Source organism: Cecembia sp. (genome assembly GCF_007126775.1).
Lineage (GTDB): Bacteria > Bacteroidota > Bacteroidia > Cytophagales > Cyclobacteriaceae > Cecembia.
This window is the reverse complement of record NZ_SLAP01000052.1, coordinates 1-57,671: the sequence shown is the minus strand read 5'-3', so window position 1 is coordinate 57,671 and position 57,671 is coordinate 1. Positions and strand designations below refer to the sequence as shown.

At 39.6% G+C, this 57,671-nt stretch carries 47 protein-coding genes (1 of these 47 running past the window's edge); 14 read left to right on the top strand and 33 right to left on the bottom strand.

What is annotated here, in order from left to right:
• From typA to QZT73_RS03730, 5 genes are all read left to right on the top strand, one after another.
• A protein-coding gene (gene typA, locus QZT73_RS03750) for a translational GTPase TypA (protein WP_291786677.1) crosses the window boundary here: on the top strand, positions 1-1,307 show its 3' portion. It extends 499 nt beyond the left edge of the window; 1,307 of the gene's 1,806 nt are visible here — the last part of the coding sequence; its start codon lies beyond the left edge, outside the window; its stop codon occupies positions 1,305-1,307.
• A gap of 365 nt (positions 1,308-1,672) precedes the next feature.
• A complete protein-coding gene (locus tag QZT73_RS03745) occupies positions 1,673-2,746 on the top strand; it encodes a serine hydrolase domain-containing protein (RefSeq protein ID WP_291786675.1) in 1,074 nt (357 codons plus the stop codon).
• Between the two features lie 57 nt (positions 2,747-2,803).
• Complete coding sequence (locus QZT73_RS03740; protein ID WP_291786671.1) at positions 2,804-4,465, top strand: ABC transporter substrate-binding protein; 1,662 nt, start codon at positions 2,804-2,806, stop codon at positions 4,463-4,465.
• A 10-nt stretch (positions 4,466-4,475) separates the two neighbouring features.
• Entirely contained in the window at positions 4,476-5,768 is a 1,293-nt protein-coding gene (gene hemL, locus QZT73_RS03735; RefSeq protein ID WP_291781385.1) for a glutamate-1-semialdehyde 2,1-aminomutase, read from the top strand.
• 11 nt (positions 5,769-5,779) lie between these two features.
• Positions 5,780-6,133, top strand: coding sequence for a Spx/MgsR family RNA polymerase-binding regulatory protein (locus QZT73_RS03730; RefSeq protein ID WP_291781388.1), 354 nt, complete (start codon positions 5,780-5,782; stop codon positions 6,131-6,133).
• Between the two features lie 68 nt (positions 6,134-6,201).
• Here the strand turns inward: QZT73_RS03730 and QZT73_RS03725 are convergent, their stop codons facing one another.
• On the bottom strand, positions 6,202-7,149 hold the full coding sequence (locus tag QZT73_RS03725) for an NAD-dependent epimerase/dehydratase family protein (protein WP_291781415.1): 948 nt from the start codon (positions 7,147-7,149) through the stop codon (positions 6,202-6,204).
• A gap of 145 nt (positions 7,150-7,294) precedes the next feature.
• On the opposite strand from QZT73_RS03725, the gene kbl reads away from it, so the two are divergent.
• Complete coding sequence (gene kbl / locus QZT73_RS03720; RefSeq protein WP_291781390.1) at positions 7,295-8,491, top strand: glycine C-acetyltransferase; 1,197 nt, start codon at positions 7,295-7,297, stop codon at positions 8,489-8,491.
• 231 nt (positions 8,492-8,722) lie between these two features.
• Here the strand turns inward: kbl and QZT73_RS03715 are convergent, their stop codons facing one another.
• From QZT73_RS03715 to QZT73_RS03640, 16 genes are all read right to left on the bottom strand, one after another.
• Positions 8,723-9,397, bottom strand: a complete 675-nt coding sequence (locus QZT73_RS03715; RefSeq protein WP_291781393.1) for an energy transducer TonB — start codon at positions 9,395-9,397, stop codon at positions 8,723-8,725.
• A gap of 70 nt (positions 9,398-9,467) precedes the next feature.
• Positions 9,468-9,866: a VanZ family protein gene (locus QZT73_RS03710; RefSeq protein WP_291781395.1), complete on the bottom strand. Its 399-nt coding sequence runs from the start codon at positions 9,864-9,866 to the stop codon at positions 9,468-9,470.
• The gene (gcvH, locus tag QZT73_RS03705; protein WP_291781398.1) at positions 9,844-10,221 is read right to left on the bottom strand and encodes a glycine cleavage system protein GcvH; all 378 of its coding nucleotides are present in this window, start codon (positions 10,219-10,221) and stop codon (positions 9,844-9,846) included. The genes QZT73_RS03710 and gcvH overlap by 23 nt, the downstream gene beginning before the upstream one ends.
• A 54-nt stretch (positions 10,222-10,275) precedes the next feature.
• Positions 10,276-17,403, bottom strand: coding sequence for a cell surface protein SprA (sprA, locus tag QZT73_RS03700; RefSeq protein ID WP_291781401.1), 7,128 nt, complete (start codon positions 17,401-17,403; stop codon positions 10,276-10,278).
• Between the two features lie 24 nt (positions 17,404-17,427).
• Positions 17,428-18,027, bottom strand: coding sequence for a Holliday junction branch migration protein RuvA (gene ruvA / locus QZT73_RS03695; RefSeq protein WP_291781403.1), 600 nt, complete (start codon positions 18,025-18,027; stop codon positions 17,428-17,430).
• Positions 18,024-20,294, bottom strand: a complete 2,271-nt coding sequence (locus QZT73_RS03690; protein ID WP_291781406.1) for an NADP-dependent malic enzyme — start codon at positions 20,292-20,294, stop codon at positions 18,024-18,026. Before QZT73_RS03690 ends, ruvA begins: the two co-directional genes overlap by 4 nt.
• 22 nt (positions 20,295-20,316) lie before the next feature.
• Positions 20,317-21,420, bottom strand: coding sequence for a DUF4837 family protein (locus tag QZT73_RS03685; RefSeq protein WP_291781409.1), 1,104 nt, complete (start codon positions 21,418-21,420; stop codon positions 20,317-20,319).
• A 76-nt stretch (positions 21,421-21,496) separates the two neighbouring features.
• Positions 21,497-22,912, bottom strand: coding sequence for a lytic transglycosylase domain-containing protein (locus tag QZT73_RS03680; RefSeq protein ID WP_291786668.1), 1,416 nt, complete (start codon positions 22,910-22,912; stop codon positions 21,497-21,499).
• A 22-nt stretch (positions 22,913-22,934) separates the two neighbouring features.
• On the bottom strand, positions 22,935-24,365 hold the full coding sequence (gene gatA, locus QZT73_RS03675; RefSeq protein WP_291786665.1) for an Asp-tRNA(Asn)/Glu-tRNA(Gln) amidotransferase subunit GatA: 1,431 nt from the start codon (positions 24,363-24,365) through the stop codon (positions 22,935-22,937).
• Positions 24,366-24,386: 21 nt separating this feature from the next.
• Complete coding sequence (tatA, locus tag QZT73_RS03670; protein ID WP_291784542.1) at positions 24,387-24,590, bottom strand: twin-arginine translocase TatA/TatE family subunit; 204 nt, start codon at positions 24,588-24,590, stop codon at positions 24,387-24,389.
• 112 nt (positions 24,591-24,702) lie between these two features.
• The gene (locus QZT73_RS03665) at positions 24,703-25,947 is read right to left on the bottom strand and encodes a peptidoglycan DD-metalloendopeptidase family protein (RefSeq protein WP_291784544.1); all 1,245 of its coding nucleotides are present in this window, start codon (positions 25,945-25,947) and stop codon (positions 24,703-24,705) included.
• Between the two features lie 4 nt (positions 25,948-25,951).
• Positions 25,952-26,689, bottom strand: coding sequence for a DUF4292 domain-containing protein (locus QZT73_RS03660; RefSeq protein WP_291784546.1), 738 nt, complete (start codon positions 26,687-26,689; stop codon positions 25,952-25,954).
• A complete protein-coding gene (locus QZT73_RS03655) occupies positions 26,682-28,412 on the bottom strand; it encodes a tetratricopeptide repeat protein (RefSeq protein ID WP_291786662.1) in 1,731 nt (576 codons plus the stop codon). Before QZT73_RS03655 ends, QZT73_RS03660 begins: the two co-directional genes overlap by 8 nt.
• A 180-nt stretch (positions 28,413-28,592) precedes the next feature.
• Positions 28,593-29,027: a dUTP diphosphatase gene (gene dut, locus QZT73_RS03650; protein ID WP_291777125.1), complete on the bottom strand. Its 435-nt coding sequence runs from the start codon at positions 29,025-29,027 to the stop codon at positions 28,593-28,595.
• Complete coding sequence (locus QZT73_RS03645; protein ID WP_291777122.1) at positions 29,017-30,546, bottom strand: lipopolysaccharide biosynthesis protein; 1,530 nt, start codon at positions 30,544-30,546, stop codon at positions 29,017-29,019. Before QZT73_RS03645 ends, dut begins: the two co-directional genes overlap by 11 nt.
• A 21-nt stretch (positions 30,547-30,567) precedes the next feature.
• Entirely contained in the window at positions 30,568-31,353 is a 786-nt protein-coding gene (locus QZT73_RS03640) for an enoyl-CoA hydratase-related protein (protein ID WP_291786656.1), read from the bottom strand.
• A 227-nt stretch (positions 31,354-31,580) separates the two neighbouring features.
• Between QZT73_RS03640 and QZT73_RS03635 the strand changes: the two genes are divergently transcribed.
• Positions 31,581-33,035, top strand: a complete 1,455-nt coding sequence (locus QZT73_RS03635) for an NADP-dependent isocitrate dehydrogenase (RefSeq protein ID WP_291786654.1) — start codon at positions 31,581-31,583, stop codon at positions 33,033-33,035.
• A 105-nt stretch (positions 33,036-33,140) separates the two neighbouring features.
• Here the strand turns inward: QZT73_RS03635 and guaA are convergent, their stop codons facing one another.
• The 9 genes from guaA to QZT73_RS03590 form a co-directional block, all read right to left on the bottom strand.
• Entirely contained in the window at positions 33,141-34,670 is a 1,530-nt protein-coding gene (guaA, locus tag QZT73_RS03630; RefSeq protein WP_291786651.1) for a glutamine-hydrolyzing GMP synthase, read from the bottom strand.
• 92 nt (positions 34,671-34,762) lie between these two features.
• Positions 34,763-35,764 (bottom strand): phosphotriesterase, encoded by a 1,002-nt coding sequence (locus QZT73_RS03625; protein ID WP_291786649.1) that lies wholly within the window; start codon positions 35,762-35,764, stop codon positions 34,763-34,765.
• Positions 35,765-35,788: 24 nt separating this feature from the next.
• Positions 35,789-36,802, bottom strand: coding sequence for a ligase-associated DNA damage response exonuclease (locus tag QZT73_RS03620; protein ID WP_291780658.1), 1,014 nt, complete (start codon positions 36,800-36,802; stop codon positions 35,789-35,791).
• A gap of 12 nt (positions 36,803-36,814) precedes the next feature.
• Positions 36,815-37,444 carry a flavin reductase gene (locus tag QZT73_RS03615; protein ID WP_291780660.1) on the bottom strand — a complete coding sequence of 210 codons (630 nt, stop codon included), beginning with the start codon at positions 37,442-37,444 and terminating at the stop codon, positions 36,815-36,817.
• Positions 37,441-37,884 (bottom strand): hypothetical protein, encoded by a 444-nt coding sequence (locus QZT73_RS03610; RefSeq protein WP_291780663.1) that lies wholly within the window; start codon positions 37,882-37,884, stop codon positions 37,441-37,443. The genes QZT73_RS03615 and QZT73_RS03610 overlap by 4 nt, the downstream gene beginning before the upstream one ends.
• A gap of 16 nt (positions 37,885-37,900) precedes the next feature.
• The gene (locus QZT73_RS03605; protein WP_291780666.1) at positions 37,901-38,164 is read right to left on the bottom strand and encodes a hypothetical protein; all 264 of its coding nucleotides are present in this window, start codon (positions 38,162-38,164) and stop codon (positions 37,901-37,903) included.
• A 76-nt stretch (positions 38,165-38,240) separates the two neighbouring features.
• Positions 38,241-38,927, bottom strand: coding sequence for an SDR family oxidoreductase (locus QZT73_RS03600; RefSeq protein WP_291780669.1), 687 nt, complete (start codon positions 38,925-38,927; stop codon positions 38,241-38,243).
• Between the two features lie 111 nt (positions 38,928-39,038).
• Positions 39,039-39,734 (bottom strand): GTP cyclohydrolase I FolE, encoded by a 696-nt coding sequence (gene folE, locus QZT73_RS03595; protein WP_291780672.1) that lies wholly within the window; start codon positions 39,732-39,734, stop codon positions 39,039-39,041.
• Positions 39,694-40,104: a 6-carboxytetrahydropterin synthase gene (locus QZT73_RS03590; protein WP_291780675.1), complete on the bottom strand. Its 411-nt coding sequence runs from the start codon at positions 40,102-40,104 to the stop codon at positions 39,694-39,696. The genes folE and QZT73_RS03590 overlap by 41 nt, the downstream gene beginning before the upstream one ends.
• A 276-nt stretch (positions 40,105-40,380) precedes the next feature.
• Here QZT73_RS03590 and QZT73_RS03585 point away from each other — a divergent pair, with 276 nt between their 5' ends.
• Positions 40,381-41,091 (top strand): murein L,D-transpeptidase catalytic domain family protein, encoded by a 711-nt coding sequence (locus QZT73_RS03585; protein WP_291786647.1) that lies wholly within the window; start codon positions 40,381-40,383, stop codon positions 41,089-41,091.
• 7 nt (positions 41,092-41,098) lie between these two features.
• Here the strand turns inward: QZT73_RS03585 and QZT73_RS03580 are convergent, their stop codons facing one another.
• On the bottom strand, positions 41,099-42,778 hold the full coding sequence (locus QZT73_RS03580) for a L,D-transpeptidase family protein (RefSeq protein WP_291786645.1): 1,680 nt from the start codon (positions 42,776-42,778) through the stop codon (positions 41,099-41,101).
• Between the two features lie 42 nt (positions 42,779-42,820).
• Positions 42,821-44,362: a bifunctional GNAT family N-acetyltransferase/carbon-nitrogen hydrolase family protein gene (locus QZT73_RS03575; protein ID WP_291784048.1), complete on the bottom strand. Its 1,542-nt coding sequence runs from the start codon at positions 44,360-44,362 to the stop codon at positions 42,821-42,823.
• Between the two features lie 157 nt (positions 44,363-44,519).
• Between QZT73_RS03575 and QZT73_RS03570 the strand changes: the two genes are divergently transcribed.
• The 5 genes from QZT73_RS03570 (at position 44,520) to QZT73_RS03550 (ending at position 50,272) form a co-directional block, all read left to right on the top strand.
• Positions 44,520-45,422: a mechanosensitive ion channel domain-containing protein gene (locus QZT73_RS03570; protein ID WP_291784046.1), complete on the top strand. Its 903-nt coding sequence runs from the start codon at positions 44,520-44,522 to the stop codon at positions 45,420-45,422.
• A gap of 78 nt (positions 45,423-45,500) precedes the next feature.
• Positions 45,501-46,433, top strand: coding sequence for a hypothetical protein (locus QZT73_RS03565; RefSeq protein WP_291786643.1), 933 nt, complete (start codon positions 45,501-45,503; stop codon positions 46,431-46,433).
• Positions 46,434-46,558: 125 nt separating this feature from the next.
• Positions 46,559-49,333 carry a leucine--tRNA ligase gene (leuS, locus tag QZT73_RS03560; RefSeq protein ID WP_291786642.1) on the top strand — a complete coding sequence of 925 codons (2,775 nt, stop codon included), beginning with the start codon at positions 46,559-46,561 and terminating at the stop codon, positions 49,331-49,333.
• An 81-nt stretch (positions 49,334-49,414) separates the two neighbouring features.
• On the top strand, positions 49,415-49,732 hold the full coding sequence (locus tag QZT73_RS03555) for a hypothetical protein (protein ID WP_291784040.1): 318 nt from the start codon (positions 49,415-49,417) through the stop codon (positions 49,730-49,732).
• Between the two features lie 21 nt (positions 49,733-49,753).
• On the top strand, positions 49,754-50,272 hold the full coding sequence (locus QZT73_RS03550) for a peptidylprolyl isomerase (RefSeq protein WP_291786640.1): 519 nt from the start codon (positions 49,754-49,756) through the stop codon (positions 50,270-50,272).
• 36 nt (positions 50,273-50,308) lie between these two features.
• On the opposite strand, the gene QZT73_RS03545 is transcribed toward QZT73_RS03550, so the two are convergent.
• From QZT73_RS03545 to QZT73_RS03525, 5 genes are all read right to left on the bottom strand, one after another.
• Positions 50,309-51,268, bottom strand: a complete 960-nt coding sequence (locus QZT73_RS03545; RefSeq protein WP_291784036.1) for an ABC transporter ATP-binding protein — start codon at positions 51,266-51,268, stop codon at positions 50,309-50,311.
• The gene (locus QZT73_RS03540; protein ID WP_291784034.1) at positions 51,265-51,618 is read right to left on the bottom strand and encodes an MmcQ/YjbR family DNA-binding protein; all 354 of its coding nucleotides are present in this window, start codon (positions 51,616-51,618) and stop codon (positions 51,265-51,267) included. The genes QZT73_RS03545 and QZT73_RS03540 overlap by 4 nt, the downstream gene beginning before the upstream one ends.
• Before the next feature lie 40 nt (positions 51,619-51,658).
• A complete protein-coding gene (locus tag QZT73_RS03535; protein WP_291784032.1) occupies positions 51,659-51,850 on the bottom strand; it encodes a DUF6728 family protein in 192 nt (63 codons plus the stop codon).
• Positions 51,851-51,937: 87 nt separating this feature from the next.
• A complete protein-coding gene (gene ispG / locus QZT73_RS03530) occupies positions 51,938-53,917 on the bottom strand; it encodes a (E)-4-hydroxy-3-methylbut-2-enyl-diphosphate synthase (RefSeq protein ID WP_291784030.1) in 1,980 nt (659 codons plus the stop codon).
• Between the two features lie 4 nt (positions 53,918-53,921).
• Positions 53,922-54,626, bottom strand: coding sequence for an SDR family oxidoreductase (locus tag QZT73_RS03525; RefSeq protein ID WP_291786638.1), 705 nt, complete (start codon positions 54,624-54,626; stop codon positions 53,922-53,924).
• 129 nt (positions 54,627-54,755) lie between these two features.
• Between QZT73_RS03525 and QZT73_RS03520 the strand changes: the two genes are divergently transcribed.
• Positions 54,756-57,020 (top strand): helix-turn-helix domain-containing protein, encoded by a 2,265-nt coding sequence (locus QZT73_RS03520; protein ID WP_291784026.1) that lies wholly within the window; start codon positions 54,756-54,758, stop codon positions 57,018-57,020.
• Positions 57,021-57,671 lie beyond the last annotated feature (651 nt).

Below are 57,671 nucleotides of genomic sequence, written 5' to 3'. Positions count from 1 at the left end.
AGCAAAACTGGATGGGTCCGGATTGGCAGAATCCTACCGATTCGATCCTTCCCCTTTTGGATGCCATTGTAGAGCACATTCCTTCACCAAAAATTGATGAAGGAAGTTTACAAATGCAAATTACTTCGCTGGATTACTCGTCTTTTGTAGGTCGAATTGCCATCGGAAGGGTAAAAAGAGGAGTTATCAAAGAAGGTGCCCAATTGACTTTGTGCAAAGCTGATGGTGTATTCAAAAAAGTAAAAGTAAAAGAATTGCATGTTTTTGAAGGACTGGGAAGAAATAAAGTGAGCGAAGTAACTGCCGGCGATATTTGCGCGGTGACCGGAATTGAAGATTTTGAAATCGGTGATACCATTGCTGCTTTGGAAAATCCAGAACCACTTCCAAGAATTGCCATCGATGAGCCTACGATGAATATGCTTTTCACTATCAACAACTCTCCTTTCTTCGGCAAAGAGGGCAAGTTTGTGACTTCTCGTCACTTAAGAGACCGCTTGATGAAAGAGATGGAGAAAAACCTGGCTTTAAGGGTGGAACCGACGGATTCTGAGGACAAGTTTTTGGTATATGGCCGTGGGATTCTTCACTTGTCTGTTTTAATCGAAACCATGAGAAGAGAAGGCTATGAATTACAGGTGGGTCAGCCACAGGTCATTTTTAAAGAAATAGACGGAGTAAAAAACGAACCAATAGAAACATTGGTCGTGGATGTACCAGAAACAACTGCCGGAAAAGTAATCGAATTGGCTACTCAAAGAAAAGGCGAATTGCTAGTCATGGAGCCAAAGGGTGATTTGCAGCATCTGGAATTCAAGATCCCTTCAAGAGGTTTGATAGGATTAAGAAACAATGTCCTTACAGCTACTCAAGGAGAGGCCATCATGAACCACCGATTCTCTGCATATGAGCCTTTCAAAGGCAATATCCCAGAAAGAAACAATGGTTCTTTGATCTCCATGGAAGGCGGACCTTGTACTGCATATGCCATTGACAAATTGCAGGATCGAGGAACATTCTTTATCGAGCCGGGTGATGAATTGTACACTGGTCAGGTTATTGGTGAAAATTCCCGTGAAAACGATATCGTAGTAAACGTGCAGAAGGGAAAGAAATTGACCAACATGCGTGCTTCCGGTTCTGATGACAACACGAGAATTGCCCCTCCAAAAAGATTCTCTTTGGAAGAGGCCATGGAATATATACAGAAAGACGAATACTTGGAAATCACGCCAAAATCCATCCGAATGAGGAAAATCTATTTGGATGAGAATGAGAGAGCAAGAATGGCGAAGAAAGATTCTTGATAGAGCCGAGAGATTAGATGCGAGAGTTTAGACTAATTAGTCGATAGATTATTATCGTATAGCGATTGAAATATGCTTCGCGAAATAATTGAAATAAGCCTTCGGCGAAATAGTTAGATACAGGTAAAACTTTAGATTTCTCTTAAAATAAATTTCACGTAAATATCAGGTAGACCCCAGAAGTGGAAAGACTTTTGGGGTCTTTTTTTTTCAGCAGTTAACAACCTGCTTGGTTTCAAAAATCTGCCATGCCTTTTTGCTTTAATTCGATACATATTTATTGTTTGCTAAACAATATTATTGAAATCAAATAACCTGAACACAATTTGGGCTGAATTTTATGAAATTCAGTTTAAATTACATGGATGAAAAATCTCATTTTACTTTTGATAATTCTATTTGTGATGGGCAACTGCTCTGAAAAATCCGATCCTATTGCAGACATCTTCAGAAATTACCATGGCGAAAACCCAGGTGTGGCAGTTGCCATTATCGAAAATGGGAAAGTTATATATCATCAATCCTTTGGAATGGCCGAATTGGAGACCAAAAGACAAGTCCAAACCAATACCAATTTCCGGTTAGCTTCCGTTACAAAGCAGTTTACTGCAACTGCAATTCTGGTTTTAGAGAAGGAAGGTCTAATTGACTTGGATTGGACTTTGGATCAGATATTTGAGGATTTTCCGGAATATGGGAAAGGCATCCAAATCCACCATTTGCTCAACCATACTTCGGGTATTTGGGATTATGAGGATTTTATACCTGACTCCGCTTTGATCACTCCCGTCAGGGACCAAGGCGTATTGGAAATCATCCAAAAGATTGATCAGACTTATTTCCCTGCCGGGGAACAATTTCGATACAGTAATACCGCCTATGCCTTATTGGCATTGATGGTTGAAAAATATTCTGGGCACGAATTCCCAGAATTCTTGGAAGAAAATATTTTCAAACCTTTGGGGATGAACCATACCCTTGCCCATATCAAAAACATCAACACCGTATCTGATAGAGCTTTTGGGTACAGCTGGGAAAATGACCATTGGGTACTTAAAGACCAAAGCAGTACCTCTGCTGTTTTAGGAGATGGTGGCATTTATTCCAATGTACCTGACCTTTTTCTATGGGACCAAGCTTTGTATCAAGGGAATATCCTTCCTTTGGAAACAATTGAAAGGACATTCCTGAGGGCAAAACTGAATGATGGAAGTGATATTGATTATGGCATAGCTTGGCACATCAAGGAATTCAAAGGAGAAAAAGTAGTCTACCATACCGGCAGCAGTACTTCCTTCAGAAATATTTTTTATCGAATACCCACTCAAAATCTCAGTATCATCATCCTCAGTAATCGAAATGAGCCAGAGGAGGAAGAGATGGTAACACTGGCAGAGGATATCCTTTTCAAGTTTTTGATTGAGTCAAAAATGGATTAAATTCGGGGCCTGATAAAATACGGGAACGGAATTTGTCAGTAAATTTAAAAACAAGCTATGAGAACCTTTCTGCTCCTTTGTTTAATATTTGTTAGTCTTTTAAGCCCAAGCATCGCTCAAAATCCGGCAGATTATAATCGGGCAAAAACGCTTATCGGTTATGGCAACTACTCTGAAGCCATGGACCTGCTCCGCCCATACATGGACAAAAACCAATTCGGTCGGTTGTCATTTTATGCAACTTATCATTTTGCCCGAGCAGCGTACCAAAATGGACAGTATATGTTGACCGAATCCACCTTAAAAGATTTGGTCCAACAGGATAGTTGGGGACATCAGGACAGGGCAAGATACCTATTGGCTTTAGCTTATTTTCAGGAAGGCAGAAATATTGATGCTCTGGAGTTGATTTCTAAAATTTCAGAGCCGAATGTAAGGGGACAGGCCCACAATGCCAGTTATAATTTTTTAAAAAATGCATCAGTTGGTTTTTTTACAGGAAATATCAGAAAATTTAATGATAACAAGGGCTTTATGCTAGCCTTGAAGGAACAGATGGAAAGGCAGACAGTGATGTCAAATGAAGAGCGCAGCATTTATAATGAATTGAAAAATCTAGATTTTGGAAATGGAAATAAAGAAATTAAGAGCCCAAAAAATCCTGATGTACTTGACATTGCTGTTCTTCTTCCCTTCAGATATTCGGGGGAGCGAGACATCCAAAGCCTTGATCCCAATAATTTTATATTTGAATTTTTCCAAGGGCTTGATTTCGCAGCAAATGAATTGAAAAAACAGGGTAAACAACTGAATATCCAAACTTTTGATACGGAGAGGGAGGTCAGCAAGGTTCATGCTATTTTAGCCAATCCATTCTTGAAACAGGCGGATATCATAATAGGTCCTGTTTATCCTGAGGAATCTGATATAGTAATGGCCTTTGCAGAACAATATCAAATCCCTTTTGTCAATCCCCTTTCAAATATGAACGACAGGTTTGAGGATTTACAGTATGCTTATTTATTCAGGCCTTCCGTCAATTCTATGGCTGATGGAATTATCGATTTTTCTAGAAAGAACTTCGTTGGGAGGAGGTTAGCAATAGGCTACTCCAATGCTTCAAGGGATCAACAACTGGCAAAAAAAATAGCGGAAAATTCTCAAAAATTAGGCTACACGATAGTAAGGAATGATCCCATAAATGGGAGATCTGTCATTGATTTTCTGGAACAAATCCAACTGAAAAGTGGGGACGAAGCCTTGGCAGATGTGATTATAATCTTATCCGATGATCCCAATGTGGCTTCTCCAACATTTGGGTTTATGGAGTCACAGAATATAAACAAACCCGTATTGGTAATGGATAGTTGGCTTTATTTTAATTTTGCGAATTATGAAATGTTAGAACAACAAAACTTCTATTTTGTAAGTAATAACGCTATTGATTTTCAAAAACCAAACTTGGAAATATTTCGGGAAAATTTTTATGCAGAATACGTTGCATATCCTTCCTTTAACAGCCATATGGGATATGAATTGATGCAATGGGTGCTTCAAAACATCAATCCCAAATCAGGGTTTGAGTTAAGAAAAAATTTAGACAAAAATGGATTTCAAAATGGTTTCATTACCTATGGTTTCGATTTCAGAAGAAGTAATTTCAACAGGTATGTTCCTATGCTTAAACTGGATTCCGGTAAAGTAGTGGAACAAAAATAAAAATCAATACATGCAAATCACCAATAGTAAAACCCTTTTCGAAAAAGCAAAAAATTTCATTCCAGGAGGGGTAAATTCTCCCGTTAGGGCCTTTAAAGCAGTAGGAGGTGATCCCATTTTCATAAAAAAGGCCGAGGGCGCTCATATTTATGATGAAGATGGGAATGCCTACATTGAATTGATCAATAGTTGGGGACCTATGATATTGGGACACAACCATTCCATGATCAGAGAAGCAGTAATTAAAGCCATGGAAAATGGTACCTCTTTTGGTGCTCCCACAGCCAGAGAGGTTGAAATTGCCGAGCTCATCACTTCAATGGTTCCTTCTGTAGAAAAGGTAAGGATGGTCAATTCCGGAACAGAGGCTACCATGTCGGCAATTAGGGTTGCTAGAGGATTCACTGGAAGAGATAAATTTATTAAAATGGAGGGCCATTACCATGGCCATGGAGATTCTTTTCTAATCTCAGCTGGATCTGGAGCAATCACCATGGGGAACCCTGATTCACCGGGGGTAACCAAAGGTACGGCAAAGGATACACTATTGGCTCCCTACAATAACCTGGAAGCCATTGAAACCTTAATTGCTGCCAACAAGAATGAAATCGCCGCCATTATTTTGGAGCCTGTTCCAGGAAATATGGGCCTGGTAACTCCCCAAAAAGGCTATCTCGAAGGTCTCAGAAAAATATGCGATGATGAGGGCATTGTTCTTATTTTTGATGAGGTGATGACCGGTTTCCGTTTAGCCAAAGGAGGAGCGCAAGAACTTTTCGGAGTCACTCCAGATATGAGTACTTTAGGGAAAATTATTGGTGGAGGTCTTCCAGTAGGGGCTTATGGCGGTAAAAAAGAAATTATGGAATTCGTGTCTCCGGCAGGACCTGTCTATCAGGCAGGAACTCTTTCAGGGAATCCTATTGCTATGGCAGCAGGTCACACCATGTTGACATACCTCAATGAACACCCAGAAGTTTATACTCAATTAAACCAAATTGGAGGTACGATTGCGAACGGGATCAAAGACATATTGGTCAAACTTGGTCTCAACTATACAGTCAATCATCTGGGGAGCATGTACAGTCTTTTCTTCACCGATAAGGAAATATATGATTTTGAATCAGCAAAGCATTCGGATACAGTTCTTTTCGGTAAATATTTCCAGTCCATGCTACAGAAAGGCATTTACTTGGCGCCATCCCAATTTGAAAGTTTGTTCTTATCAACAGCACTTACAAATGATTTGATAGATCAGATATTGGATGCCAACGAAGCTTCATTAAAAGAAATCTTTCAATAAATAAAAAGAAAATGAATTTACGCGTTTATGGAATTAAAAACTGCAATACCATGAAAAAAACCTTCGATTTCTTGGGAAATGAAGGGGTTAATTATGAGTTTGTAGATTACAAAAAAAAAGCTCCGGGAACTGAATTGTTAAATTCATTCGCGGAAAAAGTTGGTTTTGAAGCGCTTGTAAATAAGAAAGGCACTACATATCGTAAGTTAGAGGACAGGGAAAAAGAGCTGTTGGGAAGTAAAGAATCCGCTTTGGCAATTTTAACTGAAAAGAGCAGTATGATAAAAAGACCTATTGTGGAATTTCCAGATGGCAGTCTTATCCTTGGTTTTGAACCAGAGCAGATAAAGGGGAAATTGGGATAAATTATACTTTTGACCTCATTCATAAAAAAAAAGCCCATGAGTCAAATCATGGGCTTTCTTTATGGTTTTCAAAAAGAAAAAGAAGGCAGATGTTTTAGAATATCTGCTGTCATTTCGGAAAGGCCGAACTCATGTTTCCAGCCCCAGTCTTGTCTGGCATGACTGTCATCGATACTATCTGGCCAACTATCAGCAATTGCCTGTCTAAAATCAGGTTGGTAACTAATGGAAAAATCAGGATAATGCAGTTTTATGCTTGAATATATCTCTTTTGGAGAGAAGCTCATGGCAGACAGGTTATAACTTGACCTGATTTTAATATCCTCAATTGGTGCATGCATCAGGTCTATAGTTGCCTTAATGGCATCAGGCATGTACATCATGGGAAGATAGGTTTCCTCATTGAGAAAAGAGACGAAGTGTTCTCCTGCAATGGCCTTGTGAAAGATATCTACAGCATAATCCGTGGTTCCTCCTCCGGGAAGTGATTTATAACCAATCAATCCCGGATACCTTAAACTCCTTACATCTACCCCATATTTTTGAAAATAATATTCACACCATCTTTCTCCGGCTTGTTTGGAAATGCCATATACCGTATTGGGTTCCTTCACACAATACTGGGGTGTATTGATTTTAGGTGTATTGGGTCCGAATACAGCTATAGATGATGGCCAGTAAATTTTATCTAGCTTTTCTTCTTTGGCCAATTCCAGAATAAAAAGCAGGCTCTCCATGTTCAACTGCCAGGCAAAGAGTGGTTTTTTTTCACCTGTAGCAGATAAAACGGCTGCCAAATGATAAATCTGTTTGACATTTTCTTCTTTCACCACTTTTCTAACTGCTTCTTGGTCCATAACATCCATACGGATGGACTTACAGAAGTCAAATTTTTCAAGGGCTTCTGGGTTGATGTCAGTAGCAATCACATGATCACCACCATAAATATTTGCCAATTCCTGGGTTAATTCAGAACCTAATTGTCCTGCTGCTCCTATGATTAAAATACTTTCCATTGCAAAAGAACACATCTCTTGACCTTGATTAGGCCTTGATGTTTTTTGATTATATTTGGGACTAAGTGGGACAAAAATAGTGAATTCAATGAATCTATTTCACAACAATTCCATGAGTATTTGAATTACTTTTAAAAAGACAATTATGTACGATACCTTAAAACCCAAATTAGAAAAAGAGTTAAAGGAAATTGAAGCAGCAGGACTCTTCAAAAGAGAGCGGGTAATTACATCGCCACAATCGGCAGAAATCACTATTTCAGGAGGAAAGAAAGTACTGAATTTCTGTGCCAATAATTACCTTGGCCTTTCCTCTCATCCTAAAGTTATAGATGCCGCTAAAAAAGCCATTGACACCCATGGTTTTGGGATGTCTTCTGTAAGGTTTATCTGTGGCACACAGGATATACACAAAGCCTTAGAGGAGAAGATTTCAAAATTCCTGGGAATGGAAGACACCATATTATATGCTGCTGCTTTTGATGCCAACGGCGGTGTTTTTGAGCCATTGCTAGGCCCCGAAGATGCCATCATTTCGGATGCACTGAATCATGCATCCATTATTGATGGTGTAAGGCTTTGTAAGGCGATGCGCTTTCGGTACAAACACAATGACATGGAGGACTTAGAGACCCAGTTGAAGGCTGCCAATGAAAAAGGTGCAGAGCAGAAGATCATTGTGACAGACGGTGTTTTTTCTATGGATGGGACGATTGCCCAATTGGATAAAATCGTAGAACTGGCTGAAAAATATAAAGCCCTTGTGTTGTCCGATGAATGTCATTCTACAGGGTTTATGGGAAAAACTGGAAGAGGAGTGCATGAATATAGGAATGTGATGGGAAAGGTGGATATCATCACCGGTACATTAGGAAAAGCTTTAGGTGGTGCTTCCGGAGGATTTACTTCCGGTAAAAAAGAAATTATTGAAATGCTTAGACAAAGGTCCAGACCATATTTATTTTCCAATACCTTGGCGCCTTCTATTGTAGGTGCATCTATTATGGTTTTTGATCTGCTGAGTGAAACTACCGATCTAAGGGATAAACTCGAAGAGAACACTTTATATTTCCGTAGCAAAATGACGGAAGCTGGATTTGATATTAAAGCAGGTGAACACGCCATAGTTCCAATTATGCTTTATGATGCGGTCCTTTCCCAGCAAATGGCAGAAAAATTATTGGAAAGGGGAATATATGTGATCGGCTTCTATTATCCTGTGGTACCCAAAGGAGAGGCAAGGATTAGGGTTCAGATATCAGCAGGTCATGAAAAACATCATTTGGATCAGGCTATCCAAGCCTTTATTGAAGTAGGAAAAGAGCTTGGTGTGATAAAATAATACGTAAATCCCAAATTACACATGTGATCCGTTTAATAATGGCACTTTAGTAAACAGGAAATAGTTGATACTGGGATTTCATGGATATTGGCATCATATCATGTAGCAAATTTACTGAATGAATACCATTGGTATGAATCCGGGTAAAGATATAAACGAAAAAGGCCGAAGAAATTATTTTCCTCGGCCATTTATTGAAATAAAAAAAGGGCAATTGCCCTTTTTTGTATATTATCCAAGTTTAAATCGAATAGGAAGTCTCATCCTTACCCTAACCGGTCTACCTCTTTGCTTACCAGGAGTCCATTTAGGTGCATTGGATACCACTCTTAAAGCTTCTTCATCGCATCCGCCACCGATACCCCTAAGGATATCTACATCCTGTATAGATCCATCAGTGTTTACAACGAATACTACATAAACTGTACCTTCAATACCCATTCTTCTTGCTTGGGTTGGATATTTAAGATTTTTTCTCAAATAATCATTCCAAGCTTCCATTCCCCCTGGGAATTCTGGAGCATTTTCCACCACATCGAAAATTTCATCTGCTTTTTCCACTACAGGAGCATCAGCAATGACTACTTCTTTGATTACCGCGTCTTCTTTAACGTCCAAATCAAAATCAACTTCGATTTTTTCCTCAATTTCTATTTCATCAGGAACTTCCTGAATAATAGGCTGCTCAATCGGCGGTGGAGGTGGTGGTGGTTGTTCCGTAATCGGAATATCCAACAGTTCCTCGAAATCATCAGCAACTTGTCCCAAATCCATCAAATTTCTGTCATCATAAGACTTCCATTCAAAAGCAAGCAGGACCAGGCCGACGCTCACGAGTAGTCCAAGGTTCAGGAACATCCCTGACTTCTTGGCCAAATCCGCTTTTGGCGTCTTTTTAGCTTCCATGGTTGTACTTTTATAAAGGTTAATAAATTTTACGCACTATTGAATAACAAGTTTAGCCATTTGTTTTTAATTATACAAGCGGATGTTTTGCCTTGTATAAAATTATAAAACCACTAAACCCAATCAAACCTCCCAAGAGATTTGCAACGATGTCCCCAAATTCAAAAGACCGGTTAGGAACAAATGCTTGTAAATACTCTAACAATATAGGAATAATAATTGAGAATACTAACAAATTAGTCGTTAAATTTACAATTTTTAACTCTCCTTTCTCATTTATTGTTCCTACACGGCACCAAAAGAATGTTAAAACTGCAAAAACACCCAAATGGACTAACTTATCCGCATGAGGAAAAAGGGGCACCTTTGGTAAATTATTGCCAGGTGTCAATAAAGCTACGATCACAATCAGTAACCAGACCAAAGCTGGGATTAATCGGAAAGCTTTATGCCCCAATGAGTTCGGCATATTCCTCTGCTGACAACAAATCTTCGGGCAGGTCAGTGGAAATTTTCACTTTGATCATCCAACCATCTCCATAAGGAGAATCGTTGACCAATTCTGGAGAAGATTCCAGTTCTTCATTGAACTCAATGATTTCTCCCTCTAAGGGCATAAAAAGATCAGATACTGTTTTGACAGCTTCCACAGTACCAAAGACCTCTCCTGCTTCAATGGTCTCACCTACCGTTTCTACCTCGACATATACAATATCTCCAAGCTCTCTTTGGGCAAATTCGGTAATTCCTATAGTAGCTATACCATTTTCCAATCTGACCCATTCATGGTCTTTGGTGTACTTTAATTCTTCTGGCAAGTTCATGTTTGATTATTTTTAAGGTGGTCAAAAATACAAGGATTCATCAAATCAAAAAACCTATTGTGACAAATTAAATCTTAATTGTCCACCAAAGGCAGTAGAGCTTCTTCTAAAGGCGGTGGTCACCCTCGGATCGTTGATGGTCCGATCAAAATAAATCTGAATTTGTAGGCTTTGATTGATCACGTAACCCACCGTTGGCCTTATTTGAAGATTGAGATTCCCATTGGTGACAGTACTTTCCTCTTCTATTTTCCGCTGAATTTGTCTGGTATCTACGACCCTTGTGTTCAACCGAATCTGTAAATCATTTTTGAGCACTTCTTGTCGGCCTTGGATTTTAAATGGAACCTTGACTCCAGCTTTTGTATATCCAAGGTCAAAACCAAAATCTCTGCTGTTTTGCTCGGTAACCTGTGCATTGGAAAAGTTAAGTCCTATATTCCTTTCTGTATTATACTCCATGGTAATATTTAACCTGTCTTTGGTCAATAAATTAACACCTACCAAGGGGGCAAATCTTTCAGTCAAAATCACCTGATTCAAAATAAATATAGGAATGAATTCACCGAATTCATTTGTCAATGTTGCTCCAGGTATGTTCCTAAGCCGATTGAAAAGTTCAAGTCCCTCTTGGTAAAGTAGGGAATTGGAAAAATTACTTATCTCGTAAGTAGAACTGTAGGCATGGGTCAGATTTATGGAGGAAAAATATTCTCTCAGTGCAGGAATTTGAGATAAACCCCGGTAATCTACCCTCCAATTGGGAATGGGAATTCTCGGGAAAGGATTAAGATCAATCGTCGATGCATCCCTTCCTGAATAAGCAGCAAGAAAGGACATTGTCAGCACATCCTGCCCATTCAATGTGTACTCACCCCCAGGATTTCGCGCATTCAATCTGTTTTGAATAATGGCCCTGTTATTTTCAAAATCGGTAAAAATAGGAGAGTTGTTATTTCTATCATCCCTGGACAATGTAGTTCTTATCATAGAATGGGTAATGCTGAATCCCCCCATACGATTGGGGCTTAAAGAGGTGAAATCCCCTGGATTGTCGAGAGATGTACGGAATATTTCACTGAATTCTCCTGACTCTCTTTTCCTTGCCTCCAAAGTGATCCTAAAATCTTTAAATGGCTCTAAATTTCCTGTAACCTGAAGGTTGATGGTCTGATTTTGCCTGAAAGTCTGAGTAAGCTCTGGACTGGGCGCCATCAAGCCCCTGTCTGCCAGCCCAAATCTAAGATTGGGATCCTGCCCTCCCAATATAAAGCCCAATCCTGGATTCAAAAAGCTGCGGTCCAGCCCCAGAAGTCCGGTGTTTTCCATATATCCGGGTAGGAATGTCCCTTCCACGACTGAATACCTAAAATTTATATCTTTGACCATGGTCAAAAATTTAATCAGTTTATTCGTAAAAGGCGTACCTATGGTATCTTCTGCATTGACCACTTGTCTTCCAGGAATACTTGGACGTCGTGGGGCATTCAATGCACGTATTTTGGCATTTTTGTTATATAACTTAACAAAATCCAATTTACCTGTAAAAGTCTGATCCCTTGTATTTTGAATAACATTCCCTAATGTGTCCCGCTGACCTATGGCTCCAGTCATCCAAGTATAGTTTGCGGCATACCTATAGTCTACCCCTATCCAGTTCAAGGCCTTGACCTTATCCAACGGAATCTTATAATTCATCATGAGCTGATGGTTGTAATTGGTCGTTCTCCCAAAATTTCTCAAATTCACCCTTACTGAATCCCTGGCTTCGCTGGTATCCCGATCACCTTCAGGCTCATCAATTACCGCCAAAACCCTACTCATAAAGTCTACCCGGAGATTTTTTGTCAAATCCCAATTGACATTATAATTTCTGTTCAAAAAGAAACTTTTCTGAAAGAAAGGGTCTACTCCCACCGTAGTCAATTGGTCATTGCGGTATTGCGTCCGCATAAACCTTCTATCCACATCCACTCTAGCAGATACTGAAGTGGGAGAAAAATTGAAATTCAGATCTTTAATTAATCTGAAGCCATCGTTACTAAGCCAACCTGCATTTTTAAAGGGTTCCCATTCCATTGGTTTTGGCTGGAAAACATAGGCAATATTTCCAAACTGGGTTTCGAACTCATAACTTTCCGTATCAATATTACTTTGCCTTACAGAGCCATAGGCATAAGAAAAAGAAAAATTACTCAGATCATAGATCTTTGGATTGGTATTCTCTGGGTTTCTATTTTTCCTCACATTGGAAAAACCAATATTCCTACGCCTGACCAAATCCTGAACCTGTCTCCTGTAATTTTCTCTTTCTGAATCGGTCTGAAATTTATCCAAAGCCAAGCTTAATGGTACATCAGGATTCAATGGATCAAATTCAGGTCTTACGGAAGTGTTTTCCAAACTTACATACATGGGTATGGTGACATTCATGGCTTCGGGTAGCAATTTATCCACGTTGACATTGGCTGAGATATCATATTGTGTTGCTGCTACCAAAGACCTTTGCGAAAGTCTTGTCTCCAAGCCTCCAAAACCCACGGAATTATGACGGAATGAGGTAGAAACTGTTGCCACATCAGCTATTTGTGCATTTAGAATTGCATTGGCAGCCCATCCTGTGGATTGTTTAAAACCCGTCACTCTCAACTCATTGGCCCAAACACAAACAGACTTGGAAGCTCCACCTGTAGCACCTGGATTTCGGACTCCGATCATCATTCCCTGAATCAAAGTCAACTCAGGCCGTCCTACCACCGTTACTTTGTATTGCCTCACATCCTGACTGAAAGCCAGGTTTAAGGGTACCCGCTGATTGTCCCTGGCTATTTTGACACCTACAATCTCCTCTATTGCAATATCAATTTCATTTTCCAAAGGCCAGATTTGTCTAGGATCTCTGGTACCTCTTGGCGTTAATTGTAAGGGGACCTCTATTTCGTAATAATTGTCTGTATAATCCGTCCCCATTCTCAGAAATGCTTTCAACTCTCCATTTTCAGCATCTTCCGAATCTGCATGAAAAAACATTTTCAGTCTTTCAAACTGCACCAGATCCAAGGAACCTGTATTCTTAAAAACTGCCCTTGAGTCTCTCGCTTGTAAATCATCCACACATAGCCTGAGTGATTGTTCATTCAATTGTCTCTCAACGGCTGCCAAATTATCCCTATCCCTGGTAATTCCAGGGGGCAAAACGTAAGGGCTTTGATTGGGACCACCTTGACTGTTCTCTTCAATGTTTACGACCCCTACAGTAAAATTAGAATTATCAGGTTCAGGAATTTCAAAAAATCCGCGCTCAAATAAAGATTCTTGAAATACCCTCCACTGACTGGCTACCAATCTAAAATTAGCCATCCTCAAAACAACTGGCTGCTCAAAATCAGTCAGATAAGTCCGCATAAAGCGTATGGATTTAAATCCTGAAATATCTCCTTGCACCCTATCAGGTGTTCTTACAGGTATCCGAAAAAGGTACCAATTGATCTCATCCCCACTTTGTACGGAGGTTACCTTATCTACAATATAGCCACGGCCTACTTCAAGATCACCCGGCCTCAAGTCGATTTCATACTCATAGTAGGACTCCAGCTCGTTGATGGTATTGTCATTGTTCAAATCCTCATTATCGGGCAAGTTGGACCCGGCAGGTGTAAAGGGAAGGTTTACATTGGACGTGATAGGTGTATTGCCCTCCATGCCGTTAAACTTCTTGTGTCTCTCCAGGATCTTGGCATCCCTTCTGTCATACTCCTCATCCAGGTAATACCTGAAATTGTCCGCAGAGGGATCCTGCTCGATGGCCTGCCTCACTTGGGCACTGACATTTAACCTATTGAGAAACCTATCCCTAAAAAATTCTGCTTCTTCCTCGGAATTCAGTCCATCAAGTCCCACGTCTTGGTTGGCTCTTGCCTCAGGAGAATTGTCAAAAGCAGGGATCAAAAACTGTTGTCTGGTAATTCTACCCCATTCAGTCGTCGCAGTTCTATCTGCATCTCCATCTGCTGGCAAACCGTTTTCAAACCCATGTCTACTGTCTTTTATCACATCTTCGGATACCTCACCAAGGTTAAACCTCAGTTTACCTCCTGTGGTATTGTTCTCATTAAAAACGCCATCCAAGACCCTTCCATTTTGTCCTTGAATAAAGGGATCCAATAACCAGAATTCGATATATTCTACATTGGTCCTGTCAAAATCAACTTCAGTAGTAATGGCCCTGGTGACACCGCCATAATTAAGTCTAGGGTTTGGTAATAAACCATCAGGAGTCAGTCCTGGATTATAATTGTACATACCCCTTTCGCTGGGAAAGTACGCCAACTCGAAAAGGGGCTCAGGCACAATAATGACATCTCTGTCCCTGAATTGAAATATCTCCTGCGGAATTACCCTTCTGACATAGTGATTTTGTCTATCTTCTCTACTGATATTGGGTGGGACCCCAGGTCCGCTTTCTCTATAAAAAACATTGTCAATATTATACCAAGCTACTTTTGCCCTTCTGTAAGCATTGCCCAGTCTGTCCTCGGTAATCCCGCTTAGGTCAAACTGGTCATCATTCGTTTTGGGTGTGGCGGCCAAACTCCAAGTCTGTGCAGCGGCATTCCCCAACCCATAAGGGGTAATGGCTGTCTCAAAATCATCAATATACATGGTCGGGTCACCTGCGACCCGATTCGAAGTTCCCGGCAGCAATTGTGCAAATTCACCGCTGAAGGTTACCAGTGACTGTTCTTTTGTATTGGTAAAAGGCAATGCGTCTGCCAATTTGGTCAAAAACCTGGACTCATCGCTATAATTGGCATCCAGCCCCCACATGCTGTTCCTTAATGTCTCTGAACCTACAGCGATTCTGGTGATATTCGGCCTTTCATTAAGGTAAAGAAAGGTACCACCTATATTTAATTTATCATTCACGACATAATCCAACCTGGTTCCCAAGAGACTTCTGGTTTGAAAAGATACCAAATCTGCTTTTTCAAAACTGATGGATATTCTTTTCCCGGATTGTAAGATGGACTCATTTATGATATTGACCCTTCCTATATTATAATCCACTGTAAAATCAACACCTTCAGTCAAAGGGATATTACCTGCCATCACAATAACTGATCCTGGAGATATATTTAACCCGGGCAACAAGATCTCTGAGGCAGACCCTGCAGTCAACCTGCCTTTTATGAAAAATTTATCGTAGCGGGTAACCAACTCGGCATCAGCCCTTGTAGTCCTATAAAGGGTATCAAAAACATAACGGTCTGCAAGGTTCCTTTCATTGGGAAGAAATAAATTTCTAAGTGTTCGGCCAAAAGGCTCTAAAACAGGAAACACCAAAACGCCTCTTTCCGGGAAAATGGTAATCCCTGGCACAAAATCAAAATTCCCATCAGGGGCTGGATCATTCTGCGGATTCAGATTATCAAGCCCCATCAACCGGATCAAGGGTCTATTCTTGACATTTTCTCCCTCCAATAAGGTAGGGTTATCCAAACCTGTTCGGTCATCCCTGTAAATGACCTGCAGCTGAAATCCATCCTGCATCACTTGATTGGCATTCAGGTTATAAACGTTTTTCATCATCAAATCCCAAGTAGGAATATTGATGTTGATTCGCGCAGGTCTAAGCATTTTAAGGAATATCAATTCATTCTCAGGCCTATTTTGGTAATCCTCCGACAGTTCACCTACCTTATACACCTGCCCATTGAATGTATACTCATAAGAAACTGCCAGCACTTCATCATTTTGAAGCCTTCTGGTCAATGATACATAACCTAACTCCCTGTGAAATGCATATTCATTGGGAGCAAGTTTCCTAGCACCACTTACCTGTTCAAAGTCCACCCCCCTTGTAATCTGTAAAGAGGACTCAATGGCTCCTGAACCCGTATCGAAAGGTCTAAATGAAGGATTGGATGTAAGGTTCCCGAATAATAGGTTCGCTCCATTGGAAGAAGGAGCTCCGGCATTTCCCGCTCCGATATTGGGGTTTTCTGGTTTGAAGATCCGGTTTCCTTCACCTAGGTCCATAAAAGCAACAAAATTTCTGAGTGTCTCAGTGTTATTGGCCCTGTTCATAATATACACCTCTACACGGGTAATATTTACACCGGAGAGAATCTGGGGAATACCCCTAAGCCATCGCTCATAATTATCTCTAAAAAAATGTCCAAGGAAAAAATGTCTGTTTTCGTCATAACTCGAGCCCTGTATTTCAAACTGTCTCCCCTGCCCCCCGGCTTCGATGATCAGTTCATCTCTCCTGCCTCGCTGAGTGGAGGCCACTGAGGTGACAAATAGGTTTCCAAATTGCAATTGCGTTTTTACTCCAAATAGGTTTTGAGCTCCTTGGATGAGACTATTTTGTACTGGCATACTGACATTACCAATCTCTATGGATTTGATGATATCCTCGCGAAAACCTTCGTATTCTACTTTTAGTTGATTCTGAAAATCAAAGGAGTTATTGGAATCAAAATTGGCCCCAAGCCGCATTTTCTGTCCTAAACTTCCATTTACGGCCATTTGAATTTGCTGATTAAAATTAAAGTTGCCGTTTTGTTGCTGCCGGATGGGAATGGCAGGATTATCAATCCTCCTGAAAATTGCACCTAAGTCAAGGTTTACGAATCCTGTAGGTACGATATTGATTTCATCCCCTCCAAAAATTCGGTCAAGCTGCGGGGTGGAAGTAAATGGAATGGCAATATCCCTTCCCATTACCGGACTTTCTCCATCAATGCCTCTTGACCTGCTCCTCCAATATTCCTGTCTTACTTTGAATTCCTGAATTTTGGAAAATTCATCGAAGTCATAAACTGTCCCAGGTGTGGCAACCGAATCAAGTTCATCCTGTATCCTATATTTCAGCGTGGTATCCATTTCCACTTGTATCCTTTGTTGCATGGAGGGTTGTGGAAAAAAAGGGGAATATTGGGGAGTATAGGGGTTCTGTCTGGGAAAAAGAGGGTTGGTTCTCAGATTAGGCCACAAAAGAAAGGAGGGAGATATCCTTCTCTTATTTAAAGAATCAAGCCTGCTGACCGCAATTGTATCTTGTTCTGATTGCTGTGAAAAAACTTCATTAGGGGACAAAAACATAAACACCAAAAGTAAAAATACTGATGGCAAAAGGAATTGTTTGTCTTTGAAAAAAAATTGTTGCCCAAACAAAAGACCAAAGATTTAAATGGTGGATTAAGGTGCCTTTAAAGATGCTTTAATTAATTCTTCTAATGAAATATCTGAGCCCGTTTTTTTCAGTACAGCCGCAATATTTTTTTCCGCAGTAGCTTTTGGGAAACCCAATGTAATCAGTGCCTGTAACGCTTCTTCTCTGATTTTATTGCCTGATTTCATAAAACCAACCTGAACTTGGGATTGATCCAAAAGACTTTCCTTTTGGATTTTATCCTTCAGCTCCAATACTATTCTCTGAGCAGTTTTAGCCCCCACTCCTTTGACGTTCTGTATAGTACGGAAATCCTCTTGGGCAATCGCCAGTTCTAGTTCATCGGAGCTCAAGGAGGATAAAATCATCAAGGCAGTATTGGGACCTACCCCTGAGATTGACAGCAAATGTAAAAATAATCTTTTTTCACCTTCTTCTTTAAAGCCAAAAAGGGTATGTGCATCTTCTTTGATATGCAAATAAGTGAGGAGCATAATATGCTCCTCATCTTTGATTTTTGAATAAGTCTGTAATGAAATTTTGACATGATAACCCACGCCAGAAATATCAATAATAACGAATGTGGGGTCCTTGTAAAATAATTTACCTTTTAAATATGCAATCATAAGTTTTCTTTGGTTTGGGCATCAACGACCGCAATGGCTACCATGTTGATTATCTCCCGAATGGAACTACCAAGCTGTAAGATATGCACTGGTTTGTTCATTCCCAAAAGAACGGGCCCGATTGCTTCAGCATTACCAAGCTCTGAAAGCAATTTGTATGCTATATTGCCAGAACTAAGGTCTGGAAAGATCAAGGTATTGGCCTTATTTCCAATCAGCGAACTGAAAGGATAATTATCTTTTTGGATTTCCTCATTCAACGCGACATTAGCCTGCATTTCTCCTTCAATTACCAATTCTGGAAACTTGGCCCTCGCCATCGTAGCTGCCTTGGCTGTTTTACTTGCTACTTGGCCTTTTGCTGATCCAAAATTAGAATAAGAAAGAATGGCTACTTTGGGCTCAATGTCAAAGAATCTTACCCCATTGGCAGTAAGTCCTACGATTTCAACCAATTGTTCTGCAGTAGGGTCTACATTTACTGTGGTATCCGAGAAGAAGAAAGGCCCTCTATCCGTATTCATGATATACATTCCTGCCACCCTATCTATACCTTTTTTGACTCCAATGACGTGCAGTGCCGGTAGAATGGTTTTGGGATAATCCTTAGTAAGACCAGAAATCAGGGCATCCGCCTCCCCAAGTTCTACCATCATAGATCCAAAATAGTTTCGGTCTTTCATCAGGCGAAAACATTCCTGAGGCGTCAAACCTTTGCGCTTGCGTTTTTCGAAGAGTATATTACCATATTGACGTAACCTTTCTTCATCTTCATAAGGATCGACGATTGTAACGCCAGTAAGGTCTAAGTGGTTTTCCTCGATGATTTTAAATATTTTCTCTTTTCTGCCTAACAAAATGGGTATAGCCACACGTTCATCTCGCAATACCTGAACTGCCTTCAGGATTTTGACATTGTCCGCTTCTGCAAATACCACACGTTTGGGATCTTTTTTGGCTCTGGTTACAACCCTTAGCATCAGCCTTTGATCGATACCAATTCTTTCCTGTAATTCAAGCTCATAAGCTTCCCAGTCAGTAATCGCATATTTTGCCACACCGGAATCCATGGCTGCCTTTGCCACCGCAGGTGCAATTGTAGTAATCAATCTTGTATCTAGGGGTTTGGGAATCAAGTAAAGTCTCCCAAAAGCCATCTTGGTATCACCATAAGCTTTATTTACAATATCTGGAACCGGTTCTTTGGCCAGGGCAGCAATGGCTTTAGCGGCAGCCAATTTCATTTCTTCATTGATTGAAGTAGCCCTTACATCCAAAGCCCCTCTAAAAATATATGGAAAGCCCAGTACATTGTTCACCTGATTTGGGTAATCAGACCTTCCTGTGGCCATAATCAGGTCATCCCTGGTAGACATGGCTAAATCGTAAGCAATTTCCGGATCGGGATTGGCTAGGGCAAAAACGATGGGGTTTTCTGCCATTTTTAGAATCTGGTCAGGGGTCATGATATTACCTGCAGAAAGACCTAGAAAAACATCTGCACCTTCTAAAGCGTCCGTAAGTGTATATACATCCTTTTTTGTAGCAAAGGCACGCTTTATTGGATCAAGCTTTGGTCGGTCCTCCCGTATTGCCCCTTCTTTGTCACACATGACAATATTCTCTCTCTTTACACCAAGAGTCATATAAAACTTGGTGCAGGAAACTGCTGAAGCCCCGGCTCCATTCACCACCAATTGAATTTCTTCTATTTTTTTACCTACAGTTTCGAGTGCATTAAGCAAAGCTGCCCCTGAAATGATGGCTGTACCATGTTGGTCATCATGCATAACAGGTATATTCATTTCCCTCTTCAATGTCTCCTCAATCACAAAACACTCAGGTGCTTTGATATCTTCAAGGTTGACCCCTCCAAATGTCGGCTCCAAAGACTTGATAATTTGTATCAGCTTCTGGGGATCTTTTTCATCAATTTCTATATCGAAAACATCTATACCTGCAAACTTTTTGAACAGTACACCTTTGCCTTCCATCACTGGTTTAGAGGCTTCAGGGCCAATATCTCCTAGTCCTAAAACTGCGGTTCCATTTGAAATTACAGCTACAAGATTACCCTTTGCGGTATATTTGTAAACATTTTCTTTATCATTGGCTATTTCTTTGCAAGGTTCAGCCACACCTGGTGAGTAAGCTAGTGCCAGGTCTAACTGGCTGGAAAGTGGTTTTGTTGGGATTACCTCAATTTTACCGGGTTTCCCCTGCACATGGTAATTCAGTGCATCCTCTTTGCGGATTTTAATGGCCATATAGGTTTATTTGTTTTAAGTATCAGCTGGACACCTCCTGTTCTTGGAGAATTTCCGTTGCTAGTAAAATAGTTTCAATCTCCCGGACTGGTTCTCTATGGGCCTCATTGGGATAATAAACAAAGCCTTCCATGTAGTACAGCTTTCCATTTTTATCATCCACAATAAGGTAAGCCAGAAATGAGCCTCCCATGCTGAGGTTATTGGTTTTCCAACCTCCCCGGATTTCAACCGCAAAATTATCGTTTATCTTGAAATTACTAAATACAGGTATGGGATATACACGCTCTGTCACCAAATAAGAGTTCCTATTGGAAGGGTCTCCAAAAATATGCTGCTTGGTAATCTTTTCTCGTAACTGTAAGATTTCCTGAGGAAAGGTCTGTTCTTCAGATACATAGTCTGTCTCGTAGAAAAAGAGACTGATATCTGGCCTATCTGATCTTGGAGTGGGTTGTCTTAGCCACAAAAAATTATTTTCGGACTTTACTATTTGATAAGAAGCTGGAACATTGATGCTTAATCCTAAATTTTCACCAGCCACCTTGGCAGAAGAATTTTTCCTGTTCAATAACGCTCTCTGTAACCTGCCCCTTTCCCTTACCTGAAAAAGATTCTGTATCTTCGATTTATTATCCTTGAGGTTTTGGATCAGCTGCTCTTCATTGTTACCAAATAAGTAAACAACCTCCTGACCGACAGCAAACTCATCTGCATTTCTAAGGATATACAAGGAAGGATCATTACTGGCTTTTTCCTTGGCCTCTTTGGTAAATAAAGCATTGATATTCTGACTCGCCGATTTTTTATCATCAAATGTGGTCACATAAACGATATTGGTAGCCATCTTCAAAATTCTCGTCATTCCTCTTGGATCAACTTTCCGGATATCAAACATGCTTTCATCCCTGATCAAACCAGAAACATCCTCTTGAAAAATCTCCCTGAGTGTCTGCCCAACCGGACCTTCCCACTTGGTAGAATCAATGGCTAATATAATTTCACCTATAGCCCCCCTAGCTTTTGGTTTTGTGGAGTTTTGAGAATCCTCATTCTCCGCACAACTCCAAAATCCTATGGTGGCAATGATCAGCATCATCACCAAGCCCCTATTTTTGAATTTCATATCTTCTCCGTATTTTTTGGCATTTGCAATTTAGAAATTAATAAAGTGATTAAAAATTATTTTCCTAAGAAAATAGTTATCCTATAATTAATTTCTGCCCAGGCTTGATTTGATTGGAATTAAGGTTATTGAGCTTTTTCAATTGGTCCACAGTAATACCATTGAGCTTTTTAGAAATCAACCACAGCGAATCTCCAGGCTGAACTGTATAAACCCTAGGATTCGATGGATTGGTTTCTGAAATATCTGCCAAATTCTTATTTATAGAATCACTCTTATTTCCGTAAATATAGAGTGTTTGCCCCACCTTTATTAGATTTGAAGACAGGTTGTTCCAATCTTTAATATTGGTAACTGTTGTACCATGCATCTCAGCTATTTTCCCTAAGACATCCCCGGATTTGACTTTATAGGTGATCCTTTCTCCTGTGGGAACGGCAACTGTTCTACTTGGGATTTGCGGACTGATGTTTTTGTTATTGCTTCTCAGGGCCAACGACCTTTCATCAGTCAATTTTACAGCTTCTGCAAAGCTTTCTTTATTTTCAGTGATCAGATTTGCTTTTGATTTAGGGACCCTAATGGCAATATGCCGGTGCGAATCGGGAATCAGCCGGTTTTGTATAGAAGGATTAAGCGATTCAAGATCTTCTATGCATAGACCAGTCATATATGCCAATTGCTCCAAATCCAATTCCTGATTGAACCTGACTTTGTCATAAGCTATTGGATAAACAGGCTCTTCAAGAAAAAGGTTGTGGTCTTCTGCATAATTCAGAACATAAATCATCGCCTGAAATTGAGGTACATAACCCCTGGTTTCTCTTGGAAGATAATTGTAAATTTCCCAAAAAGTTTTTTTACCACCTGATCTTCTTATGGCTTTTCTTACATTTCCGGGACCACAATTATAGGCTGCAAGTGCCACTTCCCAATCTCCAAACATGCGGTATAAGGATTTTAAATACTTTGCCGCAGCCTCTGTAGAAAGCTCTGGATCCATCCTGTCATCAATATCAGAATTTACGTATAGGTTATACATTTTACCTGTGGCTGGCATAAATTGCCATAGACCCATCGCACCTACCCTTGATCTTGCTCTGGGATTTAATCCGGACTCTATAATTGAAAGGTATTTGATCTCATCAGGCATGTCATGCGCGGCAAGTGTACTTTCAAAAAGAGGAAAGAAAACGTCTTTTCTCTGAAGGACCATCTTGGTATATTCCCTATTACGGACCACGAAATAATTGATAAAGGAAAAAATCCTATCATTCAACTCAAAAGGCATTCCGGTTTCCATTTTCCGGATTTTTCTCGCCACTTCATCATAAGTGAAATCAGGTATATAATCAAATTGATAAGTGGGTGAAATGGTCTCTTCTTCAATAGAAGCATTGTTATACAAGTAAATTTCCTGACCAAAAGTAACTCCGTTGACCAAAAAGATCAATATGGCTATGAACGAGTTAGTGATGGTTTTCATTTTCATGATCAGGTACACTTATATGTTATCAATTACTGTTTAAATCCATCAAGTAGTTCCCAAAAGCATACAATTCAGCCTCTTTAAATGAGTTGGCCATAATTTGAATGCCAATAGGTAAACCTTTGCTGTCGGTTCCATTTGGTAAGGATAACGAAGGAACACCGGAAACCGATGCCTGTACGGTAAATAAATCCTCAAGATACATGGCTACAGGATCGTTGCTATGCTCCCCAAACTTAAAAGCTGTTGAAGGCGTTGTCGGAAGAACAATATAATCGTATTTTGACAGCAAATTTTCTGTATATTCTTTGATCAATCTTCTAACTTTTTGTGCTTTGGTAAAGTAAGCATCATAATAACTTGCACTTAAAACAAAAGTACCTAACATGATTCTCCTCTTTACCTCCTCACCAAAACCTTCTGACCTTGTTTTTTTATACATGCTTTCCAAGTTATGAACGTTTGGACTTCTGTATCCATATTTTACGCCATCGAATCTTGAAAGGTTGGAACTTGCCTCAGCAGTGGTAAGGATGTAGTAGGTTGGGAGTACATATTTTAACAAAGGAAACTGAACTTCTTCCACTTCATGTCCCTCCTGCTTTAATTTCTCCAGCACCGCCAATGTGTTAGCTTTGATTTCTTGCTGAAGTGCCGGAGATTCCAGTGTTTCTTTAAGATAGGCGATTTTAGCTCTCTTGTCAAAATGAAGCAATTCCGAATAATGAGGAACAGGCTTTTTGGATGCTGTACTGTCAAAGTTATCCGGACCTGCCATAATTTCCATAACCAGGGCATTGTCTTTTACATTGCGGGAAAAAACCCCAATGGTGTCAAATGAGGAAGCGTAGGCTATCAATCCCCATCTTGAAACCCTTGAATAGGTGGGTTTAATACCAATCAAACCTGTAAATGCAGCTGGCTGCCTTACAGAACCACCGGTATCAGTTCCTAAGGAAACCGTACATAAATTGGCCTGAACAGCAACTGCGGATCCACCGGAGGAACCTCCTGGTACTCGGTTTTCATCAGCGGCGTTCAGCACTTTCCCATGAACAGAATTTTCATTGGAACTCCCCATGCCAAACTCATCACAGTTGAGTCTGCCAATGATGATGGCATCTTCTTCGATCAGCCTTTGAATAGCTGTGGCTGTAAATTGGGAAACAAAACCGTCCAGAATTTTGCTGGAGGCATTAACTTCATGGTCTCTATAAACCAGCACATCTTTGATGCCTATGACCATACCCGCCAATTTCCCCGCTTTTCCGGAAGCAATTTTACTGTCCACTTGAGCAGCCTGCTGCAAAGCAGATTCCTCATAAACTTCAACGAAGGCGTTGAGATGCGCCTTCGTCTTGATATTGTTTAAGTAATAATTTACAATCGCTTTACAATCGGTTTCCCTATTTTCAAGCGACTTTTTAATGTCGTCAAATGAAAGGAATTTTTCCAAGGTGTCGCTCTTTGGTTCCGTTTAGTCTTTTTTCTTTTTTTCCTTCAGTCCTTCTTCAAGGTCTTCCTGAATTTCTTTAGTGGCGTCTTTAAACTCCCTAATACCTCTCCCAAGCCCTCTTGCCAGTTCCGGGATTCTCTTGGCTCCAAAAAGCAGAAGAATCACTAAGATGATAAGGATAATTGATCCTCCACCCATATTTTGAAAGAAACCCAATGTTGTCATGTTGGTATAATTTAAATGATGAATTGTTACAAAGATATACTTGTACAACGCTATCGCAAAGGATTACGTCATCTATATCCCTGTTTTTTTATAAATATACGAATTATTTGTTTTATTGACCTGCAAGCCAAATAGATGGATTCATTGGTTGCAGTCCTTTCCATGTTTCAAAATGGACTTCCGCAACACCTTCCCGATTGGTATACACTTGTCCCAAAACCTGTTTGGCTTTGACCTTTTCTCCTGATTTCACGGAAATTACCTTAAGCTTACTGTACATAGTGTAATACTCTCCATGCCTGACCACAATAGTACCTCCATAACCAGGAATTGTACCTATTTTGATAACTTCCCCATCAAATACAGCCCTCACGTTGGCATTGGGAGCTGTTTGGATATCTACCCCATCATTGTCCTCTGTAATCCCCTTTAAGGTTGGGTGGGGATGGGTACCAAAAGGTCTGGAGATAAATCCACTTTCTACTGGCCAAGGGAGTTTACCTCTATTGCTTGAAAAGGAACTGGACAATGCCGCAGCCTCTGGAGTAAGCGGTATGCTGCTTCCTGATGCCTTATTGGCTGTTGAACTTGATCTTTTTGCGGCCGCCTCTGCTTTTTTCCGATCCTCTTCAATGATCTCACGAAGCATGCGATTCAGGTTTTCCTGTTGTTTTTTGGCCGCAGCAATCTGTTTCCTGAGCTCCTGTTCCTGTTGATTCAGGCTATTCACAATTCGTTGCTGTTCTGACTTAGCTTTATCGAGTTGTTGTTTTTGCTGTTGCTCTTGACTCAATACAGCCCTCAATTCTAAGCTCTTATCATTTAAACTGTTCCTCTGACCGATCAGTTCAACGGAAACCTTTTCTATTTGCTCAACTTGCTTCTTGCGGGCATCGGCATACTGCTTCAGGTACCTTAGCCTCATAAAAAACTGCTTAAAGGTCTCTGAACTAAAAACAAAAGCTGTCATGGTGGTGCCTTGATTGAGCTTGGATGAGGTGTAGACCATATCCGAATATTCCTTCTTAAGGTTCTTTAATTCCTTTTCAAGTGCCGTAATCCTATTTTCCGTTTCTTTGATTTCTGTTTCCAACAACCTCATTTCTCGGTTGAGTGTGTTGATATAATTAATGCGATTTTGAAGTTGTTGGTTTACAGCATTGAGCTGCCCGACAGAAACCCTTTTTGATTCCGCAGTTTTTTTGAGAATCTGATCAAATTCAAGCAGTTTTTTTTGAATATCTGCTTTTTCTTTCTCAATCTGCGCCCTGGTCTTGCGGGTTTGGGCATGGGTATCCTGTAAGGCGATTGCCCCTAGCATCAAAACCAATAACCCTATGACCTTAAGCTTATTCATAACCCTAAAATTGAAAAGGGAAATTTAAAGGATAGGGGGAAAATTCTACTTTTGTCATTTCCAGATTTACAATAGCTACCTGAGTACCTTCGGGAGAATTGTAAGAAAGTTTAAGTAGCATTTTATTGGGAAAAGGTTGACCTTCCACATCTTCGAAAACGGGATAATTGGCTAGAAGCCCTCCCTTATCCAACATAGAGGTACTAGTCAATTCCTGCACCTTGCCATGCCGTGTACTGACCCTTGAATGATACCTTATTCCGTCCCGCGCCTGTGTCAGTTCAAAATATTGTCCTACCCTGATCAACCTATCTCTATAACTAAACTCATTGGGCACATTTGCATACATCAGGTTTTGTAGCAGTTCCAAGGATAATTTCAGATCATAACGGTCAGTGATTTCGATAAAGCTCATATTAATATCTTCTCCGTTCAAACGGTCCTTCAATCTGACTTTATCCTTTGTAATGACTCCCCTAAATGCTTCTAAACCCAAGCCAGGGGTTACACTGAACCAAATAATACTGTCCTTCTTTGCCCTAAAATTTATGGTGCCCCTTGTGGTCTTTCCACTGGCTTCTTCAATAACTATCCTTCCCCTAGCGGACAAATAATTAAAATCCAGGTAAGCAGGATCAAATTCCTGCATTACTTCATCTGAGGTATACAAATTAGGTCTTTTGGCACAGCCCCCAAATATGAAGGCAAGAATGATCATTGCCCCAAAAAACTTTTTAATCATAATATTTTTGATCCTTGATCTTCTTTAATAAAAACTCGGAAGTCTCATCTCCACCCTCGGCTTGCTTCCAAAAACTGATGGCTTCACTTCTATTCCCCAAATGATATAAAATATCTCCATAATGCTCAAGCATTACACCGCTTGGTTTATCTTCATTTTCCAATGCCTTTTCCATAAATATTTTAGCATTTTCATAATCCTGTAATTGGAATAATACCCAGGCATGGGTATCCAAATAGGTGGAGTTATTGGGAAATCTTTTTACCAGGTTTTCTGACATGGATCTGGCCTTCTCAAGATCCTTTTTGGATAGTGAGAGAAAGTAAGCATAGTTATTCAGCACATGTTCGTCTTCAGGTTTACTCGCAAGGACCTGTTCATATTTCTCAAAAGCCTCTGTCTTTTTCCCTATCATGTGGTAAGTGTCGCCCAATGAGGCTTTTACCAGTAAATCCAATTGTTTATTTCTTCCCCTATTGACCTCAAGTGATTTCAAAAATGATACTTCAGCTTCCTCTCCTTTTTTCTGGGCCAGTTTGGCCGTACCATCAAAAAACCAAAATTCAGCCCGCTCCGGATGCTCATCTACTGCGACTTCTGTGTAATTTTCAATTTCCGCGAAATCACTTTGCATCTCAAACTTGGTAGTGATCACTGCCTGTAATACTTGCGCATTGGCCGGACTGATATTAACAGATTTTTCATATAACGCTAAGGCTTCTTCAACTTGGTTATTGATCATTAATCTATCTGCCAAAACAGCAAGCACTTCAGGATCGTCTCCATTTATGGCCATCATTCTTTTTTCCAGACGGTTCATAAGTGAATCCCTTCTTACTGTCTTAGGTTCTCTTAGAACTTCCCCAAATGCTTCTGCTTTTACCTTGCCCTCTAAATCCACATTGGAAAATGCCTGCAACATCAGGGTTTCTGCTCTATCAATTTCTCCAATATCTTTATAAAGTGCATAAGCAGCAAGCTGAAGGTCTCCTTGATTGGGGTATGCTTCCAAGGATTGATTGACCAATTCTAATGCTTGGTTTGTCCTGCCATTGTTAAAAAGAATTTCTACCAGACTGAGTACATATTGGGAATTGCCAGGATGCGCTTCAATAAGTTTTTCTCCTTCTTTTATCGCTGCATTCAGGTTATTTTTTCTAAGATATATTCTTTGTTTTTGAAGGGTTAGCTGTTCAGCAATTCCATAAAAATCTTCTGCGCGGTTAAGGGCTTCCAAGGCCTTATCAGAATCCCCCAATGAAAGGTAAAGGGATGCCAAATCAAGGATGTAGTTCTGATTTTCATCAGAGTTCTCCATTAGATTTTCTAAAATCTGGGCTGCTTTTTCAAGTTCTCCTTGTTTTGTAAAGGCCTCTGCCATTACCAAATTGTAATATTTATTTTCAGGATCTGCCTCCACTGCACGCATTCCGTACTCCATAGCATCATCTACTCTGTTGACACGAAGCAGGATTTCTGCAAGTTTAAAATTTACTGCGGCATCATCTGGTCTTAGCTCCCTGGCTTTTTGAAAATAAAAATAAGCCCGATCAACATCTTCCAACATCAGATACCTTTGGCCATCAATAAATAATCTGGAAGCCAATGCTTCACGGTTTTGCTCTTTTTTCTCTTTACGGGAAAGATTTTTCTGCGCAATGGCTGGAAATACCACCACAATGACCAGAGTAAGGAGGAAAGAATATTTTAAATTGATTTTCACGAATTGTTTGTTAGCTATTAAGGCTTCTAAATGATGCAATACGATAGAAGCAAGTGCTTGGTTTTGTGGAAAGAATCCCAAACCATTTCGAATAGTAATATATTCACAAACTTAATGCCTTTTTATCTTTATTGACAAAATGTCAATCAATAAGCAAGCTTTTAAGTTCTGTTAAATGATCTATGCCTTCCCTGTACTGCCATATCCCCCTGCTCCACGTTCAGTTTCGGAAAGGACATTAACCTCTTCCCAATTGATCTGTTCGTGCTTGGCTACTACCATTTGGGCAATCCGTTCCCCATCTTCCACCACAAAAGATGAATTCGAAAGGTTGACCAAAAGTACCTTGACCTCTCCCCTATAATCCGCATCAACGGTCCCCGGTGTATTGAGAACTGAAAGACCATGTTTGTAAGCAAGTCCACTCCTAGGCCTTATTTGGGCTTCATAGCCTGACGGCAATTCTATAAAAAGGCCTGTCCCAATAAGTTTTCTTTCAAGAGGTTGGAGCGTTACAGGCGCATCCAAATTAGCCCTTAGATCCAGGCCTGCGGCCAGTGGGGTCTGATAGGCTGGAAGCGGATGCCGGGAGCGGTTGATTACCTTAACTTTCATTCTTTTTTCTTTTGATATCAATTCCTAAATCATGGAGTTTATCTTTTTCCAAAAACAAAACTACTAGAAGAAAAAGAATCACAAGCGCATTTTTTGAGATAAATTGAATTACTGAAATCTCAAAGTCCATGAAAAACCCCATATAACTCAATGCAAAAGCAAAAATCAGGTAAAATAAATCCCTTTCTGTATGATATGGGATCGGGAAATATTTTTGGCCATACAGGTAACAAACCCATGACATGACAAGGTAACAGGCCAAGGTACTGAGTGCTGCACCCAAATAACCCAACCATGGTACAAATATCAAGATGACCAAGACCGTAACAACCGCACCGAGAAGGGTGATATAGAAAGAATATTTAGTTTGATCCGTCAATTTAAACCAGATACTTAGATTAAAATAAATGCCAAGAAACAAATAGCCGAACAAAAGTAAAGGCACAATATGCAAACCTGCGCTGTAGCCTTCCCCTCTAAGGAAAAATCCGCCCAAAATATCCAGATTGACCGATATAATAATCATTAATGTACTGCAGAAAATGACAAAAGCATGCATGACTTTTGCAAATAATTCCGGACTGTTTTTTTCTGTGGACTGGTTGAAAAAAAATGGCTCTGCTGCATATTTAAAGGCCTGTATGACCAAGTTCATGAAAATTGCAAGCCTATAATTTGCCCCAAAAACCCCTCCTGCCTCTCTAGCGCTTAGTCCTTCATAAAAACCTTCTGGCAAAACATATTCGAACAGGCCTCTGGAAAAAACCTCATTCGTAACTCCAGCCAGACCCATAAAGAGCAAAGGTACCGCATAGTGCCACATCGGACCTATGAAAGCCCAGTTTATTCCAAAACTGAATTTCCCCGATAACTTAAAGAGTACCGGGATCATCAGCGCATTGGCAAGTAAATTGGCCAGTAAAATGTAGTCTACCCCCCAATTTTCATTATAAAAGGAGTCAATGATGGGTTTTAAGCCTGAAAAAATATCACCTTTCCATACATGAAAGCAAAACACCAAGAAGAACACATTGAACCCGACATTCAAAAGGATGTTTCCTAATTTGGTTAATGCGAATGATAAAGCCCTATTCTCCTTCCTAAGTTTGGCATAAGGCAAAGCAAGCATGGCATCAATTGCAAGGATCCAGGCTACCCATCGGAAAAGATGGGCTCTTCCTTCATAGCCTAAAAAATGAGCAATTGGATCAGCACTGATATAAATCAAAGCCCCTAAGGACAATGAAGTAGTGATCAATAAAGATTGTATCTGTGAATATACCTTTTCGGGTTCCAGTCCTTTACCTGTAGCATACCTGAAATAGGTAGTTTCCATACCATAGGTAAATACTACATTTAAAAAAGCGATGAAGGCATAAATTGCCGTAAAAGAACCCAGCGCTTCTTTATCCAAATAGGCCGTATAAATGGGCAATAACAAGAAATTAACGGTCTTGCCCAGTATACTACTGATCCCATATACAGCGGTCTGACCGGCTAATTTTTTGAGTTGGCTCATCCTAAAAAATAAAAAGGGGAATTACTCCCCCTTGAAAACCGGTTTTCTCTTCTCTAGGAAGGCACTTGTACCTTCTTTATAATCTCCTGATTTTACACACCTTGCAAAACTATTTGCCTCTGTTTGGAAGCCGTTTTCTTCTGAGGTATATACAGCATTGACGCAATCTACAATCATTCCAATAGCCAAAGGCGCTTTGCTCATGATTTTAAGGACAATTTCTTCAGCTTTTTCCATGGCCTCAGCTTTCGTCGGCATAACATAGTTGACCAAGCCCAAATTTTTGGCCTCATCGGCGCCAATCATATCTCCTGTCATCATAAGTTCATTCGCTTTGCCTCTACCTATTAGGTGTGTAAGCCTCTGGGTGCCTCCATAACCGGGTATAATCCCAAGGTTCACTTCAGGTTGCCCAAATTTAGCATTGGCAGTTGCCACTCTCATGTGGCAGGCCATTGCCAATTCACAGCCCCCTCCAAGAGCAAAACCATTGACTACAGCTATAACAGGCTTGTGACAATTCTCAATTAAGTCAAAAATTTCCTGGCCATTTTCGGCAAATTTTCTGGCATTCAGCTCATTGAGCTCTGCTATCTCACTTATATCGGCTCCTGCAATAAAAGCCTTTTCCCCTGAACCGGTAATCATCACTGCCTTGATATCTTTGTTATCAGAAACCTCATTGAAAATATTCCTGATTTCTTCTAAGGTTGCAAAATTTAATGCATTCAATTTTGACTCTCTATTGACAGTCAAATAAAGAACCCCGTCTTTTTCTTCAGAGAGAATATTTTTGGTATCAGCCATAGGAATAGGTGAATGTTGAAACCAAATATACAAGCAGTACGTACATTAGCAAAGAGATTCTTAGAAAAATCCTATAAAACACAGATTTTGGCCTGATTTTGAGCCATATTTCAATCCAACCATACCTATGGATATTATGCTAAATTGGAATAGGTTTACCGCCCAATTCTGCCGTTTTTTTATATTTTTGCAGCACATTGAAAGTTCAACAAAACCCATATCTATATATGTCATCAAAAAGAAAAATAACTGTCGCCTACGGAGATGGTATCGGCCCGGAGATCATGAAAGCCACTTTAAGTATACTTGATGCAGCAGGTGCACAACTGGAGTACGATGTTATCGAAATAGGCGAACAAGTTTATTTGAAAGGGATAAGTTCAGGAATGGAACCCAAGTCATTTGCCTCTTTAAGGGAAACGAAAGTTTTTTTGAAATCTCCAATTACAACGCCACAGGGAGGAGGGTTCAAAAGTCTGAACGTAACAACCCGTAAGTCTTTTGGACTTTTTGCAAATGTAAGGCCCTGTAAGGCTTATTCTCCTTTTATCAAAACACATTTTCCTAAAACGGACCTTGTAATTATCAGAGAAAACGAGGAGGACCTATATGCAGGAATTGAGCACAGGCAAACACAGGAAGTATATCAGACACTCAAACTGATTTCAAGACCTGGCTCTGAAAAAATCATCAGGTATGCCTTCGAATATGCCAAGAAATATGGAAGGAAAAAAGTAACTTGTATGACCAAGGACAACATCATGAAATTGGCTGATGGTCTGTTTCATAAAACCTTTGATGAAATAGCCAAAGAATATCCAGAAATTGAAACAGATCATAAAATCATCGATATCGGATCGGCTTTAATTGCTGAAAGACCTGAGATTTTTGATGTAATCGTTACGCTGAACCTTTATGGTGATATCATTTCCGATATTGCAGCACAGGTAACGGGCTCTGTTGGTTTGGGCGGTTCTGCCAATGTAGGTGAAGAAGTAGCCATGTTTGAGGCAATTCATGGATCTGCTCCGGATATTGCCGGGATGGATATTGCCAATCCTTCCGGGCTTCTAAATGGTGCCATCATGATGCTGGTTCACATTGGTCAGCCTGAAATAGCGGAAAAAATAGCCAATGCATGGATGAAGACCCTGGAAGACGGATTACATACAGGTGATATTTACCAAAATGGTATTTCAACCAAAAAGGTAGGCACCCAAGAATTTGCACAGGCAGTTGTAGAAAGGTTGGGTCAAAAACCAAAAAATATGATTCCTGCAGTTTTTGATAAGTCCTCAACCAGACCTCTGGAAATCAAATTAAGCCCGGTCAATAAGGAAAAGAAAGCACTGATTGGTGTAGATGTATTCATTGACTGGGATGAGGATAACCGAAATCCTGATGTGATCGGAGAGCGGCTAAGGAAAGCAGACGCAAACGGTCTTAAGTTACAATTGATCACCAACAGAGGAGTAAAAGTATATCCAGAGGGAATGCCGGAAACTTTCTGTACTGACCATTGGAGATGCAGATTTAAAACTGCGGAGCAATCAAAAATCAAACATGATGATGTATTGGATCTGCTAAAGCAGATTAAGGATCTGGGTTTTGATTTTATAAAAACTGAGCATTTGTACACCTTCAATGAAGTGAGGGGATATTCCTTGGCCCAAGGAGAATAACCATTACAAAAATCCATTCAAAAAACAACCCGATCATAATTGATCGGGTTGTTTTTTTATACTGAAATGTAAAGGGTTGTATTTAAGGTCCTTTTGAAAAAAATCCTATTCCCACTCAATGGTTGCAGGTGGCTTGGAGGATATGTCATAAACAACCCTATTGACACCTTTTACCCGGTTGATGATTTCATTGGACATCTTTCCTAAAAACGCATAGGGTAAATGAATCCAATCCGCAGTCATACCATCTACTGAGCCAACTGCCCTCAATGCAACAACTTTTTCATAAGTCCTTTCATCTCCCATAACCCCTACTGACTGAATTGGCAACAATATGGCTCCAGCTTGCCAAACCTGGTCATACAACCCATGTTCTTTGAGACCCTGAATAAAAATATAATCTACCTCCTGTAAAGTCTTTACTTTTTCAGCAGTAATATCTCCTAAAATCCTAATAGCCAGACCTGGACCTGGAAAAGGATGTCTTCCGATTATAGCTTCCGGGATTTCCAGAGATCTCCCAACTTCCCTTACCTCATCTTTGAACAAGGTGTTTAGGGGTTCAACAACAGAGAGTTTCATGAAATCAGGAAGACCGCCCACATTATGGTGGGATTTGATGGTTGCAGATGGGCCTTTGACAGAAACTGATTCAATTACGTCCGGGTAAATGGTTCCCTGGCCAAGCCATTTCACACCTTCAATTTTGTGGGCTTCATCATCAAAAACCTCAATGAAGGCCCTTCCGATTGCCTTTCTTTTGGCTTCAGGTTCTGTGAGCCCTTTCAAAGCATCGTAAAAACGCTGTCTGGCATCAATCCCGATGACGTTCAGTCCAAGGGTTTTATAAGATTCAAGGACTTCCTCAAATTCATTTTTACGCAATAATCCATTGTCTACAAATACGCAGGTCAAATTTTCACCTATAGCCTTATGGATCAATGTGGCGGCTACAGATGAATCAACCCCTCCTGACAATCCCATGACAACTTTATCATTACCCAATTTGATCTGAAGTTCTGCAACTGTGGTATCTACAAACATATCAGAAGTCCACTCTTGCATGCAACCACAGATATGGACCACAAAATTCCTCAGAAGATTTTTACCTTCAAGCGAATGGGTAACTTCTGGATGAAACTGTATGCCGTAAGTTTCCTCCCCCTGCACTTTGAAAGCTGCAACCTGAACAGCTGGTGTACTGGCTATTACTTTGAAATTTTCCGGCAGTTTTTTGATGGTATCCCCGTGGGACATCCATACCTGGGAACCATGGGTCATCTCTTTCAACAATTCATAATGTTGATCAATATGTGTCAAATTAGCCCTTCCATATTCTCTGATTTCAGAAGGCAATACTTCCCCCCCATATTTTTGGGCCATCATCTGTGCTCCATAGCAAACGCCTAAGACAGGTAATTTTCCACGGATGCTATCAAGATCAATATTGGGTGCATCGGAATCTCTGACCGAACAGGGACTTCCTGACAAAATTATCCCTTTGATATCAGCTGTAATCTCTGGGATTTTATTATATGGATGGATTTCACAATAAACATTGAGTTCCCTGACCCTTCTGGCGATGAGCTGTGTATATTGAGAACCAAAATCGAGTATAAGTATCTGTTCTGCCATGCGCAAAGGTACACAGGGCCAATAAAACGAGAAAAGATTTTACAATATTTTCAGAAGAATATTTTGAAACCTTAGGTTGCGATAAACTCAGGCTAATTTTGAAGTGAGAAAGCCCGTCTTGGATTTTCTATTAGCATTTTATCTACATCTACTTTTGTAAAACCATTGTCATAAAGTAAAGGAATCAGCTCATCAAATAAACTGGTATACCCTTTGAATTTATTTTGGTCCTGTTCTCCCGGACTGTACCAGCCCGCATCGTGAGAAATCAAAACCTTTTCAAGGTCGAGGTGATTTTTAATAAAAAGCAAACGGTCCAGGTGTCCTTTTACATCCCATACGATCCCATCCAAACTTATCCAAACCCCCTCTTGATGCGCTAAGCGATAATTTTCAAAATCCTTTTCATTCTGTGCATGAACCCAAACAAAACTCTTGGGAGACACCTCATTGGCCTTTAACAAATCTATCTGTGCCTTGGCTGTCTTCCAAGACCCTGTGTGTGAAACTATCAATAAACCTGTTTCAAGGTGAGTTATGCCAGCAGCTTTAACCAACTTTGCATCCATATCAGAAAGTTTTTCTCCCTCATTGACGCCAATCTTGATAAAGCCTGGCTTAACCTTTGTCTCCGCTATACCATTACGGGCATCATTTATCCATCTTTTAGCGAGATCTTCAGCAGATTCTCCAAAGGCATAAAAAGGCAAATACTTTCCTGAAACAGCACCATAATAACCTACATTTGTAATGAATTGCATACCAGTTGCTTCTGAAAGCATTTTTAGGAGGTCAGGATCTTTACCCAGGTAGGAAGGGGTGCATTCAATCATGGTTTTTACGCCACGGTCCATAGCTTCTTTTAAAAAAGGGATTAAAAATGAGGCAACCTCATCTCTTTCCCATCTGTGATTTCCAGTAGAGTCAGCTCCTATAAAATCTACCAAAACATGTTCATGGACCAAAGTGATACCCAAAGCATTAGGATCAATTTCACCCAAAACAGTATTTATTACAAGGTTTTCATTTTGATCAGGTGCCTTACAAAACTGAAAGACCAACAAAATTGGCAGGATGAGAAATAATCTTTTCATACAAGTACTAAATTAAAAGAAAATTCATTCCACCTCCAAATTACTATCTTCTCCTTCAAAAAGCGTTTTCAATTCCACTGCCATTATATTCTCGACTTCCTCCAGGTATTTTCCAAAAACCGCAGTACTACCATGGGTTAAATAAACCCGTTCTGCTGCTGTGGCCTTTATTGCTTTGATCAAACTGGGCCAGTCGGCATGATCAGAAAGTACAAATCCAGTATCTGCAGCCCTTCTTTTTTTTGCGCCCCTGATGTTCATCCAGCCTGAACAGACAGCCGTCCTATACGGTGAAAATTTTTTCATCCATGGGGTACCCATTGCAGATGGAGGGGCAATGATTAAGGCGCCCTTGTATCTTGATTTGGGAATATCAGCAGTTACTTTGGGCACATCCACAACCTTGATATGATTAGCCAAAAGGGCTTGGTTGGTATTCCAAATTGCACCATGAGCAAAAATTTCTCCAATATCCTTGTCAATATTTTTAAGAACCCTTTGAGCCTTGCCTAAAGAGTAAGCAAATATTACAGAGTTTCTGTTATGCGCTGCATTGGTTTGCCACCATTTGTTGATGCGTTCAAACACCAACTGTTGTGGCTCCCACTTGTATATTGGTAAACCAAAGGTACACTCAGAAACAAATTCATGACAATGTACAGGTTCGAATGGCTCAGAAAGTCCATCATCCTCCAATTTATAATCTCCGCTAATTACAGCTACCTGACCCTTGTATTCCAACCTGATTTGAGAAGATCCGGGAATATGCCCGGCAGGATGCAGAGAAACAGCTACCCCATTCATATGGATCACCTGCTGATAGTCAATGGTCTGAAGGGATATGTCCTTTCCCAATCTTAATTTCATAACTTCTTCAGAAGCTTTATGCGCCAGATAGGATTTCATTCCCCATCGGGAGTGATCAGAATGCGCATGTGTTATCACTGCTTTTTCTACCGGCTTCCATGGATCAATAAAAATACCTGCTTTTGGACAATAAATTCCAGATGGGGTTAATTCGATCAAGCTCTTTCCCATGCTTTAATCATTTCAGATCTCCCGTAATTCTTTCCCTGGCTTAGGATAACTAAGTCTGGCAAGTCTTTTACCCACATGGTATTCATCTAAGCCGGAAACAGTTACAGTCCCCAGCATATTGAGGTCAAGAGAACCATCTGGACGGAGGCCCTTTTGTTCAACGAATAGGTGCTCAATCGAAGCGATGACCATTACTGTTCCATTGACTTGCAGCGTCTGATGTTCCACAAGCCGACATCCTACCTTTACTGGACTCAATTTTACAAAAGGGGCAAAAAAATCAGCCAAATATACTTCTTCAAGTCCTACAGCTTCAAATTCTGAGCCTTCATACCTTGCAGCGGTCTGATGGGCTTCTTTAAAAAAAGCTTCTGTGACATGGTTCAATGTAAAAACCCCGGTTTCCAGAATATTTTCCAAAGTATGCCGCTCAACAGTATGGGGCCTGAACAATATGCCAACGAAAGGGGGCGTTGCCCCGATATGAAAAATCTGAGAAAAGGGGGAAAGGTTATTGGTTCCTGATGTACTTTTTGTTCCTATTAAGTTAAGACTTTTATAGCCTGTTAGAGAATTGATCAAATCCCTTCTGAAAAAAGATTCAGCCTCCATGATGGAGGCTTTGTCAAAATACTTAATCATATAAGAATAGCTTCTTCTATCGAATTACAATACCTGATATCCAGAAGATGAATGATGTTATCAGGGTTATTTTTTAAAATTTGTTCTTTGGCTATCATCACCATTTTTTCAAACCATTTTTCTTCAGGCAGGATTTTACGGTGTTTTTGGAGTCCAAGCTCCAACATTTTATTCTTCCAATTTAGAAAATACCATTCCATACTGGGTTGATGAAAGGCCCGTAAGGACCTTTTATCAAAAATGAATTTTTCATATTTTCCTGATTCCACTATACTGCTTATATTCTTGAAGGTTTCCTTAAAATCTTCAATTGGAATATAGTCTGAAAGGAGCTCACATATAACCATACCTCTATCCGTATTGGCATAAACCTTGGCATAACGCGTTTCAAACTTCAGTTGGAAATTATTTTCTTCTATGATATTGGCCGTAGTATTCATGTTGATTTAAGGGTTTTTAGTGGAACGTACGGTTCTGACTTTTTTTACCATTGCTCACTTCTTCCTTGAAGGAACCCAGATTTTCTTCTAGTCTAATGGCATAATCCATAGTAGTTTTAATCAATTCTTGTTGGGAATGAATTTGCTCTTTCAATCTGGATAATTCTTTATTCAATTCAGCCACTTTGACTTCATATTCTTTTTTAAGCCGCTCTTTTTCAATCCTGGCTTTTTCTAATTCTTCCTTGAAAATCAAAAATGATTCCGGTGGAGTCCTCATAATCTGTTACTTTAAAGTTAGGGAGAATACCCTGATAATACTACTCTTTTTCTGTCTCAATTGTTTTATCCCTAAATTACATTCCTTTAATGGAAGACATGCCACCATCTAAATGCAGTACCTGTCCGGTCATCCAACCAGATTCTTCTGATAACAAATATATGGTTGCAGCAGCAATATCTTCAGGTTTTCCATACCTTCCCAGAGGATGTCTTTTATTAGAAGCTTCTTTTTTGTCCTCATTGCCTAAGAGTTGTGATGCCAAGGGTGTGTCCGTCAAAGAAGGTGCAACGGCATTTACCCTTATTTTTGAAGGTGCCCATTCTGCCGCCAAAGACCTCGTTAAACCTTCAACTGCACCCTTTGCACTGGAAATGGAGGCATGAAAACCAAGTCCAACCCCTACTGCTACTGTGCTGTACAATACCACAGAGGCAGAAGTTGACTTTTTTAAACCTTTCAACGAAGCCTGAAGTACCTTAACCGCCCCCAAAAGGTTTATTTCATAATCCTGCTGAAAGTCTTCAATAGTAAACCTATGAAAAGGCTTAAGATTAATCGTACCCGGGCAATATACTAGACCATCTATCGCTTCTGGAAGACCTTCAATTTGACTGAAGTTTTCCGTTACATCTAAAACCTCCCCCGCTTCTCCACTCTTGGAATAGGAAAAAGTATTCGCTCCCAGAATACGCAATTTTTCTACAACAGAGGCACCAATTCCTGAGTTGCCTCCTATGACAACAATATTTTTATTTTTCATACAACAATGCTTTAATATGTAATTAATAGAAAAGTAAAATGTTTAGGTAAAATCAAAAAATAAAAGCCGGAAACTGGTTCCGGCTTGTGTTGGTTTAGTTGATTGTATATTTTACAAACTCAGATATTTCAAAAATTCTGATTTTGTCTGCTCATCTTCTTCGAATTTTCCACTGTAAAAAGAAGTGACTGTTGAACTGTTGACATCCTGTATTCCTCTGGAGGACACGCACATGTGATGCGCATCTATGATCACTGCCACATCATCTGTCCCTAATAGCTCTTTAAGTTCATTACCAATCTGCATAGTCAATCGTTCCTGAACCTGTGGCCTTTTGGCAAAATATTGAACAATGCGGTTAATTTTTGAAAGCCCTATAACATTTCCATTGGATATGTAGGCCACATGCGCTTTCCCATATATTGGAACGAAGTGGTGCTCACAGTTTGAAAAGAAAGTAATATCCTTTTCAACGAGCATCTCCCTATATTTATATTTATTTTCAAAAAGTTTGACATTGGGCTTGTTTTTTGGATCAAGTCCACTGAAAATTTCCTTGATATACATTTTTGCAACCCTTCTTGGCGTTCCTTTCAGGCTGTCATCTGTAAGGTCCAAACCCAAGACATTCATAATCTCTTTGAAATGTTTTTCTATCAATTCCATTTTCAAATCATCATCCATTTCAAAGGCATCTTCTCTCAATGGAGTCTGGTCGGATGTACCTATATGTTCATCACCTATTTCGTCAATGTTTCTAGTGAATTCAAGATCCACAGTATTCAACAAAGTTTCTTTCTGTTTCATATAATCGAATTGTTAAATCAAATTTTAAATCAATTTCTTTTCTTAAAATATTCCATATAACCACAGCAATGTTTTCTGCCGAGGGGATAAGATTTTTAAATTCATCGGTATCTAAATTTAAGTTTTTATGATCAAACCTATTTAATACATGCTCTTTAATAAGATCACTCAAAACCTTCATGTCAAATACATATCCTGTATCTGGGTTGATAGGTCCATCGAGTTTTACAATTAAATCATAGTTGTGCCCATGATAATTGTAATTATTGCATTTTCCGAAGACAGCTTCATTTTGTTTATCTGACCAATTTGGATTATGCAATCTGTGCGCAGCGTTGAAATGCTCTTTTCTAAATACGGATACTTTCATTGTTTAACAAACAGGGATTCCTGATTTTTTGTTTAATTTTTTTTAATTTTCTTTAAACAAATATTGTATGAACAGTAATTCTTGATTGTTTAAGTCTGATTTTACATATCCACAGCAATGGAAACAGAATTATTATGGGAATCAGTTCCAAGGATACTTTTTTTAACCTCTTAAATTGGATCTGGCAATAATTTTATTTTTACAATTTGATGCAGTTTATTTGTGAAAAAGGCAGTTTGGAACTTTATTTGTTAATATTTCATTAATTGAATTGGAATGCGAAGAACAATAATTTTAATCACCCTATTGGTCGGCGGTACGTTTTCAAGCAATTTCCCTGTAAATAGTTTCCCCTCATACGTTTTGGAGAATCTTTCGCTTGAAGACCATATGATACATTTGGTCAGTACCCATACCCAAAATGCAGACAAAACACTCCCTACAAGAGATGTCCTAAGTTTTGGGGTCAAAGGCTACCTGAAGTTGCAAGCGGAAACATCAATTCCTGATGGGAAACCATTAACGGTAATTGACTTTACATTACCCTCCTCGGAGAAGAGAATGTGGATCATAGACATGGAAGAAGGGGAAATACTTCATCATGGGTATGTCTCCCATGGTAGGAACTCAGGGGATCTAATGGCTCAAAAATTCTCAAATACAAGTTCCTCATATATGAGTAGTTTAGGTTTTTACCTAACGGGAGAGACTTATCTGGGAAAGCACGGGTATTCTTTGAGGTTGGATGGTCTTGAGGAGGGGTTCAATGACAAAGCCAGGGACAGGGCCATCGTCATCCATGGAGCAGAATATGCCAAAGAGGAATTTATTTCACAGACAGGCCGATTAGGGAGAAGCCTTGGCTGCCCGGCAGTACCACAAGAGATTGCCAATGAAGTAATAGATCTAATCAAAAATAAATCAATATTATTTATTTTCGGGAATGACGAGACTTATGTCAGAAATTCTCAGATTCTTAATTCATAAAGGAGTATTATCTCTTTTGAATAAGTGCAAGATAGATCTCCTCATCTCTTTTGTAAATATCATTTCTGTAAACCATTTGGTCGTTCGGATTTGTCCAATACGTTAGATACAAAATTACCACAGGAATTTTTCTATCCAGATTTACTACCTGTTCCCTACTTTGCCTCATGGCACTTCTGATCTGCTCGTCTGTCCAACGTGGATTATTTTGGAGGAGTAATTTCGCCAATTCAAATGGTTTTTGAATTCTAATGCAGCCATAACTTAAAGCCCTATCTTCTCTTGCAAACAATGATCTGGCTGGCGTATCATGAATGTAAACATGGTGCTTGTTTGGAAACATAAATTTGACTAGGCCTAAAGAGTTGTGATCGCCCGGATCCTGACGCACCATATATGGGAATCCAGCTGCACTTATTTTGGACCAATCGACACTATTTACAGGAACCTCCTCTCCTGAAAATGTCAATAACCGCATCCTTTTATTGGCCATGTATTGTGGATCTTTTCGCATACCGGGAATGACCTCCTGCCGCAAAATAGAAGGAGGCACAGTCCAAGTTGGGGAAAATACCAAATAAGACATCATTGCTGAAAACTGTGGTGTAGAATGAAAACTCCTTCCCACAATCACTCGAGAACTGAGAATGGTATCCTTTTTTTGAATAAAATCAAGCTGGAAATTGGCCGTATTCACGACGATTAATTCACCTTCTTTTAAACTGTCAGGCAACCATCTTAGCCTTTCTAAGTTTACAGAAGCCTTTCTAATTAAACTTCCGGGATCTTGATTGAGCGCATACAGGGTACCCTGACCAATGATTCCGTCCGGATCCATACCAAACTTTACCTGCAATTTTTTTATGGCTTCCTCTATGGCTGCAGTGTATTCTTTTCCCGAATCCTCAAAATCTTCTTGCAGATATCCCCAAAAAGACAAACGTTGAATTACTTCTGGGATAATTGAATGGCTATCGCCTAGTTTGATGGATTTCGGGGTTTTTAGCTCCTTCCAAGTAGTCATCTTTTCCGTTTGAAACCGATCCAAGTGATCATATAATCTCCTTAATCCTTCCCTCATAGGCCTATATATGGTAAATGTGGGATAGAGTTCCTGAAGGGCACGTCTAATACTTCCATTATCAATTGCAAAATAAAGCCTTTGGTCTATTTTTAAATCTGGATTTGACCGCTGTATATTCCATACAGTCCGCAGTTGTTCCGGCTCCACTTTCCCGTGATATAAATGGGAGGCTAACATTACAAAAGCATCCGAAAGTAAAAGGTCCAAAGCGGCAAGTTCAATTGCCGGTAAAGCCAATCCCGAACTTCTAGCCATTTCATATTTTGAAAATAGTCCGTCAATTGCCAAGAGGTGGTAATCATCAGGTTGGAGGCCATCAAACTTTGCCTGTTTTATTTCATACCTCATCTCATAGGCCAGTTCGCGCAAAACTGTATCATCTTGAATCCAGGCTGATTCGAACTGTCTTTCGGAATAAAAACGGTGCACTACCACTGAACTGAAAAGTTGTTGGCCTTCTACCATAGGTTTTTGGGAAGGATCCGTTGGCTCAAGAAAACTACGGATAAAAAAAGTAGTTCTATTATGCATAATTTCTTCTTGTGCAATTGCATGTAGCACTGATAGAGAGAAAAGGATACAAAGTAGGTTTTTAACCATCATATTTTTTTCAGCTTTACTTCATTTCGAGTTGTAGTTATGGGATCATTTCTTCTTTTTCCACTGTATGGAATAGAGATCCAACCTTCTTTGCTCCAGGTTCCTCACACTTCCCGCCTTCCTTTGCTTTGTCAAGAGATCGAGATCGATATCTGCGACAATTGTAGTTTCTGCATTTTCAGAAGCCTGTGCCACTGTTGCATCATGAGGAAATGAGAAATCCGATGGAGAATAAACAGCGGATTGGGAAAACTGTATATCCATATTCGCCACTCTTGGAAGATTTCCAACAGAACCGGTAATCGCAACATAACATTCATTTTCTATGGCTCTGGCTTTCGCACAGATATTTACTCTTAAGAATGCATTTTTAGTATCTGTCCAAAAAGGAACAAAAAGGATATCCATTTCCTGTTCGGCCAATATCCTCCCTAATTCAGGAAACTCAACATCATAACAGATCAGGATACCGATTTTACCGGCATCAGTATCAAAAACCCTGATTCCATTTCCTCCCTGAAGTCCCCAATACGCAGCTTCATCGGGGGTAATGTGGAGTTTATATTGTTTGTCAGTTGTACCGTCTCTTCGGCAGAGATAGCTTACATTTCTTAGCTTTTTCCCATCATATTCAGGCATACTCCCTGCGATTATGTTAACATTATAGGACAATGCCAAGTCACTCATACGGGTAATGATCTCATTTGTGTAATCCGCTAAGTTACGAATAGCTTCTGAGGCATCCATGTCATTGAATTCCGCCAATAAAGGTGCATTGAAAAATTCAGGCAAAAGGCAAAAGTCTGATTTGTAGCCTGACACTGTATCGACGAAAAACTCTACCTGTTGCATCAGATCATCGACACTGTTGAACCGCCTCATTTTCCATTGCACGAGACCCAATCTGACAATCGACTTTTTATTGCCTATTAGTTTTTCATCCTTCTCATAGTAAATATTGATCCACTCCAGAAGTGTGGCATATGCTCTTGAATCGGTATCTTCAGGCAAGTATTTTGTGATTACTTTTCTAACGTGAAATTCATTGGCCAACTGAAAGGAAAGTACTGGATCAAAAACTTCTTTGCTCTTTACTAGATCGATGTATTTTCTTGGTGTCATTTGATCCGCATAATTGGAATATCCGGGTATCCTTCCTCCGGCAATGATGGACCTGAGATTAAGATTTTCACAAAGCTCTTTGCGGGCATCATAAAGCCTTCTTCCGAGGCGCATACCCCGATATTCTTTGTGAACGAAGACATCCGTACCGTAGAGTGTATCACCATCATGGTCATGGGTATCAAATTTACCGTATCCTGTTATTTGATCATAAGTATGGTTATCTCCAAACTTACCATAATCTACAATCAAACTCAGGGCAGCAGCTACCACTATCCCATTATCCTCTATACATATCTGCCCCTCTGGAAAAACTTTCAATTGATTTTTCAGCTCCTGTTTGGTCCATGCCCCTCCTTGATCCTTGTAAATACTGACCATGATATCTCTAATATCATCATAATCTGAGAGCTTAATATTTCTTAACTTTAAGCGGTGCTCTAATTCCTCTCTTTGTTTACTCATGCCACAAAATTAACTAAAATTCCACCAATTATCTTAAAAATCGAATATATGACCACTCAAAAGGAACTAAATATTCTTAAATAACAAATCGCCTTGAAAATAATTTATAATCAATGAGAACTTGTAATTTTAATTTCTAAAAAAAGTAATTTTGAAAATGGAAAAGGGCCTTTGGGAATTTAAAAAAGAGAAAATTGGAGATTTTTTTGATCTCCTTAATGATGTTTTAAATATCAGGCTTTTTTCAATAGGGGACTCCTCTTTGACTTTAGGCTTACTTATCACTTTGGTGATTTCCATTGCCATCTTACTTTTTCTGTCCGAATGGATTAAAAAACTTTTGGTCAATAGGGTGCTAAAGAGATATCAGATTGAAAGCGGAACCAGACAATCTGTTGGCACCATAGTAAAGTATATTATTGTAATTGCAGGTTTATTTTCAATTCTTCAAACAAATGGAATAGACTTAAGCGCATTTGGAATCCTAGCAGGTGCATTGGGCGTTGGTATTGGTTTTGGTCTTCAAAATATCACTAACAACTTTATCAGTGGTCTGATCATACTTTTTGAACAGCCCATTAAAATCGGTGATAGGATTGAAGTTGGAAATATTTCCGGAGATGTAATCAAAATATCCTCAAGGTCAACCACCGTAGTAACCAATGATAATATCAGTGTAATTATCCCCAACTCGAAATTTATTGATGACCAGGTTATCAACTGGTCTCACAATGAATATAAGGTAAGGTTTAATTTTCCTGTTGGCGTTTCTTATAAAGAAGATCCCGAAAAAGTCAAATCAATTCTTTTGCAAGTAGCAAAAGATAATCCTAATGTTTTAGAATCCCCCCAGCCTGATGTGCTCTTTGATGAATTTGATGATAGCAGTCTTAACTTTTACCTGCGGGTTTGGACCTCAGAATATGTCAATAAACCTAAGGTGCTTAAAAGTCAACTTTACTTCGAAATCTTCAAAAGATTTTCTAAGGAGGGTGTGGAAATACCTTTCCCTCAAAGAGATATTCATATTAAAAGTGGTTACGAAAAATTGAATAATTGATATTTTTTCTATTTATTTACTCAGTAAACAAGCATTTTATTGCAATTACCCAAAAAATTGATTTTCAAATAGAAATAAATGAAGCGGCTATTTTTACTCTTATTTTTTCTGTCAATAAATCACTTTGTTTTTTCACAAAGTTTTAATTATTACAGATTTGAAACCCCATGGTCTGTGTCTACATCTGTGGGGCCAACGCAGTATTTCGGAGAATTATATTCTTTGTGGAAATACGATGAAGGAGTTCAACCTGACTGGAACATAAATTTTGCAGTTAGGAGAACATTAGGAAATTATATCCGAGCCAGGATAGAAGGGACTTACTACCAGATTTCAGGACAGGATCCACCGGCTGATCCAAGAAGTAACCGTAATCCACGTAATCTTTCATTCAGGGCGAGGAACTGGGAAATGACTGCCATTGGGGAGTTTCATTTAAAACCTGTAAAAAGGTACAATATTGATCGTGATTTCTTTAATATTTATGGCTTTGCGGGAGTGGGTTTTACAACCAATGATCCCCAAGCCAATCTAAGAGGGGAATGGTTGGCATTAAGGCCTCTGCAATTGGAGAATAATCCCTATAGCAAATATGCAATTGTTTTTCCAACAGGAATTGGGGTAAAATATAAAGCCAACTTTTGGATGGATTTGATTCTTGAATTGAATTACCGCTGGACCCTTACAGATTATCTGGATGATATCAGTGCTTTTGATGTCAGTGAGTTTTATATGGACCTCATTCAGGATTATGGTGTCAATGGTAACGGACCAAATCCCCAAAGGCTTCAATTGGCTATCCGAAATCCAAACTTTTTGAAAGAGAACGGGGAGCCAGATGTGGAAAGAATCATGAATAATGGTGGTAGAATCAGGAGAGGTTCCGGGCTGGACGAAAGATTTGATGGTTACCTTTCCATCAATATAGGCGTTGAAATCTATTTGAGCAGAGATATTTGGTACAATCGCTCAAAGAAAAGAAATTTAGGAGTTAGGCGATATAACTTTTAAAGAAGGACACTTTTCATCATTTGAAGAGCAGTAAGTTTTTGTCTTTATGATTAGGCAAAAGCCGAATCCCGTTTATTTTTCTATTTTTGCAAGCAATTGTTCAAACACAACGCATTTATCCAAAAATGGCTGATTACAATTTTCAGAAAATAGAAAAAAAATGGCAGGCTTATTGGGAAAAAAACCAGGTCTTCAATGCCAAAGCTGACAGTTCTAAACCCAAGTTTTACTCGCTGGACATGTTCCCCTATCCTTCCGGAGCAGGGTTGCATGTAGGCCATCCACTGGGTTATATAGCTTCTGACATCATAACAAGATTCAAGAGATTACAGGGATATAATGTCCTACATCCAATGGGTTATGATTCCTTTGGTTTACCAGCTGAGCAATACGCTATTCAAACAGGCCAACACCCCGCGATTACTACCGAGCAAAACATCAATCGCTATACTGAGCAATTAAAAAATATAGGCTTCGCCTTTGACTGGGCCAAAGAAGTGAGGACTTCCAACCCAGATTATTACAAATGGACCCAATGGATTTTCATGCAGCTATTCAATAGCTACTATGATAAAAATGAAGATAAAGCCAAAAGCATAGCTTCTTTGGTAGAAACATTTCAGAATTCAGGGAATTTCGAAGTGAATGCAGTTTCTGATGAAGACATACTGGAGTTTTCAGCTCCAGAATGGAATGCTTTTTCTGAAAATCAAAAACAAGAAATATTGCTCAAATACCGATTGACCTATTTGGCAGAAACTACCGTCAACTGGTGTCCCGCCTTAGGAACGGTACTTTCCAATGATGAAGTAAAAGATGGGTTTTCGGAAAGGGGAGGCCACCCCGTTGAAAGAAAGAAGATGATGCAGTGGAGTATGCGTATCACAGCATATGCGGAACGCTTACTTCAGGGATTAGATGCCCTAGAGTGGTCCGAGCCTATCAAAGAAATGCAGCGTAACTGGATCGGAAAGTCTATCGGAGCAGAAATGCTGTTCCAGGTAAAGGGACAGGACAAGCTTATCAAGGTATTTACTACCAGAATTGATACGATTTTTGGAGTTACTTACCTTGCACTTGCTCCAGAACATGATTATGTGAAAGAGCTCATCACTGAAGGGCAAAGGAAAAATGCTGAAGCCTATGTAGAAATGGCCAAAAACCGATCAGAGCGAGACCGGATGTCTGATGTTAAGACCATTTCAGGTGCATTTACGGGATCCTATGCCATCAACCCCTTCAATGGGGAAGAAATTCAAATCTGGATTGCTGACTATGTCTTGGCTGGCTATGGAACGGGGGCAGTCATGGCCGTACCTGCTCATGATGAAAGAGATTATAACTTTGCGAAACACTTTGGACTGGAGATCAGACAGGTGATCGAAGGAAGTATGGAAAACGGCTCTTTCCCTGGAAAAGGTGGGACCATTATCAACTCAGGTTTTATTTCCGGATTGGAGATGAAAGAAGCCATGGATAAAGCCATTGCTTTCTTGGAAGAAAAAAAAATAGGTAAAGGGAAAATACAATACCGGATGCGAGACGCCATTTTTACGCGTCAAAGATATTGGGGAGAACCACTACCGGTATATTTTAAAGAAGGACTACCCTATCTTATAGAGGAAAAAGATCTCCCTTTGGTCTTGCCGGAAGTAGATAAATATTTACCGACTGAAGACGGAGAGCCTCCCTTGGGAAGAGCTAAGAACTGGTCCTATACTACTGCAGATGGTGAATTTCCACTTGAAAAAAGCACCATGCCGGGCTGGGCAGGTTCGAGCTGGTACTTTTTTCGGTACATGGATCCCAAGAACACTGAAAAACTGGTAGATCCTGCAATCGAAAAGTATTGGGGTGCTGTAGACCTATATATAGGAGGAGCAGAGCATGCAACGGGACATTTGTTATATTCCAGGTTCTGGACAAAATTCCTTTTTGATATCGGTGTGGTCAGAATCGAAGAACCCTTCAGCAAAATGATCAATCAGGGCATGATTCAGGGCAGGTCTAATTTTGTTTATCGGATAAAAGGGGCCAATACCTTTGTGAGTTCTGGTTTGAAAGATGAATATGAGACTTCTTCCATGCATGTGGACGTGAACATCGTACACAACGATCAATTGAATTTGGAAAAATTCAAAGCATGGAGACCTGATTTGGCTGATGCTGAATTTATCCTGGAAGATGGTAAGTACATCTGTGGTGCAGAGGTAGAGAAAATGTCCAAATCAAAATACAATGTGGTCAACCCAGACGATATCATTGAACGCTATGGGGCTGATACATTGAGAATGTATGAAATGTTCTTGGGGCCACTGGAACAATTTAAACCTTGGAATACCAATGGCATAGATGGTGTATCGAAGTTTTTGAAAAAACTCTGGAAACTGTATCATGATAAAAATGGAGTTTTAAGCGTGTCTGAAGAAAAGGCGAGCAAAGACGAACTAAAAATCCTTCATAAAACAATCAAGAAAACCCAAGAAGATTTGGAGCATTACTCCTTCAATACCTCTGTAGCTTCTTTTATGATCTGTGTAAATGAGCTCACTGCATTAAAATGCAACAAAAGAGAAATTTTGGAACCTTTAGCAGTGATTATTTCACCTTATGCACCCCATATTACTGAGGAATTATGGACTATGCTGGGACATAAAGATTCCATCATTTATGCCAAATTCCCCAAATTCAAGGAAGAATTCCTGATAGAAAATAGCCATGAGTATCCAGTATCTATCAACGGTAAAGTAAGATCAAAACTTCCTTTAGCCCTTTCCCTAAACCGGGAAGAAGTGGAGAAAGCAGCCCTAAGTGATGGAACTGTGCAAAAATGGCTGGAGGGAAAATCTCCAAAAAAGGTGATAGTCGTACCAGGTAAAATCATCAATATTGTCGTTTAAGGCATTCCCTCTTTTATGGGTCTGGGGGAAATCAATCCGCAGACCCTGTAATTGGAATTGCTTTTCATTTAGTTCTGCACCATGAACAAAATCTTTGTCCCCTTTGCTGCCATCGTGTCTTCTGGAATATTCGCATACTCCTATTGGAAAGAATGGATGGCCATCAATTGGTGGGGAGAAGCAGCAAACAGATACCCTGAAAAAGAAGAGGCACCTTATTTCCACGCATCAGAGGAATTATACCTGAAAGTCCTATTGTTTTTCGCTTTGGCATTCAGTGTTATTTTTTTGTTTTCGGTGTATTATTCATTTAAGGGTAAATGGAAAGCAGTCTTTTTTTGCTTCCTATTCAGTATGATTGCCATACTTGTAGTCATGATAAATGGGGCTATAAAGTAAAACTTTCCCTAACTTTGTCTTATGAATATAATTAAAAGCGCTGTTGTAGGTCTTACCTACGAATTAAAAGTCAGCAAAGAAGCTGATGAAATAGAGTCTGTTCCATTTAGTGTTGAAGTAAGGGGTCAAGAAGATCCATTTTATTTTATCTTTGGCCAAAGTGGATTGCCGGAAAAATTTGAATCTTACTTAGTGGATAAAAAAGAAGGAGACACCTTTAATTTCGTGATTTCATCACAGGACGCATACGGAGAAGCCGATGATGAACTCATCATGACTCTGCCTAAAGAACAGTTCAGTAAAGATAGAGGCTTTGAACCAGCAATGTTGGAAGAAGGTAATTTTCTTCCACTTCTGGACGAAAAGGGATTCCCTTTGCAAGCAAAAGTATTGAAAGACATGGGTGCAGAAATTCTTTTAGATTTCAACCATCCATTAGTGGGTTTTGACCTCCATTTTGAAGGCGAAGTTTTTGAAGTCCGAGAAGCAACTACCGAGGAATTGCAGGCAGGGCAAATTCAGGATGAAATTGACGAATGATATTTACTAGAAGTCCCAAATTTGAATTTGGGGCTTTTATTTTACCGGACCTATTTCACGATGATTTTCCCATTGGATGTGGATCCTATCTCCGACACCAAAACGCCTTTTCTTATCTTCCACAAACCAGAATGTACCATCCTGTAATTGCACGGTCAATTGGTTAAAATGAACCAAATATTGTTTTTGTACAACCTTGGCTGCAATCCCCGAAGTTTTAAAAAGTTGAACATCCGAAGGTCTTATATAAGAATCTGTCTTTCCCGGTAGCGGATTCAAATGACTGAAAAGTTTTGCTGCATAAATATTTTTAGGATTTGAAAATATCTCTTCTGGATGCCCTCTCTGAATCAACCTTCCATTTTGGATCAACACCAATTCATTAGACATCTGAAGGGCATCATCCAAATCGTGGGTAACAAATAAAACTGTCATTTTTAGTTTTTGGAACATCTCCCTCAGTTCGGCAATCAATTCCCTTCTTTGAATCGTATCCAAGCTGGAAAAAGGTTCATCTAGCAATAAAACCTGAGGTTCCAAACTCATTGCCCTCCCAATTGCTACTTTTTGCTGTTGGCCTCCTGAAAGCTGTCTGGGTAATTTTTCCTTAAACTTTTCCAGTCCTAAAAGCTGCAGAATCAATTTTACCCTTGCTCTTTTATATGTTTTATCGTAAAGCAATAACGGCCTTGTAACATTTTCCTCAACGGTTGAATTGGGATACAAATGATAATCTTGATAGACCAATTGAATCTCATCATATCCGGGAACGAGCTTTTCCTTGGGGTTTGAAATACGTACCTGGTCCAAAAAAATTTCCCCGCTCGTTCTGGATTCAAGCCCTGCCACAATTTTGAGCAAGGTACTTTTTCCTGAGCCACTCTCTCCAACCAAGGAAACTACCGTCCCCTTGTCCAAATCAAGAGATAAGTTTTTTATCACCGCTTTATCACCATCATAACTTTTGTTAATTTGGTCAATCTTCAGGTAGGTCATTTATTGTTCAGCTCCTCCTTGACTTTTTTTGGTAAACTTGAAAAAATCAATTCATATGAGTGATCCGTCAATTTTAAAATCAAAGAATCGGGCACTGAACCATTGGCACTCACTGTATTCCAGTGCTTTTTGTTCATATGATATCCCGGTTGAATTCCGGGGAATTTTTCACGTAATTCGATCGCATATTCAGGATCACATTTCAAATTGACACTTTCAAAGTCTAAAATATCAGTTATTGCAAAAATTTTTTTTCCCACCCTAAAGCAGAGTGTATTTTCATCAAAAGGGGTATCCTCAGATGTTCCTGGCTTGGCCAAACAATAATCTCTGAAATAGATCAAATCCATTAAGAGATAAATTTAACCAGTCCATTGCTAACACAAAAGTTTATGCCACCCTTTTTATTATCCAAATAATGATGGCTGCTAAAAACATCAAGATGGATATTTTATTGATGCCATGCATCATCCTGAGGTTGAAATTGCTTGGCTTGTTAGGGTCTGGTTTTTGGAAAACCCTGATAAAGTAATTGGATACTTCACCTAGCTGAAAAAATTCCTTTAATTTGCTATTTGCCATGGGGTTGTACTTTTCTTTTTTTGGGATATGATAAAACAGGGCAATAATTTCCCACTTCTTTATTGCTTTAATCTAATAACCAGCGAATCATACTTCTGGTTCGAGCCACATGCCATCTTTTCTGATGATTTCTATCAACTCATCCACCGCCTTTTCAGAAGGAACAGACCTCTTGACAACTTCTTTGCCTTTGTAAAGGGTGATTTTACCCTTTCCTGAACCGACATATCCATAATCAGCATCTGCCATTTCTCCAGGACCATTGACAATACATCCCATAATTCCAATTTTGACTCCTTTCAAATGATCAGTCCTTTTCCTGATCATTGCTGTGGTTTCCTGCAGGTCAAAAAGAGTACGGCCACATGATGGGCAGGAAATATATTCCGTCTTTGACATCCTTGTTCTTGCTGCCTGTAGGACACCAAAACTTACCGAATTATGTAACTTAATTTGTTCTAAAATTCCTGACCTCTCCTCACCTTGATAAGCTTCGATACTGATCATAATCCCTTCTCCCAATCCATCTACTAAAAGCCCTCCCACATCGGTAGCTGAATAAATCATGGTCTGATCTTGGGGCTGTTTAGGGTAATTGACCTTGACTACTACAGGCAATTGGCTATGGTTTTCCAGCAATTCAAAGAAAGCCCTTCTTAATGCCGGAAGTTTGTGAAGGTTGTCACTGTGCAAAATAACCACCACATCTTTTCTACCTTCCAGCAAAGGCAATGCTTGGGAAATTTGATCATCCTCCAATAACAGGAAATTTAGACCATAGTGGCATTTTTCTGCAGTTCTAAACTCTTCTAAATTAAATGCGGGAAAGGTATTTACCTGATCTTTAGAGTTGAGCCAAATGGCAAAATATTGAATTTCCTTCATGCCATTGGGCAGCATGAAAGGAATTGGATTAGCTCCTGAAAATACATAGTCGGCACCTTGATCATTCATTTTCCATTTATCCAATTCTGGCAAATAAAAATGACCAACTTGCTTCATTTCTTTTTCTGAAATTTGAGATAAAGCAGAAATGTCCGCAATAACCCGAGGCACATTGGTTCCTCCAAAATTGAACACTTCTAAAGTATCTCTCCTATTATATTCAAAAGGAGAAATCGGGTAAAGATTGATCTCATCAATTGGCGCGTGACTTCCGCGATTTTCATACCTATCCACCAATGCTTTGGCTACAGGAGCTTCAAATTCAGGATCTTCTGTAAGTGATACCCTGACTGTATCACCTAATCCATCTTCGAGTAAAGTGCCTATACCAACAGCAGACTTGATTCGCCCGTCTTCTCCATCTCCAGCCTCTGTCACGCCGAGGTGCAAGGGATAAGCTTTGAATCCCCCTTCATCAAGTTTATTTACCAAAAGTCTGTAAGCCTGAACCATTACCTGGGTATTTGAGGATTTCATAGAAATCACGATATCATGAAAATTTTCATCCTCACAAATTCTTAAAAACTCCAGTGCAGATTCCACCATTCCTAATGGGGTATCACCATAACGGCTCATTATCCTGTCTGATAAAGAACCATGATTGGTGCCTATTCTCATGGCCGTTCCATGCGCTTTGCAGATCTTGACCAAGGGCAAAAATCTTTCTCTTATTCTTTCTAATTCTTCTTGATAACTCTGATCAGTATATTCGATGATCTCAAATTTCTTTTTGTCTGCATAATTCCCGGGATTGATTCGAACTTTCTCCACGATCCTGGCAGCAATTTCTGCCGCATTTGGGGTGAAATGAATATCGGCTACCAAGGGGGTATTGTAACCTCTATTTAAAAGCTCTTTTTTTATCTCCCTCAGGTTTTCTGCTTCTTTGATACTGGGAGCTGTAATTCGAATCAACTGACATCCTGCATCTATCATTCGAATACATTGTTCCACAGAGCCTATGGTATCCATGGTATCTACAGTCGTCATGGATTGGACCACAATAGGATGGTCCCCTCCAATTGTTACATCACCAACTTTAACTGGTATGGTTTTTCTTCTTGAATAAGAAGTAAGGCTATTGCAATAGCGAACTTTTTCCAACAGTGCTTTGGTTTCCATAAGGTTATAAATCTCCTAATTGCGGTCTGATAACTATTTCTTCAACAACTGAAAAAGGTGGAAGGTTATACGCTCCCCAAACATATGCTGCAATATCCTCTATTTTCATAAATCTTTCTACCGGAATATCTACCCCTTCCCAACTAGCAGTATAAGTAGCTCCCGGTAAAACTGAAGTGACTTTTATATTGAAACCTTTTAATTCTTCTCTAAGGCATTTGGTAAATCCTAACATAGCCCATTTTGAAATCGCATAACTTCCTCCATTGGCGTACGCTGTAAGTCCAGCTATGGAACCTATAGAAAAAATATAGCCTGATTTTCTTCTGATCATCTCATCGGTAAATGCCCTGGTCAGGTAATATGCAGAATACAGGTTTGTCTGCATCATGGTTTCAAAATTACCTTCTGGCTCTGAATGTATGGCCCCTGGCAAAAATACACCTGTGTTATTTATCAGTACATCCGGAACAACCCGTCTTTTTACTTCTGAGGCAAAATTAAAAACCTCATCCTTTGAAGAGAGATCAGCTTTCATGGTAAAAATTTTCTGAGAGGGAAATTTCTCTCTGAATTCATCTTCGAGTGCGTTCAGGTCCTCAGTACTTCTGGCACAAGTATAAACATCAAAACCTTCTTCAGCAAATCTATCAATGATAGCCCTACCTATTCCCTTTGTTCCTCCGGTCACCAAAATACTTTTAGTCATTTGATTAGTGCTTTAATAGTTAGTATAACAACTATTTACAGGAAACAAAGTTACATTTTTTTGAAAACTTTGCGAACTTAAACGGATATTCCACGGTGCTCCTGAAATTTTTATTTTAATTTTATTTTTATGGAAATAAAGGTTACAGATCGATTAACACTTGCTGCGCATTTTGTGAACAGTACCAACAGTCCGATTTTTTTGACCGGGAAAGCAGGGACTGGGAAAACTACTTTTCTTAGAAATCTATCAGATTTGACCCATAAGTCTTATGTAATTGTTGCCCCAACTGGCATTGCCGCATTGCATGCAAGAGGGGTTACAATACATTCCCAGTTTTTATTGCCCCTGGGAAGTTTTCTTCCAACAAGAGAGCCGGAAGGGAATTTCAGCAATGGTGGGCAGGTTTTCACCCAGTTTTCCTTGGCCAGAAGACATGCACTGAATGCGGTAAGAAAAAAAGTGCTGGGTGCTATTGATTTGCTGATCATCGACGAGGTCAGTATGCTGAGAGCTGACATTTTGGATGCTATAGATTACCGCTTAAAAAGTGTAAAAGGCAATTTTGAAGAACCATTTGGCGGCATACAAGTCTTATTTATTGGGGATTTGTATCAACTTCCTCCGATTGTTAAGGATCAAGAGTGGCAGATATTGAGTAAATTTTATAACAGTATGCATTTTTTTGAAGCCCATGCGCTCAAGCAGTCAGGGATGGTTTACCTTGAACTCGACAGGATTTTCAGACAAAAAGATGAGCAATTTATAACCCTACTTAACCATTTAAGGGACAACTGTGCAACAGAAGAGGATATAAGAGAACTTAATCAACATTTTAAAACAGAGGATCAAATCAAGGATATTGAAGATACAGTAATAATTACTACCCATAATTACAAGGCTGATGCACAAAATCAGAAAGAATTACAGGCATTAAAGAGTCCATCCCATCTATTTGAAGCCAAAATTGAAAAAGATTATCCGGAAAACTTATACCCCATTCCTAAAACTCTAGAATTAAAAGAAGGGGCCCAGGTAATGTTTATAAAAAACGATAGCAGTGGTAATGGGGAATACTATAATGGAAAAATGGCCAAAGTGAAATCCATAGAAGATGGAGAAATCAAAGTGATTATGGCTGAAAATAAGCTTAAATATACTTTAAAACGCGAATTATGGGAAAATAAAAAATATGTGGTCAACGATACCACAAAAGAATTGGAAGAGGAGGTAATAGGCACTTTTGAACAATTCCCTATTAAATTGGCTTGGGCAGTTACTGTGCACAAAAGCCAAGGGCTTACTTTTGAAAAAGCGATCATCGATGTAGGACAGGCATTCGCTCCTGGTCAGGTTTATGTGGCACTTAGTAGATTAAAAGGACTGGATGGTTTGGTATTAAGGACAAGAATTCAAAATAATGTTATTTACAGTGATCATGACGTGGTCAATTTCACCCAAAAAACAAAAGATCAGGAATCCTTGCAAAGCCTGTTGAAAAAGCATCAGGAAAAATATTTAGAAAAGTTACTATTGGAGACTTTTAGCTTTGTTGACTTGATACAAGGTAGTAAAAAATTCATGAAAGAAACAGAAAGTGGATTTGAGTTTGAGGATATAGAAATGCAGATCGCTATACCCAAGATTCTTGAAGGTTTCGAGATGGAGTTTTCCAATACACAGGTATTCCAAAGACAGCTGATCCAGTTACTTCATCAGCAAGACGAAGAAAAACTTACAGAAAGGCTAAATAAAGGTGCATTGTATTACAGCGGTTTTTTAAAAAAGCAGTTGAAATTGTTATTGGTTCATGCTGCTGAAGTGGAACGCTTTTCCCAAACAAAAAAATACCTTGAGGGACTCGGGCAGTTAGAGATACAAGTCTTGAAAAAAATGACCCAGATCAAAAAAGTGAGCATTTTGGTGGCTGCCATACTTCAAAATAAAGAAATTGGCCGACTGGAATCTATTCAGCAGGATATTCGAAATTTACGCATAGATCTGGTCCAAGAAGCCAAAACTTTGACAGAGAACAATCCTAAATTTTTAAAAAACAAGACTGGAAAAAAGAAAAAGTCGGATAATTCTCCCAAACTCAAAAGGGTCAAAGGTGAAACCTATGAAATCACTTATGAGATGAGTGAAAAAGGAGGCAGTATTGAAGAAATCGCAGTCCAAAGAGGCCTCGCCGAATCGACAATCAAAGGACATTTGGCCAAGGGTATTAAAGAAGGAAGGGTATCTTTATTTGATCATATGGATGAATCAACTTATCAAAAAGTAGCAGAAATGATTAAGAAATATAATGGAGACCTTGGAACCATAAGACAGGAAGCACCTGGTACTTATGACTTTGGTACATTAAAAATGGTATCTGCACATATGGGATTATAGAAAGCCTGAAATATCAGGGGATTTGCTTAATATTTAGTAAATAATTGACGCAAAAAACTTGTCCCATTTGTTAGGAGTTCCCAAACTTCAGACCCTGAATATGGAGCTTCCAGCTCCACTTGACAGGCCACACAACAAACAAGGTTTTTTTGAACCACAACCTGTCCCGAAAATCGGAAAAAGGAACAAAAGGAAACAAAAGAGAATCATCATGGAAACCCACTTCCGACTTCCGTTTTCCGAAATCCCACTTTATCTTAATTCTTGCATCTTGTGTCTCGCTTCTAACAGGCTTTTGTGAACTTTTGTGTTTAAAAATATATCTCCTCCCAGTCAAAGAATTTAATTGAACCACAAAAGAGACAAAAGGAAACAAAAGAATTAAATTGTCTCCCGGAGCAGAAGAGTTCGGCGACCTAAGTCTTATTTCTTATGTCTAGAGTCTTGAATCTTGAGTCTTATATCTCGCTACCCGTCTCTCTCTTCTCCCCCTTAAAACACAAAACCCCCAGGATTGCTCCTGAGGGTCTTTAATAATGTGGCGGCGATCCCGGTGCCCGGGACAGGCTCTACTCTCCACGCGTCTAACCCTTGGAGATTTGGCAGAAAACACAAAACCCCCAGGATCTCTCCTGAGGGTCTTAATAATGT

Coding starts and splice junctions, on each gene's coding strand:
- QZT73_RS03580 (WP_291786645.1), bottom strand. CDS start 42,778: ATGATGGTTAAAAACCTACTTTGTATCCTTTTCTCTCTATCAGTGCTA.
- QZT73_RS03610 (WP_291780663.1), bottom strand. CDS start 37,884: ATGAATACTACGGCCAATATCATAGAAGAAAATAATTTCCAACTGAAG.
- QZT73_RS03520 (WP_291784026.1), top strand. CDS start 54,756: ATGGAAATAAAGGTTACAGATCGATTAACACTTGCTGCGCATTTTGTG.
- QZT73_RS03570 (WP_291784046.1), top strand. CDS start 44,520: ATGGAAAAGGGCCTTTGGGAATTTAAAAAAGAGAAAATTGGAGATTTT.
- QZT73_RS03680 (WP_291786668.1), bottom strand. CDS start 22,912: ATGAAAATGAAAACCATCACTAACTCGTTCATAGCCATATTGATCTTT.
- QZT73_RS03540 (WP_291784034.1), bottom strand. CDS start 51,618: ATGGATTTGATCTATTTCAGAGATTATTGTTTGGCCAAGCCAGGAACA.
- QZT73_RS03740 (WP_291786671.1), top strand. CDS start 2,804: ATGAGAACCTTTCTGCTCCTTTGTTTAATATTTGTTAGTCTTTTAAGC.
- QZT73_RS03660 (WP_291784546.1), bottom strand. CDS start 26,689: ATGATTAAAAAGTTTTTTGGGGCAATGATCATTCTTGCCTTCATATTT.
- QZT73_RS03710 (WP_291781395.1), bottom strand. CDS start 9,866: ATGCCGAACTCATTGGGGCATAAAGCTTTCCGATTAATCCCAGCTTTG.
- QZT73_RS03625 (WP_291786649.1), bottom strand. CDS start 35,764: ATGAAAAGATTATTTCTCATCCTGCCAATTTTGTTGGTCTTTCAGTTT.
- QZT73_RS03645 (WP_291777122.1), bottom strand. CDS start 30,546: ATGAGCCAACTCAAAAAATTAGCCGGTCAGACCGCTGTATATGGGATC.
- QZT73_RS03535 (WP_291784032.1), bottom strand. CDS start 51,850: ATGGCAAATAGCAAATTAAAGGAATTTTTTCAGCTAGGTGAAGTATCC.
- QZT73_RS03640 (WP_291786656.1), bottom strand. CDS start 31,353: ATGGCTGATACCAAAAATATTCTCTCTGAAGAAAAAGACGGGGTTCTT.
- QZT73_RS03555 (WP_291784040.1), top strand. CDS start 49,415: ATGAACAAAATCTTTGTCCCCTTTGCTGCCATCGTGTCTTCTGGAATA.
- QZT73_RS03575 (WP_291784048.1), bottom strand. CDS start 44,362: ATGAGTAAACAAAGAGAGGAATTAGAGCACCGCTTAAAGTTAAGAAAT.
- QZT73_RS03665 (WP_291784544.1), bottom strand. CDS start 25,947: ATGAATAAGCTTAAGGTCATAGGGTTATTGGTTTTGATGCTAGGGGCA.
- QZT73_RS03615 (WP_291780660.1), bottom strand. CDS start 37,444: ATGATTAAGTATTTTGACAAAGCCTCCATCATGGAGGCTGAATCTTTT.
- QZT73_RS03745 (WP_291786675.1), top strand. CDS start 1,673: ATGAAAAATCTCATTTTACTTTTGATAATTCTATTTGTGATGGGCAAC.
- QZT73_RS03525 (WP_291786638.1), bottom strand. CDS start 54,626: ATGACTAAAAGTATTTTGGTGACCGGAGGAACAAAGGGAATAGGTAGG.
- QZT73_RS03685 (WP_291781409.1), bottom strand. CDS start 21,420: ATGAAATTCAAAAATAGGGGCTTGGTGATGATGCTGATCATTGCCACC.
- QZT73_RS03725 (WP_291781415.1), bottom strand. CDS start 7,149: ATGGAAAGTATTTTAATCATAGGAGCAGCAGGACAATTAGGTTCTGAA.
- QZT73_RS03635 (WP_291786654.1), top strand. CDS start 31,581: ATGTCATCAAAAAGAAAAATAACTGTCGCCTACGGAGATGGTATCGGC.
- QZT73_RS03605 (WP_291780666.1), bottom strand. CDS start 38,164: ATGAGGACTCCACCGGAATCATTTTTGATTTTCAAGGAAGAATTAGAA.
- QZT73_RS03730 (WP_291781388.1), top strand. CDS start 5,780: ATGAATTTACGCGTTTATGGAATTAAAAACTGCAATACCATGAAAAAA.
- ruvA (WP_291781403.1), bottom strand. CDS start 18,027: ATGATTGCATATTTAAAAGGTAAATTATTTTACAAGGACCCCACATTC.
- QZT73_RS03600 (WP_291780669.1), bottom strand. CDS start 38,927: ATGAAAAATAAAAATATTGTTGTCATAGGAGGCAACTCAGGAATTGGT.
- QZT73_RS03545 (WP_291784036.1), bottom strand. CDS start 51,268: ATGACCTACCTGAAGATTGACCAAATTAACAAAAGTTATGATGGTGAT.
- ispG (WP_291784030.1), bottom strand. CDS start 53,917: ATGGAAACCAAAGCACTGTTGGAAAAAGTTCGCTATTGCAATAGCCTT.
- QZT73_RS03550 (WP_291786640.1), top strand. CDS start 49,754: ATGAATATAATTAAAAGCGCTGTTGTAGGTCTTACCTACGAATTAAAA.
- dut (WP_291777125.1), bottom strand. CDS start 29,027: ATGAAAGTTAAGGTAATCAACCGCTCCCGGCATCCGCTTCCAGCCTAT.
- folE (WP_291780672.1), bottom strand. CDS start 39,734: ATGAAACAGAAAGAAACTTTGTTGAATACTGTGGATCTTGAATTCACT.
- leuS (WP_291786642.1), top strand. CDS start 46,559: ATGGCTGATTACAATTTTCAGAAAATAGAAAAAAAATGGCAGGCTTAT.
- QZT73_RS03690 (WP_291781406.1), bottom strand. CDS start 20,294: ATGGCCATTAAAATCCGCAAAGAGGATGCACTGAATTACCATGTGCAG.
- QZT73_RS03585 (WP_291786647.1), top strand. CDS start 40,381: ATGCGAAGAACAATAATTTTAATCACCCTATTGGTCGGCGGTACGTTT.
- QZT73_RS03715 (WP_291781393.1), bottom strand. CDS start 9,397: ATGGAAGCTAAAAAGACGCCAAAAGCGGATTTGGCCAAGAAGTCAGGG.
- hemL (WP_291781385.1), top strand. CDS start 4,476: ATGCAAATCACCAATAGTAAAACCCTTTTCGAAAAAGCAAAAAATTTC.
- guaA (WP_291786651.1), bottom strand. CDS start 34,670: ATGGCAGAACAGATACTTATACTCGATTTTGGTTCTCAATATACACAG.
- gcvH (WP_291781398.1), bottom strand. CDS start 10,221: ATGAACTTGCCAGAAGAATTAAAGTACACCAAAGACCATGAATGGGTC.
- QZT73_RS03590 (WP_291780675.1), bottom strand. CDS start 40,104: ATGAAAGTATCCGTATTTAGAAAAGAGCATTTCAACGCTGCGCACAGA.
- tatA (WP_291784542.1), bottom strand. CDS start 24,590: ATGACAACATTGGGTTTCTTTCAAAATATGGGTGGAGGATCAATTATC.
- QZT73_RS03565 (WP_291786643.1), top strand. CDS start 45,501: ATGAAGCGGCTATTTTTACTCTTATTTTTTCTGTCAATAAATCACTTT.
- QZT73_RS03620 (WP_291780658.1), bottom strand. CDS start 36,802: ATGGGAAAGAGCTTGATCGAATTAACCCCATCTGGAATTTATTGTCCA.
- kbl (WP_291781390.1), top strand. CDS start 7,295: ATGTACGATACCTTAAAACCCAAATTAGAAAAAGAGTTAAAGGAAATT.